The sequence below is a fragment of the Actinoplanes flavus genome, from assembly GCF_017592555.1.
Classification (GTDB): Bacteria; Actinomycetota; Actinomycetes; order Mycobacteriales; family Micromonosporaceae; genus Actinoplanes; species Actinoplanes flavus.
Genome location: NZ_JAGFNS010000045.1, coordinates 1 through 47,492, shown reverse-complemented (window position 1 = coordinate 47,492; position 47,492 = coordinate 1). Strand labels below are relative to the sequence as shown.

The following is a 47,492-nucleotide window of genomic DNA, read 5'->3' as shown; positions in this document are numbered from 1 at the left end:
CCGCCCCCCGGGGGGGGGGGGGGGGGCGCGGGGCCCCCCCCCCCCCCCCCCCCCCCCCCCCCCGGGCCCACACCGCGCCCACCGATCTAAGCCCGGCGGGCGCGGCACAGGACTGACCACGACGCGAGCGTGCGCCGCACCGGCGGGACTTTTCCGACCCGTACCATCAAACGGTTTTGATCTGAGCCCAACCGGACAGGATCTCGGTGACCGTCGCGGGTTTGACGGCCTCCGGAGTGGGCGCCGGCGTGCGGCTCAGGCGCGGCGCCGGCGCGGGCTGGACCACCCCGGCGACCTCGACGAACGCGTTCCGGGCCCGGTTGTGCGGATGCTCCGGCGCCTCGGTGAGCGACAGGACCGGGCTCACGCACGCGTCCAGGCCCTCGAAGATCGACGCCCACTCGTCGCGGGTGCGCTGCGCGAACCGCTCGGTGAACCGGCGGCGCAGCTCCGGCCAGGCCCGGACGTCGAACTGGCCGGGCAGGTCCGGGTCGTCGTCGAGGCCGAGGCCGGTGAGCAGCGCCGCGTAGAACTGCGGTTCGAGGGAGCCGACGGCCAGGTAGCCGCCGTCGGAGGCCCGGTAGGTGTCGTAGAACGGGGCGCCGCCGTCGAGCAGGTTCTGCCCGCGGCCGCCCGGCCACCGGCCCTCGGCCAGGAAGCCGTGCAGGAAGGTCATCAGCAGCGACGAGCCGTCCACCATCGCGGCGTCCACCACCTGGCCGCGGCCGGAGACGCCGCGCTCGACCAGCGCCGCCAGGATGCCGACGGCCAGCAGCATGCCGCCGCCCGCGAAGTCGCCGAGCAGGTTGACCGGCGCGTGCGGGCGCTCGCCGGGGCGGCCCAGCGGCTCCAGGGCCCCGGAGATCGCGATGTAGTCGATGTCGTGCCCGGCGGCCTTCGCGAGCGGCCCGTCCTGGCCCCACCCGGTCATCCGCGCGTAGATCAGCCGTGGGTTGATCCGCTCGCACTCCTCCGGGCCGAAACCGAGCCGCTCCGCCACGCCCGGCCGGTAGCCCTCGACCAGCACGTCGGCGTGCTCGATCAGGCCGAGCAGCTCCGCTGTGCCGGTCCGGGACTTGAGATCCAGGGTGACCTGGCGGCGGCCGCGCTGCATCGGGCCGATCGGTCCGGTGCCGCCGGGGCGGTCGACGAGCACCACGTCGGCGCCCAGGTCGGCGAGGATCATGCAGCCGAACGGGGCCGGCGCGAGACCGGCCAGTTCCACGACCCGGATGCCGTCCAGCGGGCCCCTAGAGGACACGGGAGATCAGCTCCTTCATGATCTCGTTCGTGCCGCCGTAGATCTTCTGGACCCGGGCGTCGGCGTACATCTTCGAGATCGGGTACTCGGTGGTGTAGCCGTAGCCGCCGAAGATCTGCAGACAGCGGTCGACCACCTCGCACTGGCCCTCGGTGAGGTAGAGCTTGGCCATGGCGGCTCCAGCCACGTCCAGCTCACCACGGGCGTGCCGCTGGATGCAGTCGTCCAGGAAGATCCGGGACACCCGGGTCCGGGTGGCCACGTCGGCCAGCACCATCCGGGTGTTCTGGTGGCCGGTCAGCGGTTTGCCGAAGGCGGTGCGCTCCTTGGCGTACCCGGTCGCCATCTCGACGGCCCGCTGCATGGCGGCGACCGCGCCCACCCCGATGACCAGCCGCTCCTGCGGCAGCTGCTGCATCATCTGGATGAAGCCGGCGCCCTCGGCGCCGAGCAGGTTGGCGGCCGGGACCCGGAAGTCGTCGAAGAACAGCTCCGCGGTGTCGTTGGAGTGCAGGCCGATCTTCTCGATCCGGCGGCCCCGGCGGAAGCCCGCCGGGTCGCCGGTGAGCTCGCAGACCAGCAGCGACATGCCGTGCGCGCGGGCCGAGGTGTTGGTCTTGACGGCCAGGATCAGCAGGTCCGCGAGGATCCCGTTGGTGATGAACGTCTTCGAGCCGTTCACCACGTAGTCGTCGCCGTCGCGGACCGCCCTCGTGCGGATCGCCTGGAGGTCGGAGCCGCCGTCCGGCTCGGTCATCCCGATGGCGCCGACCAGCTCGCCGCTGACCAGACCGGGCAGCCAGCGCCGCTTCTGCTCCTCGGTGCCGTACTCGACGAGGTAACCGGTGACGATCCCGCTGTGCACCGCGATGCCGAGACTGCCCTCGCCAGCCAGCGTCTGTTCGTGCAGCAGCACCGCCTCGTGGGTGAAGTCGCCGCCCCCGCCGCCGTACTCCTCCGGGACGGAGAGGCCGAGCAGGCCGAGCTCGCCGGCCCGCCGGTAGTGCTCGCGGTCGGGATGGCCCTGCTGCTCCAGCCGCGCGGCGTGCGGCACCACCTCCTTGGTGAAGAAGGTGCGGGCGAGCTCGGCCAGATCGTCGTGTTCCGGCTTGCGCCACGGTTCGACATAACCGTCCAGTCCAGGCGTCGGCATCGACCTACCATCGAGCACTATTGGCGAAGTGTCAATAAGATGGAGGCGAATTGCCACCATCCATCTGGCGAGACGATCGATGGATCGACGTGCCGTAAGGTCGGGCCCGTGGTGCGCGTCGAGTCGATGCGCCGGCGCCGGCTCGAGCCCGACGCCCGGCGCGAGCAGATCCTGTCGGTGGCGATCCGGCACTTCGGGTCGCGGCCCTACGCCGAGGTGTCGACCACGGATGTGGCGCGCGACGCCGGAGTCGCGCGCGGCCTGGTCAATCACTATTTCGGTACGAAGAAGGACCTCTACCTCGCGGTGGTGCGGGTCATGCTGACCGTGCCCGAGGTGGCCCTGGAGCAGCTGCCCGACGGTGACCTGCCGGAACGGGTGGATTCCATCGTCGGGTACTTCCTCGACGTGGTCTCCCGGCACAGCACCTCCTGGCTGGCCGCCACCGGTGCCGGCGGGATGGCCGGTGACGCCGAGGTGAACCAGGTGATCGCCGAGGCGGTCGACGTCGCCGCGGCCGGGGTGCTGCGTGCGGTCGGGATGGGCGACGACCCGTCACCGGTGCTGCGCGCGATGTGCCGCTCCTACGTCGGCCTGGCGATCTGGACCGCCCAGGAGTGGCTGCAACGGGGCGTGCTGACCCGCCAGCAGGTGCACGCCCTCCTCGCCACGTCGCTGATCGCCCTGGTGGAGCGGGTCTTCCCTGTGCACTAGCCTCCTAGGATTCTGGACAAGGTGTGATCCACGGCGCAGCGTCGGGGGATGGGCGCATACCTGGAGGCGTACGAGCGCAGCATCAGTGACCCGGCCGGCTTCTGGCGGGACGCGGCCGACCTCATCGACTGGCACGAGCCGCCGGACCGGATCCTCGACGACTCCGAGGCGCCGATCTTCCGGTGGTTCCCCGGCGCCTCGCTCAACACCTGCCACAACGCCCTCGACCGGCACGTCCACAGTGGCCGGGGCGACCAGATGGCGCTCATCCACGACAGCCCGGTGACCTCGGTGGTGCGCGGGTACACGTACCGGGAGCTGCGCGACGAGGTGGCAACCTTCGCGGGGGCGCTGCGCCGGCTCGGTGTGGAACGCGGTGACCGGGTGGTCGTCTACATGGCGATGGTGCCGGAGGCGGTCGTCGCGATGCTCGCCTGCGCCCGGCTCGGGGCGGTCCACTCGGTCGTCTTCGGCGGGTTCGGCGCCCGCGAGCTGACCGCCCGCATCGACGACGCCCGGCCGCGGGTCATCGTGGCCAGCTCGTGCGGGATCGAGGGCGGGCGGGTGGTGCCCTACCAGCCGATGCTGTCGGCGGCGCTGGCCGAGGCCGCCCACGTCCCGTCACACTGCGTCATCCTGCAACGGCCACAGGCGCCCTGCGACCTGCTCCCGGGCCGGGATCTGAGCTGGGCGGACGCGATCGCCGGCGCGGAACCGGCGGACTGTGTGCCGGTCGCCGCCACCGATCCGCTCTACATCCTCTACACCTCCGGCACGACCGGGCGGCCCAAGGGCGTGGTCCGGGACAACGGCGGCCACGCGGTCGCGTTGCGGTGGTCGATGGAGAAGATCTTCGGGGTACGCCCGGGCGAGGTCTTCTGGGCGGCGTCCGACGTGGGGTGGGTGGTCGGGCACTCGTACATCGTGTACGGGCCGCTGCTGACCGGGGCGACCACGATCCTGTACGAGGGCAAGCCGGTCGGCACCCCGGACGCGGGCGCGTTCTGGCGGGTGGTGGAGCAGCACCGGATTTCGGCCATGTTCACGGCGCCGACCGCGATCCGGGCCGTGCGCAAGGAGGACCCGGACGGCAAACTCCTGGCCGGGCGTGACGTGAGCAGCCTGCGGTCGCTGTTCCTGGCCGGGGAGCGGCTCGACACGCGGACCTACGAGTGGGCCGGTGACCTGCTCGGCATCCCGGTCGTCGACAACTGGTGGCAGACCGAGACCGGCTGGCCGATCGCGGCGAGCCCGCGCGGTCTGGAGGATCTGCCGACCCGGCCGGGTTCGCCGTCGGTGCCGATGCCCGGCTACCGGGTGCGGGTCGTCGGCCCGGACGGGACCGATGTGCCGCCGGGCGCCGAGGGGGCGATCGTCGTCGGGCTGCCGCTGCCGCCGGGCTGCCTGCCGACGCTGTGGGGTGACGACGAACGCTATGTGCGGTCGTATCTGTCGGCGTTCCAGGGCAACTATCTGACCGGGGACGGCGGGCGGTTCGACGACGACGGCTATCTGTACGTGCTGGGCCGTACCGATGACGTGATCAATGTGGCCGGTCACCGGCTGTCGACCGGGGCCATGGAGGAGGTGCTGGCCACCCATCCGGCGGTCGCCGAATGCGCCGTGATCGGTGTGGGCGACCTGCTGAAGGGGCAGGTGCCGCGCGGGTTCGTGGTGCTGCGCAGCGGGGTGGCGCCGGATCCGGCGGCCCTGGAGGCGGAGCTGGTGGGGCTGGTGCGGGACCGGATCGGGGCGGTGGCGGCGCTGCGCCGGATCGACGTGGTGGCGGCGTTGCCGAAGACCCGGTCGGGGAAGATCCTGCGCGGCACGATGCGGGGGATCGCGGACGGCCGGGAGGAGCCGGTGCCGGCGACGATCGAGAACCCGGACGTGCTGGAGTCGTTGCGGCCGGTGCTGCGGTCGCCCCGCGTGTCCGGCTAGGTGGTGTGCGGCGCCTGGAGTGACCGGGACCGGCGCCGCACACCACGTTTCTAGTGGGCGCCGTCGGGGCCGTAGGCGGTGAGGAACTTGTCGCGGAAGTCGCTCATCCGCCAGACGGGGGCGGTGCTGGCGGGTTTGAGGCTTTCGGTCCAGCCCCACGAGTCGATCTTGTCGAGGACGGCCGGGTCCTTGGCTACGATGGTGATCGGCACGTCGTGGCTGGCGTTCTCGCCGGAGACGACGCTGGACGGCTGGTGGTCGCCGACGAAGACGAGGACCAGGTTGTCGTCGCCGTAGCGCTGGATCCAGTCGATCAGGGTGCTCAGGGTGTAGACGACCGACTTGCCGTACTCCTTGCGGACCTTCCTGCTGCTGGACCAGATGTCGGCCTTGCTGGCGGCGGCGGCCGCCTGGGCGGTGTAGACGGAGCCGTCGCCGACCTGTTCCCACGGGATCGAGCTGGGGATCGGGGCCCACGGGGTGTGCGTGGACAGCAGCGGCATCTCGACCATCATCGGCTGCCGGCCCGGCTTCTGGTATTCGAGCTGGTTGAAGCGGGTGAGGGTGTACTGGTCGGGCATGCTGGCCCAGCCGAACTTGGGGCCCCGGTAGCCGAGGTTGCGGGAGTCCCAGACCCGGTTGTAGCCGTAGAAGGCGCTCTCCGGCCAGGGCCGGCTGTTGCCGGGCATCATCGCCACGGTGTCCCAGTTGGCCGTCTTGAAGGCCTTGGTGAGGGTGAGCCGCTGGCTGGCGTTGAGGTTGCGGTAGCGGGACTGGTTGTTGATCCAGAGTCCGCTCAGCAGGGTGGAGTGGGCCAGCCAGCTGCTGCCGCCGAAGGTGGGTGAGGTGAGCCAGCCGCTGCGGGCGGCGAATCCGGCGGCTTTGAGCTTGGTGTCGCCGTCGGTGAGGACGGCGCCGGTGCTCTCGGCGAACTCGGGCGCCTCGACGGCGTTGCGGCCGTAGCTCTCGATGAAGGTGAGCACGAAGTCCTTGCCGCGCAGGCCGGTGAGCAGCTGGTCGGCGGGGACGTCGCGGTAGGGGTCGTTGTCGACCTCGGCGGCGAACTCGGCCTCGTTCCGCATGCCTTCGCGGGCCTGCCAGATCCGGTCCCAGGCGTAGGTGGCGGAGGTGCGGGCGGCGAGCGGGACCTCGGCGGTGAGCTGGACGCCGAGGGCGAAGGTGAGCATCCAGGCGGCGGCGATGCCGGTGGCGGTCAGTGCCGAGCGGCGGCGGTGCCGGGCGAGGAACGCGGAGACGCGCAGCATGGCCCAGGTGACGAAGGCCGGGGCGGAGAGGCCGAGCAGGATCGCGGCGATGATGGCGGCCCAGGCGGCGAGGCCGCCGTACGTCTCGTTGACGAAGTTGTAGGCGTCGCCGAACAGCGACCAGTCGAGCACCGGGTCGAAGGGCCGGGCCAGGGTGCGGAAGAAGCCCATGTCGAGGCTCTTCTCGACGACCAGCCAGCCGAGCAGGACGCCGAGGATGGAGGCGACCGTGATGCGCGGCCGGCGGGGGAGCACGACCAGCAGCAGGATGATGAACGCGGCCTCGATGGGGATGCGGGCGAAGCTGCCGACGCTGATCCGGCGCAGGATGTTGGGGTAGAGCAGCGCCACGAAGACGGTGATGCAGGCCACGACGGTCAGTGATCGTGATGCCCACGGTGTGTTCAGGAGCCGTCGTACCCGGCCCGGCTCCTTGGGGGTGGGCTCCTCGGCTTCCGGCTCGGTCGTGTCCGGTTCGGTCTCCACCTGGGGTTCTTCGGGCGTGGGCGGATCGGCGAGGTCTGTCGGCTGCACGACATGGTGAACGCATCGTGGGCCGGGATGGTTCAGCCGGGTGACCAAGAAGTCGGTCGCCTCCTCTTGCCAATCTCCTATAGAGACTATAGGAAATGTAGAGAGGAGGATCCGCCCATGCGCCGCACCCGTTCCGCCGCCGCTCTCGCCGCCGTCGTTCTCGCCCTCACCGCCGCCTGCTCGCCCGGGGAGCCCGCGGCGTCCGGCGCCGGGCAGCCGGTCAGCGGCGGCTCGCTGACCTGGGCCGTCGAGACCGAGCCGATCACCTTCAACCCCCACCAGTACGCCCAGGCCAAGGCCCGCCTGCTGGTCTGGAACACGTTCGAGGCGCTGCTCACCCACGACGACAAGGGCGGCCATCTGCCCTGGCTGGCCACCGGTTACGAGACGTCACCGGACGGCCGGACCTACACCTTCAAGCTGCGTACGGACGTGAGCTTCACCGACGGCACCAGGTTCGACGCCGCGGCGGTCAAGGCCAACGTCGACCAGTTCGCGGTCGAGGGCTACAACCCCACGGTCGCCGCCGTGCAACTGCGCAACCTGGACCGCGTCGAGGTGATCGATCCGGCGACCGTCGCCTTCCACCTCGAGCGGCCGGACGTGCTGCTCCTCGACTTCCTCTCCTCGCCGCAGGGCGCCCAGGTGTCGCCGAAGTCCCTGAAGGAGGCGAAGAACCTGAAGGCCGGCGGACCGGAACTGGCCGGGACCGGACCGTTCGTCCTGGACCGGTACACCGCCGGGCAGGAGGTGCACTTCACCAGGAACCCGGCCTATCAGTGGGCCCCGGCCAACGCCGGGCACACCGGACCGGCCTACCTCGACGAGATCACCTACCGGTTCCTGAAGGAGCCGTCGGTGCGCGTCGGTGCGCTGACCTCCGGGCAGGTGCAGGTCATCGAGGGGGTGCCGGCCACCGACGAGGCGCTGATCACCGGCAACGACCGGCTCACCTTCGCCCGTGGGCTCAACTCCGGGTCGGCGTACTCGTACTACTTCAACACCGCGCACGCGCCGTTCGACGACATCCGGGTGCGGCGGGCGTTCCGCGAGGCGGTCGACGTCGACGCGGTGCTCCAGGGCGTCTACCGGGGCAGCGCCACCCGGGCCTGGAGCGTGATCGGGCCGACCAGCCCGTTCTACGACAAGAGCCTGGAGAAGACCTACGGCGGGGACGCGGCCGAGGCCAACCGGCTGCTCGACGAGGCCGGCTGGACCACCCGCGACGCCGACGGGTTCCGCACCAAGGACGGCAAGCGCCTGACCGTACGCCTGGTGCAGTCCGCGCCGTTCGTCCGCGACCGCCGCGACGTGCTGGCCCAGGCCGTCCAGGCCGCCGTCAAGCAGAGCGCCGGCATCGACCTGAACGTGGCGCTGGTCGACCAGGGCGCCGCCACCCAGGCGCTGGCCGACGGCGCGTACGAGGTGTTCGACAACTCCCGCGCCGACACCGACGCCGGGGCGGCCCTCAACCTGCTGCTGCACTCGGCCGGCGCGATCAACCGGACCGGGGTGAAGGACCCGGAACTCGACAGGCTGCTCGAAGAGGGGCAGGCCAGCACCGACCAGGCCGCACGCAACGGCACCTACCAGCGGGTCCAGCGGCTGACCGTCACCGACCAGGCGCTGATCCTGCCGCTCTACGCCCCCGCCGACCAGGTCGCCGCCGCGGCCACCGTCGGCGGGCTGGGCTTCGAACCGACCGCCGGGGTGCCGGGCAGCGCCTACCACCTCTGGCTCGGCAAGTGATCGGGGCGGTCGCGCGGCGGGCCGGCAGCGGCCTGGTCGTGCTCTGGGCGGCGGCCACGGCGGCCTACCTCGCGCTGCTGGCCGCCCCCGGCGACGTCGTCGACAGCATCATCGGCGACGGCGCCGACAGCCCGCAGATCCGGGCCCAGATCATCGCCGAATGGCACCTGGACCGGCCCGCGGTCGTGCAGTACCTGGACTATCTGTGGCGGGCCGCGCAGGGCGACCTGGGCCGCTCCTACCTGCTCCAGCGCCCGGTCCGTGACGTCATCGGCGACCAGCTGGCGCCCACCGTGCGGCTGGCCGTCGCCGCGGCCGTCTTCGGGGTGGTGCTGGCTCTGATCCTGGCGGTCGTCACCCGGGGCCGGTGGGCCCGCCGGGTCAGCTCCACCGCCGAGCTGGTGCTCGTCTCCACCCCGCCGTTCCTGATCGGGATCGTGCTGCTCAGCGTCTTCTCGTTCCGGTTCGGGATGTTCCCGGTCTCCGGTGACCGCGGCTGGGCGGCGCTGGTGCTGCCCGCCGTCACGCTGGGCCTGCCGATCGCCGGGGTCCTCACCCAGGTGCTGCGCGACGGCCTGGACCGGGCCCTGGACGAGCCGTTCGCGGTCACCGCCCGGGCCCGCGGCCTGACCGAACGGTCGGTCCTGGTCCGGCACGGGCTGCGGCATTCGCTGCTGCCCGCGGTCAGCCTGCTCGGCTGGCTCTTCGGGGCGCTGATCGGCGGGTCGGTGATCATCGAGCAGGTGTTCGGCCGTCCCGGGCTCGGCCAGGTCACCCTCCAGGCGGTCAGCGGCAGCGACATGCCCGTGGTGCTGGCCGTCGTCGTTCTCGCGGCGGCCGCCTTCGTCGTCGTCAACACGGCCGCCGACCTCGCGTACCTGATCATCGATCCACGGTTGCGAAGGAGCTGACCGATGACCGTCGCCATGCCCCGGCTCACCGCGCGCCGGTTCGCCCTGCGCCCACCCCGCCCTCCGATCGCCGCCGCCACCGTCGTGCTGGGCCTGGCCCTGACCGCGGTGGCCTGGCCGTCGCTGTTCGCCGCCGACCCGCTCGCCGCCGACCCGCTGCACGTGCTGGAAGCGCCGTCGGCCGCCCACTGGTTCGGCACCGATCAGCTGGGCCGCGACGTCTTCGACCGGGTCGTGCACGGCGCCCGGCACAGCTTGAGCATCGGCGTGGCCGCCACCGTCATCGCGGTCGGCGCCGGCATCCTGCTCGGCCTGCTCGCCGGGCTCACCCACCGGGCCGCCGACGAGGTCCTCAGCCGCGGCTTCGACGCCCTCGCCGCGTTCCCGCTGGTCCTGCTCGCGCTGCTGTTCATCGCCATCGCCGGGACCGGCACCGTCAGCCTCATCGTGGCGATCGGCATCGCCACCCTCCCGCACCACGCCCGGGTGGTGCGGGCCCAGACGCTGGTGGTGCGGCAGGCGCCGTACGTCACCCACGCCGTCGCGTTCGGAGCGTCGCGCACCCGCCTGGTGCTGCGGCACGTCCTGCCGAACGTCCTCGGCCCGATCCCGGTCCTGGCGATGATCGGGCTCGGCGAGGCGGTCCTCATCGCGGCCGGCCTCAGCTTTCTCGGCCTCGGACCGCAGCCGCCGTCGCCGGAGTGGGGCGCGATGCTCTCCGAGGGCCGCGGCTACCTGCACATCGCCTGGTGGGCGTCGGTGCTTCCGGGCTGCGCCGTCACCGCCACCGTCATCTCTCTCACCGTGATCGGTCGGCACCTGCAGAACCGGTTCGAAGGGCGGCACCAGTGATCGAGTGCACCGCAGCGAAGCAAGGGCCGCGAGAGCACTGGGAGGCAACACAGTGATCGAGGTCGAGAACCTGCGGGTGACTTTCCGCCTGGGGAAACGGCAGGTGGAGGCGGTCCGCGGGGTCAGCTTCGACATCGAGGAGGGTGAGTGTCTGGCGCTGGTCGGGGAGAGCGGGTCCGGTAAGAGCGTCACCGCCCGCAGCCTGGTCGGACTGGCCGGTCCGGCGGCCCGGGTCGAGGCCGGCACGTTCACCGTCGACGGGCGCGACGTCCGCGGGTTCGCGGCCCGCGACTGGCGGCGGCTGCGCGGCCGGTTCGCCGGGCTGATCCTCCAGGACGCCCTGGTCTCCCTGGACCCGCTGCGCACCGTCGGCGCCGAGATCACCGAGGTGCTGCGCACCCACGGCATCGGCGACCGCGGGGACCGGCCGGACCGGGTCCGGCAGCTGCTCACCGACGTGCACGTGCCGGAACCCGGCCGGCGGGCCCGGCAGTACCCGCACCAGCTCTCCGGCGGGCTGCGGCAGCGGGCCCTGATCGCCTCCGCCATCGCCGGCGGCCCGAGACTGCTGATCGCCGACGAGCCCACCACCGCCCTGGACGCGACCGTGCAGGCGCAGATCCTGAAACTGCTGGCCGAACGGCGCGCGTCGGGGGAGACCCTGCTGCTGATCAGCCACGACCTGGCGGTGGTGTCCCGGCTCGCCGACCGGGTGCTGGTCATGAAGGACGGCCGGATCGTCGAGTCGGGACCCACCCGCACCCTGCTGGGCGGCGCCGGGCACGCGTACACCAGAGAATTGATCTCGGCCGCCGGCGGACGCCGCAGGGTGACCACGACGGCGCCCGGCGAGGTGGTCGCCGAGGCGACCGCGCTGCGCAAGGTGTACGGCGACCGCACCGTGGTCCGCGACGTCGGCCTCACCATCCGGGCCGGTGAGATCGTCGGCCTGGTCGGCGAGTCCGGCTCCGGCAAGACCACCGTGGCGCAGCTGCTGTTCGGGCTGACCGAGCCGACCTCCGGGCGGGTGCGTTTCGAGGGCCGCGACTTCAGCGGCGTGCCGGAACGGGCCCGCCGCCCGATCCGCCGCCGCCTCCAGCTGATCGCCCAGGACCCGCTGTCCGCCTTCGATCCGCGGTGGACGGTGCGCCGCATCGTCGGCGAGGCCCTGCCGCGCGGCGCGGACCCGCAGCCGATCCTGGAACGCGTCGGGCTCGGCGCCGACGTCCTGGACCGCTACCCGCGCCAGCTGTCCGGCGGGCAACGACAGCGGGTCGCCGTGGCCCGCGCCATCGCCCCACGACCGAGTCTGATCATCTGCGACGAGCCGGTCTCCGCACTCGACGTGTCGGTGCAGGCGCAGGTCCTCGACCTGCTCGCGCAGATCCGCGCGGACGACGGGACCGCACTGCTGTTCATCTCCCACGACCTCGGCGTGATCCGCGACCTGGCCGACCGGGTCCTGGTCATGCACGACGGCCGGGTCGTCGAGCAGGGACCGGTCCGGGCGGTCTTCGAACACGCCGGCCACGAGTACACCCGGGCGCTGCTCAGCGCCGTGCCCACCTTGGAGGGAGCCGCATGACCCTACATCTGGCGATCGCGCTGGACGGGGACTCGTTCGCCGCCGCCGACTGGACGACCCCCGTCCGGCAGGCGGACGAGGCCCGCCTGGACTTCGTCACCTTCCAGGACAGCTTCGGCGGCCGGCGGCCCGACGCCGTCCAGGTCGCCGCCCGGGTCGCCCCACTGACCCGGCACGTCGGCCTGGTTCCGGTGGCCACCACCACCCACACCGAACCGTTCCACCTGTCCACCGCCCTGGCCACCCTCGACCACGTCAGCCGGGGCCGCGCCGGATGGCAGGTGCGGGTGTCCGCCGACCCGGCCGAGGCGGCCCTGCTCGGGCGGCGGGCGCCACTGGAGTTCGACGACCTGTTCGCCGAGGCCGGCGACGTGATCGAGGTGGTGCGGCGGCTCTGGGACAGCTGGGAGGACGACGCGATCATCAAGGACGTGGCCACCGGACGGTTCATCGACCGGGACAAGCTGCACTACATCGACTTCGCCGGGGCCCACTTCTCGGTCAAGGGGCCGTCGATCGTGCCGCGGCCGCCGCAGGGACAGCCGGTCGTGGCGGCGCTCGCCCACGACGAGCGGGTGTGGTCGCGCCTCGACGTGGACGTGTACTTCGTGACGCCGGACGACGCCGGCCAGGCCGCGACGATCGTGCGGCGGCTGCCCGGCAAGAAGGTCTTCGCCGACCTGGCGGTCTCCGGCCGCACGACGGCCGAGACGGCGGACCTGATCGCCGCCTGGAGCGCGACCGGTCTCGCCGGCTTCCGGCTGCACCCGGGTGGGGACCACGGGGTGCGCGCCATCACCGGAGAGCTCGTGCCGGAGCTGCGGCGGCGCGGCCTGTTCACACCGTCGCCGCGGCGGCGGCTGCGCGAGCGGCTGGGCCTGCCCCCGGCCGTCAACCGTTACCAGGAGGTGGCCCGTGCCTAAGCAGATCATCCTCGCCGCGCACTTCCCGGGCGTGAACAACACGACCGTCTGGAGCGACCCCCGCGCCGGCAGCCAGATCGCGTTCGACTCGTTCGAATACCTGGCCCGCACCGCCGAACGCGGCAAGTTCGACTTCTTCTTCCTCGCCGAGGGGCTGCGACTGCGCGAACAGCGCGGCCTCATCCACGACCTGGACGTGGTCGGCCGCCCGGACACCATCACGGTGCTGGCCGCCCTGGCCGCCGTCACCACCCACCTCGGCCTGGCCGGGACACTCAACGCCACCTACCACGAGCCGTACGAGCTGGCCCGCCAGCTCGCCACCCTCGACCACCTCTCCGGCGGCCGGGCCGCGTGGAACGTGGTCACCTCGCCGGGCGCGTTCTTCGGCGAGAACTTCCGGCGCGGCGGCTTCCTCGACCACGCGGACCGGTACGTCCGCGCCGGCGAGTTCATCGAGACCGCCCGCACCCTGTGGGACACCGACGGCGGCGAGTTCGCCGTCACGAACAGCCAGTTCGACATCCGGGGCCGGTTCGGGGTGCCGCGCAGCCCGCAGGGCCACCCGGTCATCCTCCAGGCCGGCGACTCCGACGGCGGCCGCGAACTGGCCGCCCGGCACGCCGACGCGATCTTCTCCCGGCACCACCAACTCGACGACGCCCGGCGGTTCTACCGCGACGTCAAGGACCGCCTTGCCGGGTACGGCCGCGCCGAGGACAGCCTGAAGATCATTCCCGGCGTGTCCTATGTGCTCGGCGACAGCGACGCCGACGCGCAGGAGAAGGCACACCACATCCGGCGGCAGCAGGTCAGCCCGCAGACCGCGATCCTGCTGCTGGAGCAGCTGTGGAACACCGACCTGTCCGGCTACGACCCGGAGGGCCCGCTCCCGGAGATCGACCCGGTCCTGGACGAGAGCGACACGATCATCAAGGGCCGCGCCGGCATGTACCCGGACCGGCTCGCGACGGCGAACGAGTGGCGGGCCCGGGCCGAGGCCAAGAACCTGTCGATCCGCGACCTGATCATCGAGGTCACCGGCCGGCAGAACTTCATCGGCACGGCGTCGCGGGTCGCCGAACAGCTCGACGAGTATGTGCAGACCGGCGCCTGCGACGGCTTCATCCTGGTCCCGCACCTCACCCCGGCCGGGCTGGACGACTTCGTGGACCAGGTGGTCCCGCTGCTCCAGGAGCGGGGCGTGTTCCGGACCGCGTATTCCGGGACCACGCTGCGGGGGAACCTGGGGCTGGCATGAGATTCCTGCTGCTCAGCCTGATCACGTACATCGACCGGTCCAAGACCGTCGAGCAGCGGCTGCGGGAGGTGGTCGACACCGCGGTCCTCGGCGAGGAACTGGGCTTCGACGGGTTCGCGGTGGGGGAGCGCTACGAACGGCCGTTCCTGTCCTCGTCGCCGCCGGTGGTGCTGAGCCACATCGCCGCCCGGACCAGCCGGATCCGGCTGTGGACCGGGGTCACCACGCTGAGCCTGCTCGACCCGGTACGCGCCTTCGAGGACTACGCCACCCTCGACAACCTGTCCGGCGGCCGCCTCGAACTGATCATCGGCAAGGGCAACGGCGCCGCCCAGGCCCAGCTGTTCCACGTGACCGTCGACGACCAGTGGGACCGGCTGCGGGAGAGCTACGACCTGTTCCGCCGCCTCTGGCGGGAGGAGAAGGTCACCTGGGAGGGCCGGTACCGTCCGTCGCTCACCGATGCCGAGACCTGGCCGCGGCCGCTCCAGCAGCCGATCACCGTCTGGCACGGCAGCGCCACCAGTAGGGCCTCGGTGGAACTCGCCGCACAGTACGGCGACCCGCTCTTCTCCTCATCGACAAGGTGCACCGCTACCACGAACGGTTCGGGCACGAGGTCACCCACCTCAGCGCCGACACCGAAGGGCTCACCGAGAAACAGAACCGGGCCAGCCTGGAACTCTTCGCCTCCGACATCGCCCCCGTGTTACGCCAGCTGAAAGGGCGGTAGCCATGCCCGTACCCCTCTCGATCCTCGATCTCGCGCCGCTGGTCTCCGGCGGTGACGTGACCGGCGCGCTGCGCCGCACGCTCGATCTGGCCCGAAGGGCCGAGCAGTTCGGCTATCACCGCTACTGGGTGGCCGAACACCACTTCACCCCCGGCGTGGCCAGTTCCCAGCCGGCGCTGCTGCTCGGCCAGATCGCCGCCGTCACCGACCGCATCCGGCTCGGCTCCGGCGCCGTGCAGACCGGTTTCCAGACCGCGTTGTCCATCGTGGAGCAGTTCGGGCTGCTCGACGCGCTGTACCCGGGCCGCTTCGACCTGGGCCTGGGCCGGTCCGGGCAGGCCAAGAAGGAGGCGCAGCGGCTGCGCGCCGAGGAGCAGCCGCAGGAGGAACGCGTCGTCGACGGCCTGCTCATCCCGAAACCGTTCTCCTGGGCGCCGATCTTCGCCTCGAAACGGACCGCCTTCGCCGGCGGCTTCCTGCACCAGCCCGGCGCCGAACCGCTCGGCCTCACCGAGATCCTCGACCAGATCGAGTCGCTGCTGGCCGGGCCGGTCAGCGACGGCGAGGGCAACGAGGTGGCCGCCGTCCCGGGCGCCGGCGCCGACCTGGAGGTGTGGCTGCTCGGCAGCAGCGGCGGCGAGTCGGCCCGCACCGCCGGGGCGCGCGGTCTGCCGTTCGCCGCCAACTACCACGTCGCCCCGGCCAAGGTCCTGGAGGCGGCCGAGGCCTACCGGGAGTCGTTCGTCCCGACCGCGGCGCGGCCCCGGCCGCACCTGATGGTCTCCGCCGACGTGCTCGTGGCCGAGGACGACGAGACCGCCCGTCACCTGGCGACACCGTTCGGCCTCTGGGTTCGCAGCATTCGTACCGGCCTCGGCGCCGTCCCGTTCCCGAGTATCGAGGACGCCGAGGCCTTCGAGTGGACCGACCGGGACCGGGAGCTGGTCGCCGACCGGGTGACTACCCAGTTCGTCGGCTCCCCGCAGACGGTCGCCGAGCGGCTGGAGACCCTGCGGCGGGTGACCGGCGCCGACGAGCTGCTGGTCACCACGATCGCCCACGACCACGCCGACCGGGTCCGCTCCTACGAGCTGCTCGCCAAGGAGTGGTCGGCCTAGACCTCGATGATCACGCCGTCGGCGCCGGGCAGCGGGCGGCTGCCGGGCGTCAGCGCGGCCGGAAGGGCGGCGGCGGCCTCGGGCGGGAGATCCAGTTCGAGGACGCCGTCGCCCGGCCGGCGGACGGCGAACACCTCGGCCGGGTTCAGGAGGATCCGCTGACCGTCGTCGCCCTCCAGCAGCATCGGGCGGCCGTGCGGCAGGCGCGACGGGATGGCCCGTGCCAGCATCGGCGTGGTGATCTCCTGGAACCGCAGCCGGATCCGGTCGTCCTCGGCCGACCAGGAGCAGCCGGCGACCATCAGCACGCTGGTGGACGAGCCGTCCCGCCGCTGGCCGGCCTCGATCGCGGCTCGCGCCCGCGGGTCGTCGGTGATCGACGGCCGGTCCAGGTCGGTGACCAGCAGCGGCGACCGGTCGCGGAGCAGATCCAGCAGGCCCTGGCTGTTCCAGTGCAGGACCGCGGCGTACTCGTCGGTGGTCAGGCCGACCACCTGGAGGAACTGGAGGCGGCCGTGCGGGGTGTCGATGGCGCCCAGTTCCGGGTCCTCGGCGAAGGCCAGGGCCGTCAGGTCGGTCTCGTGGTCCTGCCGCAGTGGGCCGTTGGCGTTCATGTGGTGGCCGGGCTCGAACCAGTTGCCGCTGGAGAACACGTAGCGGGCCAGGTTCTGCAACAGGTTCGCCGCCCACATCGGCGGCTCCGTCTCGCCGGCCGCGCGGGCCACCCGGAAGGTGAACTCGAAACCCCAGCCCGACTCCGCGGTGGGTTCGGCGTCGTCGTCGCGGGCGTACAGGTCGCTCATGCCGTAGCCGACCAGGTGCCAGTGCTCCTCCCGGGGGTAGAAGCTGACACCGTCGAGCGGGTCCGGGCCACCCAGCGCGAACTTGATCAGCGTGCCGAAATGGAGCGGCTCGACGCCGGGGTAGAAGGTCTCGAGGCGGGCGTCGATGGCGTCCCAGCCGGGCGCGTCGGAGGTCATCGCTGGATGAGATCACAGGAAGGGCTGGCCGGTGCGGGCGGGACCTGCGAGGATGCGGGCCTGATCATCAGGAGGCCCGATGGCTCGCCGCAACATCAGCCCGCTCCGCTGGACGCCGCCCGCGCTCGACGACCCGGGGCCCACCGGGGAGCTGCGCGTCGCCCGGCGGGTGGACACCGGCGGGCGCGGCCCCGAGGACGTGGTGTTCGACGCCGACGGGCGGGTGATCTGCGGGATCGGCGACGGGCGGATCGTGCGGCTCGACCCGGTCACCGGGGAGAGCACGGTGCTGGCCGACACCGGCGGGCGGCCGCTCGGGCTGCACGCGCGCGCCGACGGCACGGTCCTGGTCTGCGACCACGACGAAGGCCTTCTGGAGGTACGACCGGACGGTTCCGTGACGGTGCTGGTGGACACGGTGGACGGTGCGCCGCTCACCTTCGCCAGCAACGTGGTGGAGAGCGCCGACGGGACGATCTACCTCACCTCGTCGACCAGCCGGTGGAGCCTCGACGACCATCTCGGTGACCTGTTCGAGCACTCCTGCACCGGGCGGCTGCTGCGGCGCGACCCGGACGGGACCGTCACCACCCTGGCGAGCGGGCTGAAATTCGCCAACGGGCTGGTGCTCGCGCCCGACGAGTCGTATCTGCTGGTCGCCGAGACGACCGGCTACCGGGTGCGGCGGCACTGGCTGGCCGGGCCGCGCGCCGGGGAGTCGGAGATCCTGGTGGACAATCTGGCCGGGTTCCCGGACAACATGTTCCTCGGCAGCGACGGCCTGCTCTGGATCGGGATCGCGGCGCCCCGCAACGCGCTGCTGGACCGGCTGCTGCCCCTGCCGGGCATCCTGCGGCTGCTGGTGTGGAACCTGCCCGAGGCGGTGCGGCCCAAGGCCGTGCCGATCGCCTGGGTCATGGCCTTCGACCTCGACGGCCGTCGCGTGCACGATCTGCGGATCGCCGACGGTTCCTACGGATTCGTGACCTCGGTGGCCGAACGCGACGGGACGATCGCGCTCGGTAGTCTCACCGAGTCGGACGTGGCCCTCCTGCATCCGGTGGCGCCCGTGCACTAGGGTCGCCGAAATGTGGTTGACCACGCTGGTGCGCAGACACCATGAAGCGGTGAAGTTCCTGTTGGTCGGGGGCATCTGCTTCGTCACGACGACCGTCATCAATTACGCGCTGAAACTGACCGTGCTGCACGACAAGCCGGTCACCGCGCTGGCGGTCGGCACGATCATCGCCACCGTGCTGTCCTATGTGCTCAACCGCGAATGGTCCTTCCGCACCCGGGGCGGCCGGGAACGCCACCACGAGGCCGCGCTGTTCTTCTCGGTCAGCGCCATCGGCATCGCCCTCAACTCGCTGCCGCTGGCCGTCTCCCGGTACGTGCTGATGCTGCACGTGCCGGAGGTCAGCCGCCCGGTCCAGGAGGTCGCCGACTTCGTCTCCGGCATCGTGATCGGCACGCTGGTCGCGATGTGCTTCCGGTTGTGGGCGTTCAAACGGTTCGTCTTCCCGCAGCCCGACGTCCGGCCGCGGGTCCGTGTGCCGCGCGCCCGCAAGGGCCCGCGCAGCAGCGTGGTGCGTCACGAGTCGGAGGTCCGCGAGGCCGGCTGAGGCATATCGCGGGCGTATCGAAAACCGCATACGCCACCGCAACGGCGCTACGGCTTGAATTACCGGCATGAACCGGAAGATCGTGCTCCTCGTCCCGGCACTGCTGAGCGTCCTCTACGTCATCCGCAAGCCGTTGTCGATGTCCGCTCCGCGCTGCCTGACCGGACACTGGCACGGTTGCTACGACACCGAGAACGGCGTCGTGCTGATGACGCTGGTGGGGCTGCCGCTGGCCCTGGCCGTGGCGTGGGCCCTGGCCCGTTCCCGGGGCTGGCGCCGGTCGCTGGCCGAGGTGGGCATGGTCTACGGGACGGTGCCGATGCTGTGGCTGACCCTGATGCCCGGGGCCGGCGCCGGCACCGTCGAGGGGCGGGTCAGCCTCGTCCCGCTGCGGGACCTGGTCACGATGGGACCGCTCGGGATCGGCGGCAACCTGCTGATCTTCGCGGCGCTGGGGTTCTTCGCCCCGATGCGGTTCGCGGCGGTGGCGACCGTGCCGCGGATCCTGGCACTCGGCGCCGGCTGCTCGATCGCCGTCGAGATCACGCAGTACGTCCTGCCCCTGGACCGGGTGTCGTCCGTCGACGACGTGCTGGTCAACGCGGTCGGCGCGATGCTGGCGGGACTGGCGTCCCGGCGCTGGTGGGCGGTCGCCGAGTCTAGGGTCGACGTATGCGTGTCTTGATCGTGGAGGACGAGCCGTACCTGGCCGAGGCCGTCCGGGACGGTCTGCGGCTGGAGGCGATCGCCGCCGACATCGCCGGGGACGGTGACACCGCCCTGGAGTTGCTCAGCGTCAACTCGTACGACCTGGCGGTCCTCGACCGCGACATCCCCGGCCCGTCCGGCGACGAGGTGGCGCGGCGGATCGTCGCCTCCGGCAGCGGCCTGCCGATCCTCATGCTGACCGCCGCCGACCGCATCGACGACAAGGCCTCCGGCTTCGAACTGGGCGCCGACGACTACCTCACCAAACCGTTCGATCTGCGGGAGCTGGTGCTGCGGCTGCGGGCGCTGGACCGCCGCCGCGGGCACGCCCGGCCGCCGGTGCTCCAGATCGCCGGCCTGCGGCTCGACCCGTTCCGCCGGGAGGTGTTCCGCGACGGCCGCTACGTGGCGCTCACCCGCAAGCAGTTCGCCGTCCTGGAGGTGCTGGTCGCCGCCGGGGGTGGCATCGTCAGCGCCGAGGACCTGCTGGAACGCGCCTGGGACGAGAACACCAACCCGCTCACCAACGCGGTCCGGATCACCGTCTCGGCGCTGCGCAAACGGCTCGGCGAACCGTGGCTCATCGCCACCGTGCCGGGCGTCGGCTACCGGATCGACCCCGATGCCTAGACTCAGCGCCCGGCTGAAACTCACCCTCAGCTACGCCGGCTTCCTCATGCTGGCCGGCGGGATGCTGCTCGCCGCCGTGTGGCTGTTCCTGCTGCGCTACGTCCCCGACCGGGCGCTCATCGTCAGCGCCGAGACGCCGGAGACCGGGGTCTTCCCCGTCCGGTCCAACCTGCTGCACGTCTTCGCCCCACGGGCTGCCGCGGTGATGCTGATCCTGCTGCTGTTCGGTCTGGCCGGCGGCTGGATCCTGGCCGGCCGGATGCTGGCGCCGCTGCACCGGATCACCGCCGCGGCCCGGCTCGCCGGAACCGGATCACTGTCGCACCGGATCCGGATGACCGGCCGCCAGGACGAGTTCCGGGAGCTGTCCGACGCGTTCGACGCGATGCTCGAACAGCTGGAGTCGCACGTCGACGAGCAGCGCCGATTCGCCGCGAACGCGTCACACGAGCTGCGTACCCCGCTTGCCGTCTCGCGGACCCTGCTGGACGTCGCGCGCCGGGATCCGGACCGGGCCGGCGACGAGGTGATCGAGCGTCTGCACGCGGTCAACCAGCGGGCCATCGACCTGACCGAGGCGCTGCTGCTGCTTAGCCACGGTGACCGCTTCACGCGTCACGACGTCGACCTGTCGCTGCTGGCCGAGGAGGCCGTCGAGACGCTGCTGCCGCTCGCCGAACAGCGCGGCGTCACCGTGGAGGTCACCGGCGGGCCGGCCCGCGCCGGTGGCTCCCCGGAGCTGCTGGCGAGAATGGTGACGAACCTCGTGCAGAACGCCATCGTGCACAACCTGCCGGCCGGCGGCACGGTCGCCATCCACACCGGGGCCGGCCTGCTGCGCGTCGAGAACACCGGCCGTCCGCTGCCGCCGGACCTGCTGCCGACGCTCATCGAGCCGTTCCAGCGCGGCAGCGAACGGGCCCGCACCGACGAACATGCCGGCGTCGGGCTCGGCCTGGCCATCGTGCACAGCATCGTGCGCGCCCACGACGGCACCCTCGAACTGGCGCCCGGCCCGGCCGGCGGCCTGGTGGTGACGGTCCGCCTGCCCGGCGCGTGATCAGGCCGGCTTGCCCTGGTTCTGCTCGACGACCTGCTTGCGGCACTCCTCGATGGTGGTGCAGGGGAAGACGACCTGCCGGACGCCCGGCATCGCCTCCAACTCGTCGGCGGCCTGGCCGTCGCGGATCTCGCGGCTGGTGGCGGCGTTCTTCGTCGTCAACCGGAACGACTCCGGCAGGGAGTCCTCGTTGAGCTGATCGACGAACTCCGGGTCGTCGGCCCAGAGCTCCTTGAACCTCTCGTACGCCGCGGCCTTGTCCTCGAAGGCGATCGCGGTGATGCCGGGCTCGTTCTCCAGCCAGGCCCGGACGTCCGCCTTCTGCTGCTCGGTCACGTCGTCGTCGAGGAAGACGCTGAACGACGCCGACTCGTCGAGGATCCGTTCGAATTCCTGCTTGTCGCCCTTCTCGAACAGCCCGCACCCGGCGATCGCGGTGACGGCGATCACCATCGTGAAGAGGATCTTCAATAGTCGCACGGTGCGGCATGATAGCCGGGTCAGCGGGTGCGCCGGTACTGTGTGAAATCAGTGTGTTTGCGCAGTTCGAAGCCGATGCCCTGGTAGAGCCGGATGGCGGTCTCGTTGCGCGCCGACGTGTGCAGGAACGGGATCTCGCCACGCTCCCGGATCCCCGCCGCGACCGCCCGCACCAGCCGGGTGGCCAGCCCCCGTTTCCGGAACCCCGGATCGGTGCAGACCGCGCTGATCTCGGTCCACCCCCGCGGGTGCAGGCGCTCCCCGGCCATCGCGATCAGCCGCCCGTCCGCGGAGCGCAGCCCCAGGTACGTGCCGAGTTCCACGGTCCGCTTCCGGAACGGGCCCGGCTGGGTGCGCTCGACCAGGTCCAGCATCTCCGGTACGTCGGCGGCGCCGAGCGGCACCGCCCCGGGCGCTGGCTCGGACCGCAGCGTCGTGGCGACCAGCTGGACGCCGCCGATCCTGGTGTCCGTCTCCCAGCCGGGACGGGCCGTCCCGCCCGCCCCGGGGATCACGACCGCCTCACCGAGCGGGACCAGTTCCGCCAGGTCGTCCCACGCCTTCGGGTCGGCCGGGTCGGACAGGGCGTGGAACGGGGCCACCTCGTGGTCGTACCGGGCCGCCCGCCCGTGCACGACCGCGAACCGCGCGTGCGCGCCGTGCAGCGAGTTCCAGGCGGGGTCGTCGAGCGGGTGCGTCACTTGCCCTCGATCGGCAGGCCCGGCGGGTTGACCTCGGCCTTCTGCACGGCCTCGTTGGCCAGGTTCCAGCGCTGGAGGATCTTGGCGTAGTCACCGGAGGCGATCAGCTTGTCGACCGCCGCGGCGTACGCCTTGATCAGCCCGTTGTCCTTCTTGGTGGTGAGCGCGATCAGCCCCTGGAGGTCCTTGCCGGCGCCCGAGTAGGTGCCGACGATCTCGGTCTGCCCGGTGGTCGACACGTGGTAGGCCGCCGACGGGCTGGGGCCGAGGTGCACGTCGATCTGGCCGGAGCCGAGGGCCAGGTAGACGGCCTGGTTGGTCTGGAAGTACTTGATGTCGACCGGCGCCAGCCCGGCCTTCTTCACCTCGTCGGCCCACTCCACCAGGATCTTCTCCTGGTTGGTTCCGGAGCTGACCGACACCTTCTTGCCGGCGATGTCGGCCGGCTTGGTGATGGTCAGGCCGGAGCCCTTCTTGGCCAGCCAGGCCAGGTTGTCCAGCCGGTAGGTGACGAAGTCGTACTTGAGCTTGCGCTCCTCGGTGACCGTGATGTTCGACGCGCCGAGCTGGTACTTCCCGCTGTCCAGGCCGATGAACAGGTTCTCCCACGAGGTGTTCTCCAGCACCGGCTCCAGGCCCAGCGTGCCGGCGATGGCCACCGCGATGTCCGGCTCGTTGCCGATCAGCGTCTTGTTGTCGGTGGCCGCGAAGGCGAGCGGCGGAAAGCCCGATCCGGCCGCGCCGACGCCGATCACCAGCTTGCCGGACGCCTTGACGTCCGGGGGCAGCAGCGCGGCGGCCGCCTCGTCCTTGGCCGGGACGATCCGGTTCTGCTCCGGCCCGGTGTTCAGCGCGGGCGCGGCTGCCGCCGCCGCGGCCACCGGCTTCTCCTCGGGCGCGGCGCAGGCGGTGAGGCTCAAGGCCAGGACCGCGGACACGACCATCCATTTTGTACGCATGAAAGCTCCCGATTCTTGGAACACGTCAGACGAGGACCTTGGAGAGGAAGGCGCGAGTCCGTTCATGGCGGGGGTTGTCCAGCACCTCGTGCGGCGGCCCCTGCTCGACGATCCGGCCGGAGTCCATGAAGACGACCGTGTCGGCGGCCTCCCGGGCGAACCCGATCTCATGCGTCACCACGATCATCGTGGTGCCGGCCCGGGCCAGCGCGTGCAGCACGTCGAGGACCTCGCCGACGAGTTCCGGGTCCAGCGCCGAGGTCGGCTCGTCGAACAGGATCAGCTTCGGGTCCAGGGCCAGCGCCCGGGCGATGGCGACCCGCTGCTGCTGCCCGCCGGAGAGCTGCCGCGGGTAGGCGCCGGCCCGGTCGCCGAGCCCCACCAGGCCCAGCAGTTCGTGCGCGCGCTCGTTGGCGACGCCCTTGTACCGGCCGAGCGCCGAGATCTGCGCCTCGGCGACGTTCTGCAGGGCGGTCAGGTGCGGGAAGAGGTTGAAGTTCTGGAAGACGAAGCCGATCCCGGCCCGCTGCCTGAGGATCTGCCGCTCGCCGAGCTCGTGCAGGCGGTCCCCGGTCTGGCGGTAGCCGATCAGCTCACCGTCCACCCGGACCGTGCCGCGGTCCACCTTCTCCAGATGGTTGATGCAGCGCAGCAGGGTCGACTTGCCGGAACCGGACGGGCCGAGGATCACGGTGACCGTGCCGGCCCGCGCCGTGAGGTCGATGCCGCGCAGCACCTCGACGGACCCGAAGGACTTGTGCACACCGGTGAGTTCGATCATCTCCGCAGAGCCGCCTTGAGTCGCTGGAACGGGGTGGGCGGCAGGGTGCGCAGCGCGCCGCGGGCGAAGTGCCGTTCGGTGTAGTACTGGAGGATCGACAGCAGCGCGGTGAGGATCACGTACCAGACGGTGGCGACCATCAGCAACGGCACCACCCGGCCGTTGCGCCCGTAGATCACCTGGACCTGGTAGAAGAGTTCGCCGATCGCCAGGATGTAGACCATGGACGTGCTCTTCAGCAGGCTGATCAGCAGGTTCGCGGCGTTCGGCAGGATGGCGCGCATGGCCTGCGGCAGCACGATCCGCCTGAACTGCCGCCACTTCGGGATGCCCAGCGCGGCCGCCGCCTCGTGCTGACCCTGGTCGACCGAGAGCAACCCGGCCCGGATCACCTCACCGGCGTAGGCCGCCTCGTGCAGCGCCAGACCGAGCAGCGCCGCCCCGAACGAGCTGATCAGGTTGACCGTCGGGAACGACCACCCCGGCCCGAACGGGACGCCGACCTGCAACGTCTCGTACAGGTAGCCGAGGTTCGCCCAGAACAGCAGCTGCACCAGCAGCGGCACGGACCGGAACACCCAGATGAAGGTCCAGCTCACCGCGGACAGCACCGGGTTGGGTGACAGGCGCATCGCGGCCAGCGGGATGCCGCCGAGGAAGCCGAGGACCGCGCCGGCGAGGGTCAGCTCGACGGTGAGCAGCAGCGCCTCGACGACCGACTCCTCCAGGAAGTACCCGAAGAAGGTCGGCCAGTCCCAGCCGGGGTTGGTGGCCAGGCCGTGGACGAACTGGGCGAGCAGCACCAGCACCAGGGCGGCGCCGGCCCATCTCCACGGATGGCGGGCCGGCACGACGACGAGTTCGCCGTCGGCCTCCTTCGGCCGCTGCGGGATCAGCAGGGTCATGCCGAAACGCTAGGCAGCCGCTCAGTAAGCCCACAATGCCTACTGGCTATATATGTTTAAACACATCGTTACGGCTATTGCCGGAAAGTCCATCTACGCGATAGGAATAGTCGGCATTACCGCGTACCTCTGCCAGGAGAAACCGTGACCACCCTCGTCGCACCCGCGCCGCCGGCCGCGCCCACCGCGGCGCTCGCGCCCGGCGGCGGCCTCCGCCGCCGCCTCGCGCTGCGGTTCCTCGCGCTGCTCGCGCTCTACCTGCTGTGGGAGACCACCGCGCGGATCATGCGCAACCCCACCTTCATCCCCCCACCCTCCGCGGTCTGGGATCAGCTCATCACCACCTCGACCACCCACGACGGGGTACGCGGATACAGCGGCCACCTGCTCATCGAGCACCTCGGCGTCAGCCTCCGCCGGATCGTCGTCGGATCGGCCATCGGCATCGTCGGCGGCCTCGTCCTCGGCGTGCTGATGGGCACCATCGGCTGGCTGCGCGTGGTCACCGAACCGGTCGTCACGTTCATCCGGGCGCTGCCGCCGCTCGCCTACTTCAGCCTGTTCATCATCTGGTTCGGCATCGACGAGACCCCGAAACTGTGGCTGCTGTCGATCGCCGCGCTGCCCCCGGTCGCCGTGGCCACCGCCGCCGCCGTCCACGGCGCGCCCACCGGCCTCGTCGAGGCGGCCCGCGCGCTCGGCGCCGGCCGCTGGCAGACCACCCGCGACGTGGTGCTGCCCAGCGCCCTGCCGGAGATCTTCACCGGCGTCCGGCTCGCCGTCGGCGTCGCCTACTCGTCGGTGGTCGCCGCCGAGACGATCAACGGCGTACCCGGCATCGGCGGCATGATCCGCGACGCCCAGCGCTACTCCCAGACCGACGTGGTCGTCCTCGGCCTCTTCGCCATCGGCCTCTCCGGCCTGCTCATCGACTCCGTGCTGCGCACCGCTGAGAACAAGCTCATCCCCTGGCGCGGACGCGCCTGACCGATAAAGGACGACCCCGTGAAGAAACTCCTCGCCCTCGTCTCCGTCCTGTTCCTCGCCGCCTGCGGCGACGGCGCCGCCAGTGGTGGCGCCGACCCGGACCGCAAGACCATCCGCCTCGCCTACCAGGCGTTCCCGTCCGGCGACCTGATCGTCAAGAACCAGGGACTGCTGGAGAAGGCGCTGCCCGACTACAAGATCACCTGGACCAAGTTCGACTCCGGCGCCAGCATCAACACCGCCTTCGTCGCGGGAAGCGTCGACATCGCGGCGATCGGCTCCAGCCCGGTCGCCCGGGGTCTGTCGGCGCCGCTGAACATTCCGTACCAGGTCGCCTTCGTCCTCGACGTGGCCGGCGACAACGAGGCGCTCGTCGCGCGCAACGACAGCGGCGTCACCGACATCGCGTCGCTGCGCGGCAAGAAGGTCGCCACGCCGTTCGCGTCGACCGCCCACTACAGCCTGCTCGCCGCGCTCGACAAAGCCGGCGTCAAGGAGACCGAACTGACCATCGTGGACCTGGAGCCGCAGGACATCCTGGCCGCCTGGACCCGCGGCGACCTGGACGCCGCCTACAGCTGGCTGCCGTCGCTCGACGAACTCAAGAAGACCGGCAAGGTCCTGATCACCAGCCGGGAACTCGCCGCCGGCGGCAAGCCCACCCTCGACCTCGGCGTCGTCTCCACCGCCTTCGCCACCGCCCACCCGGAAGCCGTCGACGCCTGGCGCAAGGTCGAGGCGCAGGCCCTCGACCTCATCGGCACCGACCCCGGCACCGCGGCCAAGGCGGTCGGCGCCGAACTCAACCTGTCCGCCGACGAGGCCAAGGCCCAACTGTCGCAGGGCGTCTTCCTCGAACCGGCCGAACTGTCGTCGCCGGAATGGCTGGGCACCGAGGGCAACCCCGGCAAGCTCGCCGACAACCTGGTCGACGCCGCCGAGTTCCTCAAGTCCCAGCAGAAGATCGACGCCGTGCCGGCGCTCGCCGACGTCCAGAAGGCGATCTACGTCAAGGGACTGCCCGGTGTCCTCGGCTGACGCGATCGTCCTGGACGGCGTCTCCCACGCCTACGGGGACGTCACCGCCGTCGGGCCGCTCGACCTGACCGTGCCGGCGGGGGAGTTCCTGGTCCTCGTCGGAGCGTCCGGGTGCGGCAAGTCGACCCTGCTGCGCCTGATCGCCGGCTTCGAACAGCCCACGGTCGGCACCGTCCGCACCGCCGGCCAGGCGCCGGTCCCCGGGCGCGGCGCCGGCCTGGTCTTCCAGCAGCCCCGGCTGTTCCCGTGGAAGACCGTCGGCGGGAACGTGGCGCTGGCCCTCGAATACGCCGGCCTGCCCGCCGGCCCCGACCAGGTCGGCGAACTCCTCGCCCGGGTCGGCCTGCACGACGTGGCCCGCCGCCGCACCTGGCAGATCTCCGGCGGCCAGCAGCAGCGGGTGGCGATCGCCCGCGCCCTCGCCGTCGAGAACCCCCTGCTACTGCTCGACGAGCCGTTCGCCGCGCTGGACGCCCTCACCCGCGAGAAGCTCCAGGACGACCTGCGGCAGGTCAGCACCGAAACCGGCCGGACCAGCGTCTTCGTCACCCACAGCGTCGACGAGGCGGTCTTCCTCGGCAGCCGGGTCGTGGTCCTCACACCCCGGCCCGGGCAGATCGCGCTCGACCTGCGGATCGGGCTCCCGCGTACCGGCGTCACCGCTGACGAACTCCGCGGCTCATCGGAGTTCGCGGCTTTGCGCACCGAGGTGGGCCAGGCCATCCGCGACCGCGTCACCGTCTGAACCCCTTCCCGGGAGGCCGGGCCGCACCGTCCGCGGCCCGGCCTCCCGAGCATTTCGCCTGGCCCGCAACGCTGCCCCAACTTCTCCGGGGACAGCGCTCACGGCCAGCCGGCCAAGTGCGGTTGGTTGTGGGGTTTGTTTCGGTGGGGTGAAACGGTGTTGGGGGTCAACCGGTTGGGTGCGGTTGGCTTTCGGGAGGCAGCGGTCGGAGCCGGCTGGTCGAGGCTGGGCGGGCGGGGACGGGTGATGGGGAGCAGAATGCTGCTCATGATCGAGGCGACCCGGGAACTGCTCGCCGTCCTTGAACCGCTGCCCTACCGGAAACGGCTGCGTCATGTCGCCGCGTGGGCCAAGATCGCACCGGACCGGGCGGCGGTCTGCGCTGATCTGCGCTCGGGTGGGCGGTATGAGCGGCATCTCGCGCTGATCGCCGCGATGTCGAGCCGGGACGTGGCGGCGATCGCCGAGTTCGCCGGTGATCCGGTGCCCGCGCTGCGGGCGGTGGCCCTCGACGCCGCGCTGCGTGCCGGGGCGCTCGCCGGGCGGATCGCGGATCTGACGGCCGTCGACCGGCGACGGCTCTACCGCAGGGTGCGACGGCTGCGCCGGCCGGACCTCGCCGACCGGCTGATCCGCGACGTGCTGACCCATCACGGGCCGCGGGAGGCCGCCGCGGTGCTGCCCGCCTGCGGCCCGGACACGGTACGGGAACTGTTGCCCACCCTGGAACACCTGGTCAACATGGCCGCGCTGGCCCGCAGACACCCCGTCCCGGTCCAGGAGCGGTTCCGGGAACGGCTGGCCGCCGCCGAACCGGCCCACCGCACCTGGATCTGGTACGAGGCGGCCCAGCCGATCCTCGACGGCGACCCGCGAGTCGCGCTGGACCTGCTGGAACGGTACGGGCCGGAGGATTCACTGCCGAGCGCGCGTCACGCGTACGCCCGATTGGCTCTGATCGACCCGGAGAGGGTGACCGCACTGCTCAGCGCGCCCGGCCGCCGGGCCTGGCTGCTCCGCACGCCGCTGAGGCCGTCGCTGCTGCGGCGGCTCGCCGCCCTGCCGGACGAGCGGCTCGCGCGGTTCGCCCGATTGATCCGGGACCGTTCGCTGCCGGATCTGCTCGCCGCGCTGCCACCGGGTCGCCGGGGCGCGGTGTACGACGCCGCGCTGGCCGATGTGGACACCGGAAAGCGCGTTCCGACGGTGCGTGAGATGGAGGTCCTGCCCGCCGCGATCCGGATCCGCGAGGCCCGGCGGATTCTTGCCCTGCCGGTGATCCGCGACGACGAGGCGCAGGTGCTGACCTGGAGTTCCTTCCTGGACTTCCCGGCCGCCTCGACCGCCCTGGAGAGCGCGATCCGAGCCGGCGACGCGAACGTCCGGGCCCGCGGGTACGCGCTGCTGGTCGCCGCCGCCCTGCGTACCCGTGATCCGCGGACGGTGGCCGAGGTGACCGCCCGGCTGCGGTGGCTGCGCAACGAACACGACCCGGTCCGGACCGCCGCGCTCACCGCCTTCGCCGGCGCGGCCCGCCTGCTCGGCCCGGCCGCCGTGGACGATCTCTCCGCGATCGCCGCCGGCGCGATCGAGGCCCGGGACGCCTCGCCCGCCGGCATCAGCGCGCTCGGCCGGCTGGCCGCCGGCGTCCTGCACCACCACTTCGACGAGCCGGAGCTGGTGGAATGGGCGGTCGCGACCATCGAACGGACCTCCACCGTCTGGCCGGTGCCGTCGCTGCATCGCCTCGACCTGTTGCGCCACGGCCAGGAGGTGATGGTGTTCGCCCGGCTGCGGCCGTTCGTCGCGGCGGCCTCGGCGCGCGGTTCGCACCGGCCGCTGTTCGCGCTCACCGCCGCGCTCGGCGATCGGGCACACGACCTTCAAGACCTTCAATACATGCTGCGTACGGCGATCGCCGACACCCATGAGGCGGCCGAACACTGGCTGGACGACCGGCGTACCCGAGCGGAACGGGTCGGCGAGGTGCTCGCCATCGACCCGGAGACGGCGCGGCTCCCGATCGTGTGGGAAACCGTCTGCGCCAACCGGACCGACCTGCTGGACACGGTGCTCGACGCGATGAAGCCCGCCTGGGTTCCGGACGGCGTGCCGTACCCGGAACGCTGGCTGCCCCGACAGCAGCAACGGTTCGTGGACCTGATGGAACGGGTCGTGGACACTCCCGGCGTGCCGGCACGGGAGCGGGCGCGGGCGCTGCGGGCCGCCGCGCCGGTGCCGGAGGTGGGCCGGGAACTGGTCCGTCGCCACCTCGACTCGCCCGACGTGGTGCTGGCCGAGGCGGCCCTCGGCGCGCTGATCTGGACGGACCGGCCCGACCTGGCCCTGCCCGACCTGCTCGCCCACGCCGGTGGGGAGCGGGCCCGGGTCGCCCTGTACGCGGCGGCGCGGGCGGTCGGGCACATTCCGCCGTCGCGGCTGCCCGGGCTCCTGAACACGGTGCTGACCGGTCCGGCCAAGGTCACCAGCCGCAAGGAGGCGGTCCGGCTGCTCGGCCGTTACGGGCCGCCGGGGGCGATGGGGACGCTGCTGGAGGCGTACCGGCTGGACGGCCAGCACCGGGACGTGCGCGCCGCGATCGTGTCCACCGCCCGCCGGCATCTCGACGTCGAGGAGAGCTGGACGATCATCGAGGCGGCGGCCGGTGGCAGCCGGGAGGAACACGAGGCCGTTCTCGCCGCCGTCCCGGCCCGGGTGCCGGTGGAGCACCGGCCCCGCTACGCGGCCCTGATCGTCGCGGCGTGCCACGCCTCCGATCGGGAGATCCGCCGCGCCGCCTACCGGGAACTGCCGCGCTGGGCGCCCTGGTCCGGCGACCTCACGGAGATGCTGGTGGACCGGATCACCGACCTCGATGAGCCCCTCGACGGCGACGAGGCCGCCCGGCTGATGGCCCACGCCGGTGCGGGTTGGCTCGACGGCGCGTTCGACCGCCTCGCCGCCTTGGACGCCGCCGAGGGCGAGCCTGGTCGCGTCGCTGCGGGGCAGGCCGCTGTGGGCGGGTTCGATCGCGTCACCGCGGGAGACGCCCTGGGCGGGCTTGGTCCCGTCACCGCGGGGGATACCGCTGGTGGCGGCTTTGGTCGCGGTGCGGTGGGGGATGCTGCTGGTGGCGGTTCTGGTCGCGGTGCGGTGGGGGATGCTGCTGGTGGCGGCTCTGGTCGCGGTGCGGCGGGGGATGTCGCTGGCGGCGGCTCTGGTCGCGTTGCCGCAAGGGATGCCGCCGGTGGCGGGTTTGACCGTGTTGTCGTGGGGAAGGCCGCCGGCAGCGAGGCGACGCGGCCGGATCGGCCGGCCCGGCGGCGTATCGAGTTGATCGTGCGGGGTGCTGCCCGGCGGAGTTCGGGTGTGGGACGTGCCGAGTTGATCCCGGAGATCCGGCGGCTCGCCGGGCGGCCCGGCTATCTGCGGCTCGCCCTGGCCACGCTGGTGGAGCTGGGGCGGCTCGACAACCTGGATGAGATCGCCGATCGGTGCGCGGGACGTCCGGTGGTCGCCGTGGATGTCGCCCAGCGGGTGGGAGCGCGGCTGCGCCAGTTGCCGGAGCTGATCGACGCGGACGTTCTGGCGCCGTTGATCAGCGGCCTCACCGCCCGCGGCGACCTGCCGGGTGGTCTCCTCGCGCTGTCGCTGGCCCGGATCGGCGCGACCTTCGGGTGGGGGCGGCCGTGGCGCGACCTGCTGCTCGCGCTCCGGGCCCACCCCGACCCGGAGGTCAGCGACAGCGCCTACGAGATCGACATGGGTTAGCGCTTCTTGACGACGACCTTCTTGCCGGACGCCTTGACCGAGTACTTGACGGTCTTCTTCGTCCACGGGTTGACGGCGTACACATTGACGCCATTCGTCACGTTCTTCATCTTGACCATGTTGACGCCGGTACCGCTGTTGACTGACGACACGTCGGCACGAACCACCTTGCGCAAGGTGGAGACCTTCACCTTGCGGCCCTTGGCGGCCTTGCGGGTGTCGGCGGCGCCGAGCTTGGCGGCACGCTGCACGGTGGCCGGCATGTCGAGGTACGCGACTCCGGTCGCCAGCGTCTGGTAGCTGACCGTCTGGCCGGCCGTCGGCAGGGTCACCGACTGGGGACCATACGAGTAGTCCAGCGACATCGCGATGGTGCCGTCGGTGTCGGAAATCGTGGCGTCGGTGCCGGTCAGCACCGAGTCAGCATTCACGTGCAAAGTGAACGCCACGCCGTCGGCATCGGTGAGGGCGTAGTCGGCTGAACCGTCGTCGTGCGCCGTCTTCGTGCCCGCCACCGCGTAGTCAAGGGTCACGTCACTCGGGTCGGGAGCGCTGTCGTCCAGATTGATCGTCTTGTCGGCGACGAAGGTGTACTTCACCGAGGTGCGGCCCATCATCTTGAGCGCCGCCTGCCGCCGCGGGTCGTCGATCGACTCGTAGACGCCCGCGCCCTCGTCCAGAAAGAGAGTCGCCGTGCCGGAATCGCCCATCGAGTAGACGACGGAAAGAAGCCCGTGCGTACGGTCCGCGGTGATCGTGTCGGTACCCCCAATTACGGTGCCGGACAGCGAGAAGCTGTATTCCATGGCAGTCTTCCAGCCCTCGGCGGCGGCCGAGTCGCTCGCCGTCGCCACCGTCTCCATGGCGGCCTTCATCTCGGCCGCGGTGAGTTCGGTGGTGATGTCGGCCGCATAGGCGGCGGGCGCGACGAGCAGGCTCGCGGCCACGGCGGCGCCGGCGAGGAGAACGGCGGGACGGGTGAGAACGGACATGCGGCGGAACCCCAAGCGGTCGCGAGGCGGAAGTGTCAGGCGCCGCTAGGTATCGGCCGCCGCCCGGCCCGCATGAAGGTTCCGCCGGATGCCAGTTCGTGAAGCGCGCCCCGCCTTCACGACGTCGAACGCCGCCCAGATCTACCTGCGGAAACATCGCGGTAGGTCCCCGTCGGCGCCGTAGACGCGGCACAGGGGCCTCGACATCGTTCGGGTGGATCGGAACCTGGCCGGTCTCACAGCGCCACAGGCGCGTTCGGCGGTCGGATTCCTACTTCCGACAGTTCCAGGCGGCGATGGCCACAGCGCCGGCGTATCCGCTGACCCACCGGTCGGAGGCTGATGAGCCCTATTCGTACGAGATGGCATCCAGCGCATTCGTCCGCGCGGCCCGGGCCGCGGGCAGCACCGCGGCGATGACGCCGGCCGCGGCACCGAGCGACAGATAGAGGGTGATCCGCGACCAGGGCACAGCGACGGTGGTGATGCCGCTCGCCTCGAGTGTCCGGACAGCAGCCGCGCCGAGTCCGGTGCCGGAGACGGTACCGAGCATCGCCCCGAAGACCGAGATGATCACTGCCTCGACGGTGACCATCCTCATCGTCTGGCCTCGGGAGAGGCCGATCACTCGGAGGAGGCCGAGCTCTCTGGTGCGCTCCAGCACCGACAGCGCCAAGGTGTTGATGACGCCGAGGACGGCGATCAGTACGGCCAGAGCCAGCAGAATCTGCGACATGGTGACGACGAGATCGTACTGGCTGGTCTGTCGCTTGATGTAGCCGTCCCTGTCGGTGACCGTGATTTCGGGGCTATCACGCAGCAGTGTCTCGACGTCACGCCGGACATCCTCGAACGGCACCACGCCGGTCACGGTCAGATCCACGCCGGACAATTGCGGTACGGCGAGGTCTTTCACCACCGACTTCGGCATGAGCCATGGTGCGACGCCCTCGCCACCGGTGTAGACGGCGGCGACGGTCAGGTGGCGGGCGTCGCCGTAGGCGAGTTTGACCGTGACGATGGAACCGGCGTGCAGTGAGCGCTCCCGCGCTGTCCTCTCGTCGACGGCGACCCTGTCAGTGCCGAGATCCGCCAGTGTTCCCTCCGTCGTCTTGATCGAACGCATGTGAGCGAGGGCCGGGATGTCGGTGACGACCGCGATGGAAGCCGGGTTTCCCTCGATCTGCGCCTGGCTCTGGTAGGTCCCGGCGACCGCCGCGACCCCCGGCAGAGACCTGATCCGTTCGAGGACCGCCGGGTCGAAGGTCGGGGGATCGTCCGCCAGCGATGTATCGCCGGCCACGATCAGGTCAGCCATCATCGTGTCGGTGACGCGGTCACGGACACTGGCGTTGATCGACGCGAGCACGGTGTTCATTCCGGTGATCAGTGCGATGCCCACCATCAGCGTTGTGGCGGTGATCGCTGTGCGGCGGGGGTCGCGGGCGGAGTTGAGCCGCCCGAGCTGTCCCGCTGCACCGAAGGAGAAGACCCGTCCGATCCTGGAAACGGCGGGCCGGGCCAGTGCCGGGGTAAGCAGGAGCAGGCCGATGAACGCGGCGACCGCACCGGCACCCGCGAACCACGGCTGTCCGTCACGGCTGTAGCCGACGGCGAGGATCGTCGCGCCGAGTGCGGCGACAGCGGTGCCGGCAACGGTGATCTTCGCCAACGACCGGTCAGGCGTGGCCGCTTCCTGCAATGCCGCGATGACCGGGATGCGCGAGGCCCGTAGCGCCGGCGAAACGGCGGCGACCATGCTCACCAGCACACCGACCCCGAACGCCGCGATCGGTGCGGCCGACGGAACGCCGACTCCGGCGAGCTCCAGTCCAGTGCCGCCCCGCGTACTGAAGAGCCAGGCCAGCAACGTCCCCGCGCCGACGCCGAGCCCCAGGCCGACAGCCGCCGCGGTCACGCCGATCACGATCGCTTCCAGGACGACCGAGCCGATGACCTGTCCCCGGCTACCGCCGAGTGCACGTAGCAGGGCCAGCTCCCTGGTTCGCTGTGCGACGAGGATCGAAAACGTGTTGAGGATCAGGAAGATGCCGACGAGCAGCGACACGGCGGCGAAGGCGAGCAGGATGCCGTTGAACAGTTGCAGGTCGCTCTGCGCGTCCTTGCGCGCGGTGGCCTGCAACTCCGCACCGGTCTGTACCCGGAACTCGCTTCCGAGGGCAGCGCGAACGTCGTCCCGCACAGCACCTGGAGCGAAGCCCGCGGCAGGTTCGACGTCGACGGCGGAGTAGACCTCGTCGCGCCCGAGCATCAGCCGCGCCGCGACCGACTCGTGGAACGAGACCTCCAGATTTCCGCCGAGACTGTCTCGGCCACCGGCGTACTCCATGACACCGACAACGGTGAAGGTTCGCTTGGGCTGCATCGTCAGGATGCCGACCCGGTCGCCGACCTCGACGCCGGCGGCGTCGAGCAACGCCGCGTTGAGCACTACCTCGTCACCGTCGGCGGGCGCCCGGCCGGCCCGTAGGCGGACGAGGTCGTTCTCGCCGATCCAGTTGGAGCCCAGCCGGGACGGCCCGTTCGTGGTGACCACCTTGCCGTTGGAACCGATCACCCGCGCGCCGTCGACGGAGATGACGCCGGTGGCGGCCGCGACGCCGGACATGCTGCGTACCCGGGTGACCAGGTCAGCCGGCACCCCGGTGCGGATCTCGTCATCGTCCTCGGTGGTGGACTTCGGAGGCGCCGGCCGTATCTGCACGTCGACTGTGCGGTACTGCAGTGCGTAGAGGTCGTCGAAGGATCGGCCGAGCGTGTCGGTCAACACGAAGGATCCGGACACGAAGGTGACACCGAGCACGACAGCGAGCCCGGACAGCAGCAGCCGCAGCTTGCGGAACAGCAGGTTCTTGAGCGTGGCGCGAAGCATCGTCTCAGCCCTCGACCGCATCGAGGAGCTTCATGGTGTCCAGCACGGCCTCTGCCGACGGTTCACGGAGCTCGGTGACGATGGAGCCGTCGGCCAGGAAGACGACGCGGTCGGCGTAGGCCGCGGCGACGGGGTCGTGCGTGACCATCACGATGGTCTGACCCAGTTCGCGCGCAGACTTCCGCAGAAGCCGCAGCACCTCGGCACCCGCGCGGGAGTCCAGGTTGCCGGTGGGTTCGTCGGCGAAGATGACCTCCGGTCTGGGCACCAGCGCCCGGGCACACGCCACCCGCTGCTGCTGGCCACCGGAGAGTTGATGCGGGCGGTGCCGGAGTCGCTCGCGCAAGCCGACCGTGGCGATCACCTCCGCCATCCAGGCCGGCTCCGGCTTACGTCCGGCAATGGTCATCGGCAGCCGGATGTTCTCCTCGGCGGTGAGCGTCGGCACCAGGTTGAACTGCTGGAAGATGAAGCCGATGTGATCGCGGCGAAGCCGTGTCAGCCCCTTGTCACGTAGGCCGGTCACCGTGGTTCTGCCGAGGACGATTTCGCCGCGGGTGACCACATCGAGCCCGGCTAGGCAGTGCATGAGCGTCGACTTGCCGGACCCGGAGGGGCCCATGATCGCGGTGAACTCCCCACGGGCGAGCTCCAGGTCCACCCCACGCAGCGCGGTGACCTCGGCTTCCCCACTGCCGTAGACCTTCCAGACGTTCTCAGCACGTATCGCCACGGATGCCCGGCTACGGCTGGCGGTGGTATCGACTGCGCCGCTTTCCATCAGATGCCCCCTCGGACCTCACGTTGCGTTGATCGAGCTGGCACACTGTGGCGGCTGCAACGGCTGATCCGCATCGGCGTGCGGCAGTAGACGGCGCCTACACCCACGGCATCAGGCGACGTCGGGACTAGTACCTGAAGACCATGGTTGCCTCCTGCCTCCTTCGGTACGGTGGCTGCCATGTCACGGTGGGAGCGGCTGGGCGAGCGCGTGCGGGTCGGGGCGCTTCGCCACCCGCAGGTCGCCGATGCCGTCCTCGGCGTCATGATCTTGGCTTTGGTCCTGGGCGCGACGGCGGTCGAAGGCGACGACCCCGAGAGCCACGCGCTGCCCGCCGCGGCATACGCGTCCGCGGCGGCGGCCGCGGCCGTCATCGCCGCCCGGCGGCTGGCGCCGCTGTCCAGCCTGGCCGTCGCTACGCTGGCGGCGGCCGCCACCATGGCCGCCACGGACGTGCTTCCTCAGTTCGCGGCAGCCGCCCTGGTGTGCGCGTACACCGTCACCTCGAGGGAACGCAGGCACGTAGCCTGGCCGAGCGTCGCGGTCGCAGTAGCAGTCGTCTATCTCGCCGCGGTTCTCGTCGGTGGATCCCCGTGGCAGCAACCAGAGACGGTCACCGCTCTAGCGTGGGGTGGCATGGCGGCCGCTCTCGGTGATGCCGCCCAGACGCGGCGGGCGTACTTGCAGGCCGTCCTCGAACGTGCGCGCCGCGCCGAGCACACCCGCGAGGAGGAGGCACGCCGACGGGTCGCCGAGGAACGGCTACGCATCGCCCGCGAACTGCACGACGTGGTGGCACACCACATCGCCGTCATCAACGTCCAAGCCGGCGTTGCATCGCATGTTCTCACCACGAAGCCTGAGCAGGCCCAGGAGTCGTTGACCGCCGTACGCCACGCCGGCCGGAGCGTGCTGGAGGAACTCGCCACGGTTCTCAACGTGCTGCGCGCTCCCCACGACACCACCGACACCGCCGAAGCACCCCCGCCGGGCCTGAGCCGACTGGATTCGCTCCTGACGAGCGTGGCCGCCGGCGGCCTCCGCGTCGAACACGTGCAAGAAGGTTCCGCCGAAGAGTTGCCGGCGGCAGTGGACCACGCTGCGTTCCGCATCGTGCAAGAGGCATTGACGAACGCCCAGAAACACGGCGCCGGAGGCATCGCGCACTTGCGCATCGCCTACACGAAGCAGGACGTGCACATCTGCGTCGACAATCCGGAGGCTCCGCACCCGTCGACGCCTGCGCCCGGGTCCGGCCACGGCGTGCTCGGCGTCCGCGAGCGTGCCGCAGCCGTCGGAGGTACCGTCACCTTCGGTAATGACGGCAAGGGCGTCTTCAGGTTGCGGGCCACCCTGCCGACGCCCTCGACAAGGACCATGACGTGACAGTCGTTCGCGTACTGCTGGCCGATGACCAGAAACTCATCCTCGCCGGTTTCCAAGTCCTCATCGAGTCGGCCCCCGACCTGGAGGTCGTCGGTCAGGCCGCCACCGGGGACGAAGCGGTCGAGATGGTTCGCGCGACGCGGCCCGATGTCGTACTGATGGACATCCGCATGCCGCAGATGGACGGCATCGAAGCCACCCGCCGCATCACCGGTGACGCCGACCTCGCTCACACCAGGGTTCTCATCCTGACCACCTTCGAGATCGACGAGAACGTTCTGCATGCGCTACGCGTCGGCGCCAGCGGCTTTCTCAGCAAGGGAGTCGAACCCGCCCACCTGCTCGACGGCATCCGGCAGGTCGCCCGCGGCGAATCGCTGCTCTCGCCCGTGGCGACCCGCATACTCATCTCACGCTTCCTGCAAACCCCACCACCAAGCGCTACGCCACCGTCCAACATCCTCAACGGACTCACCCCCCGGGAAACCGAGATCGTCGGTCTGGTTGCCGGTGGACTATCCAATGACGACATCGCCGCGCGCCTTCACGTCTCGCCATTCACCGCCAAGACACACATCAACAACGCGATGACCAAGCTTGGTGTGCGTGACCGGGTTCAGCTGGTCGTCCTGGCGTATCAGAGCGGTCTCGTCCGGGCCGGTGACCGCTCCACCTACGAGACTTAGCCGAACCGTCCGGGCGGCAATGACCTTGGCGCCCCGGGGTCGGCTCGTCGGCGAGCGCCGCCATTGGCGAGGCCGTCGGTCAATCCGGGTGATGACCCTGTGGTGAGGCCTCCGAAACTGATCACCCCGTCGGTCGGCCTGGTCACCACTGTGGAGAATCGGGCTCGGGTCGGCGTACGAAATCGGTTTTCATCTGGGGCTGGTGGGCACCCAGCGCAAGGTGGATGTTCGGGGCGAAGCGGCGGTCACGCCGGTGAGTCGGCAGTGGAGTACGGCGCTGGTGCTCGCCGGGGCGATGTTTCTCGTGCTGTTCGACAGTCTGGCGGTGGCGACGGCGCTGCCCGCCATCGGTGACGAGTTCGGGCTCGCACCGGGGCGGTTGCAGTGGGTGGTGACGCTCTACTCGCTCAGCATCGGCGGGTTTCTGGTGCTCGGCGGGCGGGTCTGTGACATCTGGGGGCGCCGCCGGACGATGGTGGCGAGTTTGGGGTTGACCGCCGGTGGACTGCTGCTGTCCGGTGTGGCGCCGGGCGTGGCGGCGCTGCTGGCCGGGCGGGCGATGCAGGGGGTGGGCGCCGCGTTCGCGATCCCGGCGGCGCTGGCCTCGGCGGGAACGCTGTTTCCGGAGGAGCCCTGGCGTAGCCGGGTGTTCTCGGTGGTGGCCTCCGCGGCGAACACGGCCGGTGTCGCCGGAGCGGTCGGCGGCGGGATCATCACCTCCCTGCTCGGCTGGCGATGGCTGTTTCTGATCGTCGTGCCGGTCGCCGCGACGGCGGCCGTGGTGGCGCTGCGGGTGCTCCCACCGGACCCTCCGACGGAGGCGCGGCGGCGAGCGGACGGCGTTGAGGCGGAGGAGCCGCGGCGGCGAGCGGACGGTCTTGAGGCGGAGGACCCGCTCCGGCTGGACGGTGTGGTGGCGGCGCGGGGCCGACCGGACGGTGTGGTGGCGGCGCGAGGCCGACCGGATGGTGGGACGAAAGAGCGTGGCCGTCCGGATGTGGTCGGGGCCGTTCTGGTCACCGGTGGGCTGGTGGCGGTCATTCACGGAGCCGGCCGGGCCGGGGATCGTGGGCTCGCCGCCGGCGCCGTCCTGCCGGTGGTCGCCGGGCTGCTGATGCTCGCGGCGCTCGCATGGTGGGAACGGCGGGCCGCCGATCCGCTGATCAAGCCGGCGGTGGCGCGATCGCGGCGGCTGCGGGCGTGCGCTCTGGCGTTCGCCGCGCATTCGGCGGCCTATTCGGCGGTGGTCGTCGTCGGCAGCCTGGTGTTGCAGCGACGGCACGGCCTGTCGGCCGCGCAGGCCGGGCTGGCTCTCGCGCCGATGCTGGTGGGCGCGCTGATCAGCGCGGTTCCGGCGAGTGCGCTTCTGCGACGGTACGGAACGCGCACGGTGGCCGCGACCGCGCTGCTGCTGTGTTCGGCCGCCCTGGCGGCGGCCGCCTCGTTCGCCGACGGCCCGGTACCGGCGATCATCGTGTGCCTGGCCGTGTGGGGTCTCTGCGGCGGACCGATCTACGTGGCGCTGACCAGGGAGGCGGTCGTGGACGCGGCACCCGCCGACCGGGGTGTGGCGTCGGCGCTGTTCGAGTCGGCGAGCCACGTGGGCGGGGCGGTAGCGGTGGCGGTCTTCCTGTCGATGATCGGCGCGGGGGCGGGGTACGGCGGAGCGCAGTACCTGGGCGCGGCGGCCGGCGCCGTGGCGGTGGCCGTCCTGCTGGCGGTGATGTCCCGCAGCCGTCCGCAGCGGTAGCGGTGTCCGTCCGCTGTGGACCGTAAAGGATTAGGGCGTATGCTTCCCGCCATGACCGACAGTGACGCGGCCAAGCTCGACACGAGCGTGCCGCACTCGGCCCGGGTGTGGAACTACTGGCTCGGCGGCAAGGACAACTTCCCGGTCGACCGGGCGGTCGGTGACGACTTCGCGAACCTGTACCCGGACATCACCGTGGTGGCGCGGCACTCGCGGGCGTTCCTGAAGCGGGCGGTCACCTTCCTTGTCCAGAAACGGGGCATCCGCCAGTTCCTGGACATCGGCACCGGCATGCCGACCGCGGAGAACACGCACCAGGTGGCGCAGGCCGCGGCCGCCGGGGCGCGGATCGTCTACGTCGACAACGACCCGCTGGTGCTGGTGCACGCGCGGGCGCTGCTGACCAGCACGCCCGAGGGGAAGACCGACTACATCGACGCCGACCTGCACAAGCCCGCCGAGATCATCGAGGCGGCGCGGGGCACGCTGAACTTCGACGAGCCGGTCTGTCTCATCCTCATGAACATCCTCGGTCACGTGCCCGATCTCGATCAGGCCGTGTCGATCGTCCGGCGCCTGCTCGCGGAGCTGCCGGCGGGCAGCTACCTCCTCACCGCCGACGGCACGAACGTGATCGACGGCCCGGCGTTCGAGGAGGCGATCGGGGTGTGGAACGCGAACGCCCCCCTGTCGTACCATCTGCGCCACCCCGACCAGATCAGCCGCTTCCTCGAGGGCCTCGAGGTGCTGGAGCCGGGCCTGGTGCCGTGCTCGAAGTGGCGTCCGGCCGCCGGCGCGGCCGGCGAGGACCTGCGCGAGGTCGACGAGTTCGGCGCGGTCGCCCGCAAGCCCTGACCCGGCCGGGCGCGGCCGGCGAGAACCCGTCAGCCGCGCTGGGTCTGGAAGAGGTCGGCCGCCGGCAGCGGCCGGGCGAAGTGGTAGCCCTGGGCGATGTCGCAGCCCAGGGCGGCCAGCGCGTCCGCGGTGGCGGCGTCCTCCACACCCTCGGCGACGACCGTGAGACCCAGGTTGTGGGCCAGGTCGACCGACGAGGCGACCAGAGCACGACTGCTCGGGTCGGTGACCATGTCGGCCACGAACGAGCGGTCGATCTTCAGCTCGTCGACCGGCAACAGCTTGAGGTACGTCATCGACGAGTAGCCCGTACCGAAATCGTCGATCGAGGTTCTGACCCCGAGAGCGCGCACCCGGTTCAGTGCCTCGATCGTGGTGCTGGGATCGGACATGACCGTGTGTTCGGTGATCTCGATGCCCAGCAGCTCACCGGGCACCCCGGTGGACGCCAGCAGCGCGGCCAGCCGGTCCGGGAAGGACTCGTCGAGCAGGCTGCGGGTGGACAGGTTGACGGCGACCGGGATGCGCAGGCCGTCGTCCAGCCACTGCCGGGCCTGCTGGAGGGCGATGGTGAGAACCCGTTCGGTGAACGGGTGGATCAGGCTGGTGGTCTCCAGCACCGGCACGAACTGGCCGGGCGGGACCGGGCCGCGTTCCGGGTGGTGCCAGCGGGCCAGCGCCTCGACGCCGATCACGCCGCCGGTCCCGCCGAGGCCGATCTTGGGCTGGTAGTGGAGGGTGAACTGGGACGTGTCGGTCAGCGCCCGCCGCAGGTCGCCGAGCAGGGTGAGCCGGTCCGTGCTGTCCTGTCCGGACTGCCCGGTGAACCGGCGGAACCCGTCGTGCTGCTCCTTCGCGTCGTGCAGGGCGCTGTCGGCGTTGCCGAGCAGGGTGCTCACGTCATCGCCGTCGGCCGCCGTGGCCGCGCCGATGCTGATCTCCAGATCCACGGTGACGTCGTCGAGCCGGAACGGCTCGTCGAACGCCTCCCGCAGCCGGGCCGCCACGTCCTCGGCCCGGGTCGGGTCCAGGTCGCGCAGCATGATCGCGAACTCGTCGCCGCCGGTCCGGGCCACCATGTCGGTGTCACGGACCACGGTGGACAGGCGCCGGCCCGCCTCGGCCAGCAGCCGGTCGCCGACGTGCGGGCCGAGCTGGTCGTTGACGTGCCGGAAGCCGTTGATGTTGACGGTCAGCACGGTGACGCCGGGCGCCGTACGGTCGGGGCGGGCGGCGGACAGCGCCCGCTGGAGGTGCTCGGTGAACGCGACCCGGTTCGGCAGCCCGGTGAGCATGTCGGTCGTGGCCATCGTCTCCACCTGGCGGCGGTGCGCGCGGGTGGTCCAGACGAACAGCGCGAGCACGATCAGGCTCAGCACGAACGTGAAGATGCCGGCGACCAGCAGCCGCCGGGAGTCGTGGCGGGCGGCGGCCACCCGCTCGTCGTACTCCTTCTGGTAGCGGTTTCGCAGTTCGAGCAGCTTGGCGGCGTTGCGCCGGTAGGTGGGGGCGATCGCGGTCTCCAGCGTCTCCCGTGCCTCGGCGACCTTGCCCTGGTCCAGCATCGTCAGAAACCAGATGATCGCCTGGCGCAGGTGGATCTGCCGCTGGACGACGGTCGTCACCTCCGGGTTGAGCTCGGCGATCCGCAGCGTCGCCCGGTAGGCCTCGGTGTCCAAGCCGAGCACCTGGAACCGCTCCGGGCTCCGTGGGTCGGCGGCGGTCGCCCGGAGCAGCGACATCTCCCGCGCCGCCAGGTACACGGCCTCCTGGTATGCCGACACCTGGTCGCCGGCGTGGGCGATGTCCTCGACGATGCGGGCGTGCCGCTGACTGTCCACCAGGGCGAGCCCGGACAGCAGGGCGAGCGACCCGATCAGGGTGCCGAACATCAAACGGCGGGGGCGGTTGTTCATCCGGCCACCACCCGGTCGCGCCCGGTGCGCTTGGCCTCGTACAGGGCCTCGTCGGCGAATTTGATCAGGTGTTCGGGCTGGTCGTCGTCGGCGGGTGAGCCGGAGGTGACGCCCACGCTGACGGTGATCACGCCGCCGTCGGCGAGCGCGTGCGGCACCGCCAGGCCGGACACGGCCCGGCAGGCCCGTTCGGCCACGATCATCGCGTTCTCCAGGGACGCGCCGGGCATCACGATGCAGAACTCCTCACCGCCGTAGCGGGCCACCAGATCGGTCGTGCGCGCCGAGCTGAGCAGCGCCTCCGCGACCAGCTTGAGTGCGCCGTCGCCGCCCTGGTGGCCGTAGTGGTCGTTGTACTTCTTGAAGTGGTCGATGTCGATCATGGCGAGGCCCACCGGTTCCCGGGACCGGGCGGCCCGCTGCCACGCCTCCTCCAGGAACAGGGTCAGCTTGCGCCGGTTCGGCAGCCCGGTCAGCGGGTCCGTGACGGTGAGCAGTTCCAGCTGGTGGTTGGCCGCGGCCAGTTCCTCGGTGCGCTCGGCGACGGCCCGTTCCAGCGACGCGTAGACCTGGGCGTTCTCCAGCGAGACGGTGAGCTGCCCGGCGATCAGCAGGACCGCGTCGAGCCGGCCGGCCGAGAAGGCGCGACGGCTCAGCCGGTTCTCCAGCACCAGTACGGCACGCGGCTGCCCCTGCCCGATGACCGGCACCACCAGCAGCGAGCAGTGGTCCAGCCCGGCGAGGTACGGGTCCCGCCCCACCCGGTCGTCCAGCGTCACGTCGTCGACGACCATCGGTTCGCGGGTGCGTTCGGCGTACCGGATCGCGGTCAGCGGCAGCAGGCCGAGCCGGGCCGCCTCGTCCGCGTCCATCGGCGGCCGATCGCCGTCCCGGGGCATGACCCATCCACCGGTGCAGTCGTCGCGCAGCACCACGTGCACGGCGGTGGCCCCGGTCATCGCGCCGAGCACCTGCCGCACCCGTACCCGCAGCGCGTCGAGACTCGTCTCCGAGCTCAGCGCCCGCGCCGCCTCGAGAACCGCCATCAGGTCGATCACCTCGGTGGACAGGTTCAGGCTGGGGCCGCCGCCGAGCGTGGCGGACCGCGTGCCGGAGCCACCCGCGACCGCCGACCCGAGCGCCGGATGGGTGCGCTTGAGGGCGTGCACCTTGCCGGTGGCGCCCCAGCGGGCGTACCCGGGCAGCGCCTCGGCCAGCAGCCGGGCGCCCACGTGCTCCAGGCCGGCGTCCAGGTAGAACAGCGCGGCCCGCTCGGTGATCAGCGGCGCGTGCCAGGACCGCCCGGCGGTGGCGGCGTCGGCCATCGCGGCGTCGTAGGCGGCCGCCGCCGACGCGAAGTCGCCGTGCGCCGCGGCCCGGGTCGCCTCGGCGAACCGGTGCAGGTGCCGGAAGTTGCCCGGCTGCGCGGCGGCGCGGGCGGCCAGAAACGCGACACTGCGATCCAGTACGGCCAGCGCCCGCTCCCGGTCGGCGCCGGTCGCGGTACGCGCGGTCACCCCGGCGCCGAGCGCGGCCAGCAGATGCGCCGGAACGTGCAGATAGGTGCCGGGCACGGCGGACACCAGCTCCACCGCGGCGGCGCCGTGCCGGACCAGCGCCTCGTCGTCGCCGAAGATCGCCGCGTCCAGCGCCCGCATGGTCGTGTATCCCGCCATGGCCGGTTCGTTGCCGGCCAGCGTGTCCAGATAGGCGTCGTCGAACGTGGTCTCGCCACGCAGCGAGCCGACCAGGCGTGCCGCGACGACGAACATGGAGCTGTCCGGCCCGGCGCCGATCCGCTCGCCCAGCGCCAGCGCGGCCCGGGCCTCCCGGTCGAAGGCCTTCAGGTCGGCCGAGCAGTCCAGCATCTGCGGAACCGAGGCGAAGTACGTGTAGAGCGCGGTACGCAGGTCACCGCCGCGCAGCAGCCCGTCGCGGGCCTCGCGCGCCAGCCGCACGCCGGCCTCCAGCGGCTCGAACCAGGGCACGGTGCCCAGCGCGTGCAGGAACCGCACCTGCGAGGTCTCCGGCTCGTGGCCGTACTCCTCGCCGGCCGCCAGCACTCGGCACATGGCCTGGTAGGCGGCCCGGTGGTCGCCGCCGCCGGCGATCGTGATCACGCCCAGGTGGCCGAGGGCGCCGGTCAGCGCCGCGCAGGTGCCGTGCGCCGACCACAGCTCGGCGGCCTCCACCACCAGCCAGGCCATCGTCGTCCGGTCGGCGAAGAACGCGGTCGGGACCAGCCGGTTGATCAGGTGGGCGACGGCCAGCAGCCGCGGGTCGGTCAGCTCCGGCCGGACGGTGCCGGCGACGGCCGGCCCGGCGTGGAAGGCGGCCAACCCGGCGCCGATCCGTGGGCCCATCGCGGCCGGATCCGGCACGTCGACGCCCAGCCGGGCGAGCAGGCCGATGCCGAGCGCCAGGGCTTCGCCGAGCATCCGGCGGTTGGTGAGCGCGCCGACCTGCTCGGCCACCGGGCGGACCAGCCACACCGGGTCGTCCGCGTCCGCGGTGATCTCGGCGAAAACCTGGTCGGCCTCCTCGAATCGCGCCAGCGCGCAGAGCACGGCATGACGATCGGCGCGCGTGTCCGCGTACCCCTCATCGGTCTTGTCCAGGAGACGCAAGGCGACCGAGAGATGCAGCTCGGCCCCCGCGTGGTCGGTGACCAGCCGGGCCGACGTGGCGGCCCGGCGCAGCAGCGCGGCGACCGACGCCCGTTCCGCCGGATCGGTGAGCAGATCCGCCGCGGCCAGATAGAGCGGCGCGGCGGCCGGAGCCGGCGCGAGACGGCGCGCGAGCGCCAGGCTGAGCCGGGCTCGGTCGTCCGGAGAAAGGCGAGCGTACGCCGCCTGGCGCACCCGTTCGTGCCGGAACCGCGCCCGGCCGTCGTCGACCACGACCAGACCGTCGTCGACCGCCGGCTGCAACGCCGCGGACACCTCCGACGCGTCGCCGAGGCAGGCCATCATGTCGACGAGCTCGCGGGTCCGCGGCGGCAGCGCGTCGATCCGGGCGCCGATCAGAGCGGTCACATCGCCGTGACCGACGAAATCCCGCACCTCCGCCGGATCCCAGCGCCAGCCGCCGCCATCCGGGACGAGGACACCCTCCCGGCGTAGCGCGTTGACCAGTTCGACGGTGTCGAACGGGTTCCCGCCGGTCCGCTCGGACAGCACGGCGGCCAGCGGCGCCGCGTCCGGGCCGGGCAGGCGCAACATCCCGGCGATCAGCCCGGCCAGGTCGTCCCCGCCCAGGTCGGAGAGCGCGATCCGGTGCGCCCGCGCCGCGATCCCGGTCAGCGGGTGCGACTCGCCGACCCCCTCCGCCCGGTAGGCGCCCAGCACGAACAGACCCGGCAGTTCGCCCGCGTCGAGCAGGTCGCCGAGGAACGGCAACGACGGGCCGGCCGCCCACTGCAGATCGTCGAGGAACAGCACCACCGGGCGCTCGGCGCTCGCCACCGCCCGCAACAGGGTGAGCGCGGCCGCGCGCATCCGCGCGAACACCGCCCGCGGGTCGTCGCCGGACGGCGCCTCCGGCTCCACGCCCAGCAGCGGCCGGAACGCGGGCATCATCGAGGCGATCAGGCCGCGGTCCGGCCCGAGCACGGTACGCAGCCGGTCGCGCAGCCCGGCGACCACGTCCTCCGGTTCGGCCAGCAGCTGCTCGCCCAGCCGGCCGAACGCCTGCCGGATCCCGCCGCCGACCGCATCCTGGTGGAACTGGTCGAACCGGCCGGCCACGAACCGGCCACCGGCCTCGGCCAGCGCCGGGCGCAGCCGGTCCACCAGGGCGGTCTTGCCGACCCCGGCGGGCCCGGTGATCAAGGCGAACCGGCTGCCCCCGGCGGTCACCTCGGCCAGCAGGGTGTGCAGCGCGGCCAGCGGCTCGTCCCGGCCGATCAGCCGGGCGGGCGGCGCCAGAAGAAGCGGGAAGTCGTGCTCGCCCAGCTCGAACGCCTCCCCCTCCACGGCGCGCGATCGGACGAGGTCGTGGATCAGGCCCTCGTCACTCTGGTAACGCTGGTCCGGCTCCTTGCTCAGCAGCCGCAGGATGATCCCGGACAGGGCGGCCGGGATGGCCGGATTCACCTCGTGCGGCGGCATCGGGACACGGGCGAGGTGGTCGTGGATCAGGCTGAGCGGCTCCCGGTCACGGCCGAACGGCGGCTCCCCGGTGGCCAGCTCGTACAGGGTGGCGCCGAGGGCGTACAGGTCGCTGCGGTGGTCGACCGGCCGGCCGGTGCGCCCGGTCTGCTCCGGCGACAGGTAGGGCAGGGTGCCGGCCAGTACCTCGCCCGCCTCCCGGCCCGGGATCCCGGCCAGCTCGAAGTCGATCAGCGTGGGCCGGGCGTCGTCGTCGATCAGCAGGTTCGCCGGGCTCACGTCACGGTGCACCACGCCACGCCGGTGAATCCCGGCGAGCACGCCGGCCAGGCGGACGGCCAGATCCGTCAGCGCGCCCGGCTCCCACGGCAGGTCACCATCGGCGAGGGTACGCGCGGTGTCGTCCACCAGCGTCAAGGAGTGCTCGTCCAGCTCGCCCGCCAGCCGCGGGGTGCCGGGGACACCGTCGAGACGGCGAAGCATGGCGATCTCGTTACGCAGCCGGTCAGCCGCACCAGGCCCGAGCGGCTGCTTGCGAACCACCCGCTCGCCACCCGCCACGCGCACGCGCGAAACACGGGTGCGATCGCTGTCGTGCAGCACTTCTTCCAGGCCGTAAGGAGTCACGATGTGCGAATCGGCCCGTCACGGCCCCTGCTGAGGCTTGCTACCGCACCGCCACCATCCGCCCGCCGCCCGCCGCCCGCCGCCCGCCGCCCGCCGCCCGCCGCCCGCCGCCCGCCGCCCGCCGCCC

The 47,492-nt window shown here is 71.6% G+C and carries 37 protein-coding genes; 23 read left to right on the top strand and 14 right to left on the bottom strand.

Annotated elements, in window-relative coordinates; translation table 11 throughout:
• Positions 1-166 precede the first annotated feature (166 nt).
• Together J5X75_RS40530 and J5X75_RS40525 are read right to left on the bottom strand one after the other, a co-directional pair.
• Positions 167-1,261 (bottom strand): CaiB/BaiF CoA transferase family protein, encoded by a 1,095-nt coding sequence (locus J5X75_RS40530; RefSeq protein ID WP_208473036.1) that lies wholly within the window; start codon positions 1,259-1,261, stop codon positions 167-169.
• The gene (locus J5X75_RS40525) at positions 1,251-2,414 is read right to left on the bottom strand and encodes an acyl-CoA dehydrogenase family protein (protein ID WP_208473035.1); all 1,164 of its coding nucleotides are present in this window, start codon (positions 2,412-2,414) and stop codon (positions 1,251-1,253) included. Before J5X75_RS40525 ends, J5X75_RS40530 begins: the two co-directional genes overlap by 11 nt.
• 108 nt (positions 2,415-2,522) lie before the next feature.
• On the opposite strand from J5X75_RS40525, the gene J5X75_RS40520 reads away from it, so the two are divergent.
• Both J5X75_RS40520 and J5X75_RS40515 read left to right on the top strand, forming a co-directional pair.
• On the top strand, positions 2,523-3,128 hold the full coding sequence (locus J5X75_RS40520; RefSeq protein ID WP_307798593.1) for a TetR/AcrR family transcriptional regulator: 606 nt from the start codon (positions 2,523-2,525) through the stop codon (positions 3,126-3,128).
• A gap of 48 nt (positions 3,129-3,176) precedes the next feature.
• Complete coding sequence (locus J5X75_RS40515; protein ID WP_208473034.1) at positions 3,177-5,069, top strand: AMP-binding protein; 1,893 nt, start codon at positions 3,177-3,179, stop codon at positions 5,067-5,069.
• A 50-nt stretch (positions 5,070-5,119) separates the two neighbouring features.
• Here J5X75_RS40515 and J5X75_RS40510 read toward each other — a convergent pair whose 3' ends face one another.
• Entirely contained in the window at positions 5,120-6,820 is a 1,701-nt protein-coding gene (locus tag J5X75_RS40510; protein ID WP_307798592.1) for a sulfatase-like hydrolase/transferase, read from the bottom strand.
• A gap of 165 nt (positions 6,821-6,985) precedes the next feature.
• Between J5X75_RS40510 and J5X75_RS40505 the strand changes: the two genes are divergently transcribed.
• The 8 genes from J5X75_RS40505 to J5X75_RS40470 are packed head-to-tail and all read left to right on the top strand — an operon-like array spanning position 6,986 to position 16,000.
• Positions 6,986-8,617 (top strand): ABC transporter substrate-binding protein, encoded by a 1,632-nt coding sequence (locus tag J5X75_RS40505; RefSeq protein WP_208473033.1) that lies wholly within the window; start codon positions 6,986-6,988, stop codon positions 8,615-8,617.
• Positions 8,614-9,528, top strand: a complete 915-nt coding sequence (locus J5X75_RS40500) for an ABC transporter permease (RefSeq protein ID WP_208473032.1) — start codon at positions 8,614-8,616, stop codon at positions 9,526-9,528. Before J5X75_RS40505 ends, J5X75_RS40500 begins: the two co-directional genes overlap by 4 nt.
• 3 nt (positions 9,529-9,531) lie before the next feature.
• On the top strand, positions 9,532-10,380 hold the full coding sequence (locus J5X75_RS40495; RefSeq protein WP_208473031.1) for an ABC transporter permease: 849 nt from the start codon (positions 9,532-9,534) through the stop codon (positions 10,378-10,380).
• A gap of 52 nt (positions 10,381-10,432) precedes the next feature.
• The gene (nikE, locus tag J5X75_RS40490) at positions 10,433-11,965 is read left to right on the top strand and encodes a nickel ABC transporter ATP-binding protein NikE (RefSeq protein ID WP_208473030.1); all 1,533 of its coding nucleotides are present in this window, start codon (positions 10,433-10,435) and stop codon (positions 11,963-11,965) included.
• The gene (locus J5X75_RS40485) at positions 11,962-12,888 is read left to right on the top strand and encodes an LLM class flavin-dependent oxidoreductase (protein WP_208473029.1); all 927 of its coding nucleotides are present in this window, start codon (positions 11,962-11,964) and stop codon (positions 12,886-12,888) included. Before nikE ends, J5X75_RS40485 begins: the two co-directional genes overlap by 4 nt.
• Positions 12,881-14,149, top strand: coding sequence for an LLM class flavin-dependent oxidoreductase (locus J5X75_RS40480; protein WP_208473028.1), 1,269 nt, complete (start codon positions 12,881-12,883; stop codon positions 14,147-14,149). The genes J5X75_RS40485 and J5X75_RS40480 overlap by 8 nt, the downstream gene beginning before the upstream one ends.
• Positions 14,146-14,871 carry an LLM class flavin-dependent oxidoreductase gene (locus tag J5X75_RS40475; protein WP_238490842.1) on the top strand — a complete coding sequence of 242 codons (726 nt, stop codon included), beginning with the start codon at positions 14,146-14,148 and terminating at the stop codon, positions 14,869-14,871. Before J5X75_RS40480 ends, J5X75_RS40475 begins: the two co-directional genes overlap by 4 nt.
• Before the next feature lie 13 nt (positions 14,872-14,884).
• Positions 14,885-16,000, top strand: coding sequence for an LLM class flavin-dependent oxidoreductase (locus tag J5X75_RS40470; RefSeq protein ID WP_208473027.1), 1,116 nt, complete (start codon positions 14,885-14,887; stop codon positions 15,998-16,000).
• Here the strand turns inward: J5X75_RS40470 and J5X75_RS40465 are convergent.
• Positions 15,997-16,980, bottom strand: coding sequence for a suppressor of fused domain protein (locus J5X75_RS40465; protein WP_208473026.1), 984 nt, complete (start codon positions 16,978-16,980; stop codon positions 15,997-15,999). The two genes, J5X75_RS40470 and J5X75_RS40465, sit on opposite strands and share 4 nt — an antisense overlap.
• 79 nt (positions 16,981-17,059) lie before the next feature.
• Between J5X75_RS40465 and J5X75_RS40460 the strand changes: the two genes are divergently transcribed.
• The 5 genes from J5X75_RS40460 to J5X75_RS40440 all read left to right on the top strand — a co-directional run bounded on the left by J5X75_RS40460 (position 17,060) and on the right by J5X75_RS40440 (position 21,003).
• On the top strand, positions 17,060-18,058 hold the full coding sequence (locus J5X75_RS40460) for an SMP-30/gluconolactonase/LRE family protein (protein ID WP_208473025.1): 999 nt from the start codon (positions 17,060-17,062) through the stop codon (positions 18,056-18,058).
• A 49-nt stretch (positions 18,059-18,107) separates the two neighbouring features.
• Positions 18,108-18,605: a GtrA family protein gene (locus J5X75_RS40455; protein WP_307798590.1), complete on the top strand. Its 498-nt coding sequence runs from the start codon at positions 18,108-18,110 to the stop codon at positions 18,603-18,605.
• 67 nt (positions 18,606-18,672) lie between these two features.
• The gene (locus J5X75_RS40450) at positions 18,673-19,290 is read left to right on the top strand and encodes a VanZ family protein (RefSeq protein WP_208473023.1); all 618 of its coding nucleotides are present in this window, start codon (positions 18,673-18,675) and stop codon (positions 19,288-19,290) included.
• Positions 19,278-19,943 (top strand): response regulator transcription factor, encoded by a 666-nt coding sequence (locus J5X75_RS40445; RefSeq protein ID WP_208473022.1) that lies wholly within the window; start codon positions 19,278-19,280, stop codon positions 19,941-19,943. Before J5X75_RS40450 ends, J5X75_RS40445 begins: the two co-directional genes overlap by 13 nt.
• Positions 19,936-21,003, top strand: a complete 1,068-nt coding sequence (locus J5X75_RS40440) for a sensor histidine kinase (RefSeq protein WP_208473021.1) — start codon at positions 19,936-19,938, stop codon at positions 21,001-21,003. The genes J5X75_RS40445 and J5X75_RS40440 overlap by 8 nt, the downstream gene beginning before the upstream one ends.
• Here J5X75_RS40440 and J5X75_RS40435 read toward each other — a convergent pair whose 3' ends face one another.
• Genes J5X75_RS40435 through J5X75_RS40415 form a run of 5 tightly spaced genes read right to left on the bottom strand, consistent with a single transcriptional unit; the run spans position 21,004 to position 24,829 of the window.
• Positions 21,004-21,483, bottom strand: a complete 480-nt coding sequence (locus tag J5X75_RS40435) for a permease-like cell division protein FtsX (protein ID WP_208473020.1) — start codon at positions 21,481-21,483, stop codon at positions 21,004-21,006.
• 20 nt (positions 21,484-21,503) lie between these two features.
• Positions 21,504-22,184, bottom strand: a complete 681-nt coding sequence (locus J5X75_RS40430) for a GNAT family N-acetyltransferase (protein WP_208473019.1) — start codon at positions 22,182-22,184, stop codon at positions 21,504-21,506.
• Complete coding sequence (locus tag J5X75_RS40425; RefSeq protein ID WP_208473018.1) at positions 22,181-23,143, bottom strand: ABC transporter substrate-binding protein; 963 nt, start codon at positions 23,141-23,143, stop codon at positions 22,181-22,183. Before J5X75_RS40425 ends, J5X75_RS40430 begins: the two co-directional genes overlap by 4 nt.
• Positions 23,144-23,168: 25 nt before the next feature.
• A complete protein-coding gene (locus tag J5X75_RS40420) occupies positions 23,169-23,924 on the bottom strand; it encodes an amino acid ABC transporter ATP-binding protein (protein ID WP_208473017.1) in 756 nt (251 codons plus the stop codon).
• Positions 23,921-24,829 carry an amino acid ABC transporter permease gene (locus tag J5X75_RS40415; protein ID WP_208473016.1) on the bottom strand — a complete coding sequence of 303 codons (909 nt, stop codon included), beginning with the start codon at positions 24,827-24,829 and terminating at the stop codon, positions 23,921-23,923. Before J5X75_RS40415 ends, J5X75_RS40420 begins: the two co-directional genes overlap by 4 nt.
• Positions 24,830-24,973: 144 nt before the next feature.
• Here J5X75_RS40415 and J5X75_RS45115 point away from each other — a divergent pair, with 144 nt between their 5' ends.
• The 4 genes from J5X75_RS45115 to J5X75_RS40395 all read left to right on the top strand — a co-directional run bounded on the left by J5X75_RS45115 (position 24,974) and on the right by J5X75_RS40395 (position 31,370).
• Positions 24,974-25,816, top strand: a complete 843-nt coding sequence (locus tag J5X75_RS45115) for an ABC transporter permease (protein ID WP_208473015.1) — start codon at positions 24,974-24,976, stop codon at positions 25,814-25,816.
• A gap of 18 nt (positions 25,817-25,834) precedes the next feature.
• A complete protein-coding gene (locus tag J5X75_RS40405) occupies positions 25,835-26,854 on the top strand; it encodes a taurine ABC transporter substrate-binding protein (protein ID WP_208473014.1) in 1,020 nt (339 codons plus the stop codon).
• Entirely contained in the window at positions 26,841-27,599 is a 759-nt protein-coding gene (locus J5X75_RS40400; protein ID WP_208473013.1) for an ABC transporter ATP-binding protein, read from the top strand. The genes J5X75_RS40405 and J5X75_RS40400 overlap by 14 nt, the downstream gene beginning before the upstream one ends.
• Positions 27,600-27,866: 267 nt before the next feature.
• Positions 27,867-31,370 carry a thioesterase domain-containing protein gene (locus tag J5X75_RS40395; protein ID WP_208473012.1) on the top strand — a complete coding sequence of 1,168 codons (3,504 nt, stop codon included), beginning with the start codon at positions 27,867-27,869 and terminating at the stop codon, positions 31,368-31,370.
• Here J5X75_RS40395 and J5X75_RS40390 read toward each other — a convergent pair.
• From J5X75_RS40390 to J5X75_RS40380, 3 genes are all read right to left on the bottom strand, one after another.
• Positions 31,367-32,362 (bottom strand): hypothetical protein, encoded by a 996-nt coding sequence (locus J5X75_RS40390; protein ID WP_208473011.1) that lies wholly within the window; start codon positions 32,360-32,362, stop codon positions 31,367-31,369. The genes J5X75_RS40395 and J5X75_RS40390 overlap by 4 nt on opposite strands.
• Positions 32,363-32,711: 349 nt before the next feature.
• Entirely contained in the window at positions 32,712-35,255 is a 2,544-nt protein-coding gene (locus tag J5X75_RS40385) for an ABC transporter permease (RefSeq protein WP_208473049.1), read from the bottom strand.
• Positions 35,256-35,259: 4 nt separating this feature from the next.
• Positions 35,260-36,036 (bottom strand): ABC transporter ATP-binding protein, encoded by a 777-nt coding sequence (locus J5X75_RS40380; protein WP_208473010.1) that lies wholly within the window; start codon positions 36,034-36,036, stop codon positions 35,260-35,262.
• Between the two features lie 180 nt (positions 36,037-36,216).
• Here J5X75_RS40380 and J5X75_RS40375 point away from each other — a divergent pair, with 180 nt between their 5' ends.
• From J5X75_RS40375 to J5X75_RS40360, 4 genes are all read left to right on the top strand, one after another.
• Positions 36,217-37,422, top strand: a complete 1,206-nt coding sequence (locus J5X75_RS40375; protein ID WP_208473009.1) for a sensor histidine kinase — start codon at positions 36,217-36,219, stop codon at positions 37,420-37,422.
• Positions 37,419-38,108 (top strand): response regulator transcription factor, encoded by a 690-nt coding sequence (locus J5X75_RS40370; RefSeq protein ID WP_208473008.1) that lies wholly within the window; start codon positions 37,419-37,421, stop codon positions 38,106-38,108. Before J5X75_RS40375 ends, J5X75_RS40370 begins: the two co-directional genes overlap by 4 nt.
• 253 nt (positions 38,109-38,361) lie before the next feature.
• A complete protein-coding gene (locus J5X75_RS40365; protein WP_208473007.1) occupies positions 38,362-39,858 on the top strand; it encodes an MFS transporter in 1,497 nt (498 codons plus the stop codon).
• 51 nt (positions 39,859-39,909) lie between these two features.
• A complete protein-coding gene (locus J5X75_RS40360; protein ID WP_208473006.1) occupies positions 39,910-40,713 on the top strand; it encodes an SAM-dependent methyltransferase in 804 nt (267 codons plus the stop codon).
• A gap of 29 nt (positions 40,714-40,742) precedes the next feature.
• Here J5X75_RS40360 and J5X75_RS40355 read toward each other — a convergent pair whose 3' ends face one another.
• The gene (locus tag J5X75_RS40355) at positions 40,743-42,629 is read right to left on the bottom strand and encodes a putative bifunctional diguanylate cyclase/phosphodiesterase (RefSeq protein ID WP_208473005.1); all 1,887 of its coding nucleotides are present in this window, start codon (positions 42,627-42,629) and stop codon (positions 40,743-40,745) included.
• Entirely contained in the window at positions 42,626-47,221 is a 4,596-nt protein-coding gene (locus J5X75_RS40350) for a diguanylate cyclase (RefSeq protein WP_208473004.1), read from the bottom strand. Before J5X75_RS40350 ends, J5X75_RS40355 begins: the two co-directional genes overlap by 4 nt.
• Positions 47,222-47,492: the final 271 nt, after the last annotated feature.

Coding starts and splice junctions, on each gene's coding strand:
- J5X75_RS40525 (WP_208473035.1), bottom strand. CDS start 2,414: ATGCCGACGCCTGGACTGGACGGTTATGTCGAACCGTGGCGCAAGCCG.
- J5X75_RS40515 (WP_208473034.1), top strand. CDS start 3,177: ATGGGCGCATACCTGGAGGCGTACGAGCGCAGCATCAGTGACCCGGCC.
- J5X75_RS40505 (WP_208473033.1), top strand. CDS start 6,986: ATGCGCCGCACCCGTTCCGCCGCCGCTCTCGCCGCCGTCGTTCTCGCC.
- J5X75_RS40495 (WP_208473031.1), top strand. CDS start 9,532: ATGACCGTCGCCATGCCCCGGCTCACCGCGCGCCGGTTCGCCCTGCGC.
- J5X75_RS40485 (WP_208473029.1), top strand. CDS start 11,962: ATGACCCTACATCTGGCGATCGCGCTGGACGGGGACTCGTTCGCCGCC.
- J5X75_RS40475 (WP_238490842.1), top strand. CDS start 14,146: ATGAGATTCCTGCTGCTCAGCCTGATCACGTACATCGACCGGTCCAAG.
- J5X75_RS40470 (WP_208473027.1), top strand. CDS start 14,885: ATGCCCGTACCCCTCTCGATCCTCGATCTCGCGCCGCTGGTCTCCGGC.
- J5X75_RS40465 (WP_208473026.1), bottom strand. CDS start 16,980: ATGACCTCCGACGCGCCCGGCTGGGACGCCATCGACGCCCGCCTCGAG.
- J5X75_RS40460 (WP_208473025.1), top strand. CDS start 17,060: ATGGCTCGCCGCAACATCAGCCCGCTCCGCTGGACGCCGCCCGCGCTC.
- J5X75_RS40450 (WP_208473023.1), top strand. CDS start 18,673: ATGAACCGGAAGATCGTGCTCCTCGTCCCGGCACTGCTGAGCGTCCTC.
- J5X75_RS40445 (WP_208473022.1), top strand. CDS start 19,278: ATGCGTGTCTTGATCGTGGAGGACGAGCCGTACCTGGCCGAGGCCGTC.
- J5X75_RS40440 (WP_208473021.1), top strand. CDS start 19,936: ATGCCTAGACTCAGCGCCCGGCTGAAACTCACCCTCAGCTACGCCGGC.
- J5X75_RS40425 (WP_208473018.1), bottom strand. CDS start 23,143: ATGCGTACAAAATGGATGGTCGTGTCCGCGGTCCTGGCCTTGAGCCTC.
- J5X75_RS40420 (WP_208473017.1), bottom strand. CDS start 23,924: ATGATCGAACTCACCGGTGTGCACAAGTCCTTCGGGTCCGTCGAGGTG.
- J5X75_RS40415 (WP_208473016.1), bottom strand. CDS start 24,829: ATGACCCTGCTGATCCCGCAGCGGCCGAAGGAGGCCGACGGCGAACTC.
- J5X75_RS40395 (WP_208473012.1), top strand. CDS start 27,867: ATGATCGAGGCGACCCGGGAACTGCTCGCCGTCCTTGAACCGCTGCCC.
- J5X75_RS40390 (WP_208473011.1), bottom strand. CDS start 32,362: ATGTCCGTTCTCACCCGTCCCGCCGTTCTCCTCGCCGGCGCCGCCGTG.
- J5X75_RS40385 (WP_208473049.1), bottom strand. CDS start 35,255: ATGCTTCGCGCCACGCTCAAGAACCTGCTGTTCCGCAAGCTGCGGCTG.
- J5X75_RS40380 (WP_208473010.1), bottom strand. CDS start 36,036: ATGGAAAGCGGCGCAGTCGATACCACCGCCAGCCGTAGCCGGGCATCC.
- J5X75_RS40375 (WP_208473009.1), top strand. CDS start 36,217: ATGTCACGGTGGGAGCGGCTGGGCGAGCGCGTGCGGGTCGGGGCGCTT.
- J5X75_RS40360 (WP_208473006.1), top strand. CDS start 39,910: ATGACCGACAGTGACGCGGCCAAGCTCGACACGAGCGTGCCGCACTCG.
- J5X75_RS40355 (WP_208473005.1), bottom strand. CDS start 42,629: ATGAACAACCGCCCCCGCCGTTTGATGTTCGGCACCCTGATCGGGTCG.
- J5X75_RS40350 (WP_208473004.1), bottom strand. CDS start 47,221: ATGCTTCGCCGTCTCGACGGTGTCCCCGGCACCCCGCGGCTGGCGGGC.